The organism is Rhizobium sp. Root274 (assembly GCF_001429245.1).
Lineage (GTDB): Bacteria > Pseudomonadota > Alphaproteobacteria > Rhizobiales > Rhizobiaceae > Allorhizobium.
The window spans coordinates 55,656-110,546 of the sequence record NZ_LMJE01000007.1 but is presented as its reverse complement, the minus strand read 5'-3'; the positions used below and the strand labels follow the sequence as shown (position 1 = coordinate 110,546).

Annotated in this window: 58 protein-coding genes (2 of these 58 running past the window's edge); 29 read left to right on the top strand and 29 right to left on the bottom strand. The window is 62.1% G+C overall.

Annotation, left to right across the window (positions count from 1 at the left end; all coding sequences use genetic code 11):
* Positions 1-454 carry the 3' portion of a protein-S-isoprenylcysteine O-methyltransferase gene (locus ASE36_RS09525; protein ID WP_062278610.1) on the top strand. Its footprint begins 128 nt before the window's first position, so the window shows 454 of its 582 coding nt (coding positions 129-582); the start codon falls outside the window, past its left edge; it ends in the stop codon at positions 452-454.
* 12 nt (positions 455-466) lie between these two features.
* Here ASE36_RS09525 and ASE36_RS09520 read toward each other — a convergent pair whose 3' ends face one another.
* Entirely contained in the window at positions 467-1,084 is a 618-nt protein-coding gene (locus tag ASE36_RS09520) for a thioesterase domain-containing protein (RefSeq protein ID WP_062278607.1), read from the bottom strand.
* A gap of 175 nt (positions 1,085-1,259) precedes the next feature.
* Between ASE36_RS09520 and ASE36_RS09515 the strand changes: the two genes are divergently transcribed.
* Positions 1,260-2,084 carry an inositol monophosphatase family protein gene (locus tag ASE36_RS09515; RefSeq protein ID WP_062278605.1) on the top strand — a complete coding sequence of 275 codons (825 nt, stop codon included), beginning with the start codon at positions 1,260-1,262 and terminating at the stop codon, positions 2,082-2,084.
* A gap of 58 nt (positions 2,085-2,142) precedes the next feature.
* Here ASE36_RS09515 and ASE36_RS09510 read toward each other — a convergent pair whose 3' ends face one another.
* From ASE36_RS09510 to ASE36_RS09500, 3 genes are all read right to left on the bottom strand, one after another.
* Positions 2,143-3,348 carry a multidrug effflux MFS transporter gene (locus tag ASE36_RS09510; protein WP_062278603.1) on the bottom strand — a complete coding sequence of 402 codons (1,206 nt, stop codon included), beginning with the start codon at positions 3,346-3,348 and terminating at the stop codon, positions 2,143-2,145.
* Between the two features lie 127 nt (positions 3,349-3,475).
* A complete protein-coding gene (gene grxD, locus ASE36_RS09505) occupies positions 3,476-3,808 on the bottom strand; it encodes a Grx4 family monothiol glutaredoxin (protein WP_062278601.1) in 333 nt (110 codons plus the stop codon).
* Positions 3,809-3,906: 98 nt separating this feature from the next.
* On the bottom strand, positions 3,907-4,140 hold the full coding sequence (locus ASE36_RS09500; RefSeq protein ID WP_062278599.1) for a hypothetical protein: 234 nt from the start codon (positions 4,138-4,140) through the stop codon (positions 3,907-3,909).
* A gap of 121 nt (positions 4,141-4,261) precedes the next feature.
* Between ASE36_RS09500 and ASE36_RS09495 the strand changes: the two genes are divergently transcribed.
* Positions 4,262-5,404, top strand: a complete 1,143-nt coding sequence (locus tag ASE36_RS09495) for a hypothetical protein (protein WP_062278596.1) — start codon at positions 4,262-4,264, stop codon at positions 5,402-5,404.
* Positions 5,405-5,471: 67 nt separating this feature from the next.
* Here ASE36_RS09495 and ASE36_RS09490 read toward each other — a convergent pair whose 3' ends face one another.
* From ASE36_RS09490 to ASE36_RS09480, 3 genes are all read right to left on the bottom strand, one after another.
* Entirely contained in the window at positions 5,472-5,705 is a 234-nt protein-coding gene (locus ASE36_RS09490; protein ID WP_062278593.1) for a BolA/IbaG family iron-sulfur metabolism protein, read from the bottom strand.
* Between the two features lie 109 nt (positions 5,706-5,814).
* Complete coding sequence (gene purL / locus ASE36_RS09485) at positions 5,815-8,037, bottom strand: phosphoribosylformylglycinamidine synthase subunit PurL (RefSeq protein ID WP_062278591.1); 2,223 nt, start codon at positions 8,035-8,037, stop codon at positions 5,815-5,817.
* 134 nt (positions 8,038-8,171) lie between these two features.
* Positions 8,172-9,590: a PLP-dependent aminotransferase family protein gene (locus ASE36_RS09480; RefSeq protein WP_062278588.1), complete on the bottom strand. Its 1,419-nt coding sequence runs from the start codon at positions 9,588-9,590 to the stop codon at positions 8,172-8,174.
* Here ASE36_RS09480 and ASE36_RS23155 point away from each other — a divergent pair.
* Positions 9,572-9,925, top strand: coding sequence for a DUF1127 domain-containing protein (locus ASE36_RS23155; protein WP_082511099.1), 354 nt, complete (start codon positions 9,572-9,574; stop codon positions 9,923-9,925). The genes ASE36_RS09480 and ASE36_RS23155 overlap by 19 nt on opposite strands.
* Here the strand turns inward: ASE36_RS23155 and ASE36_RS09470 are convergent, their stop codons facing one another.
* Genes ASE36_RS09470 through purC form a run of 5 tightly spaced genes read right to left on the bottom strand, consistent with a single transcriptional unit; the run spans position 9,926 to position 12,345 of the window.
* On the bottom strand, positions 9,926-10,315 hold the full coding sequence (locus tag ASE36_RS09470; protein WP_062278586.1) for a hypothetical protein: 390 nt from the start codon (positions 10,313-10,315) through the stop codon (positions 9,926-9,928).
* Between the two features lie 59 nt (positions 10,316-10,374).
* Positions 10,375-11,046, bottom strand: coding sequence for a phosphoribosylformylglycinamidine synthase subunit PurQ (gene purQ, locus ASE36_RS09465; protein WP_062278584.1), 672 nt, complete (start codon positions 11,044-11,046; stop codon positions 10,375-10,377).
* Positions 11,043-11,300, bottom strand: coding sequence for a hypothetical protein (locus ASE36_RS09460; protein WP_062278583.1), 258 nt, complete (start codon positions 11,298-11,300; stop codon positions 11,043-11,045). Before ASE36_RS09460 ends, purQ begins: the two co-directional genes overlap by 4 nt.
* Before the next feature lie 19 nt (positions 11,301-11,319).
* Positions 11,320-11,562, bottom strand: coding sequence for a phosphoribosylformylglycinamidine synthase subunit PurS (purS, locus tag ASE36_RS09455; protein ID WP_062278582.1), 243 nt, complete (start codon positions 11,560-11,562; stop codon positions 11,320-11,322).
* Between the two features lie 18 nt (positions 11,563-11,580).
* Positions 11,581-12,345, bottom strand: a complete 765-nt coding sequence (gene purC, locus ASE36_RS09450; RefSeq protein WP_062278580.1) for a phosphoribosylaminoimidazolesuccinocarboxamide synthase — start codon at positions 12,343-12,345, stop codon at positions 11,581-11,583.
* 243 nt (positions 12,346-12,588) lie between these two features.
* Between purC and ASE36_RS09445 the strand changes: the two genes are divergently transcribed.
* On the top strand, positions 12,589-12,903 hold the full coding sequence (locus tag ASE36_RS09445) for a DUF1476 domain-containing protein (RefSeq protein ID WP_062278578.1): 315 nt from the start codon (positions 12,589-12,591) through the stop codon (positions 12,901-12,903).
* A gap of 34 nt (positions 12,904-12,937) precedes the next feature.
* Here the strand turns inward: ASE36_RS09445 and ASE36_RS09440 are convergent, their stop codons facing one another.
* Positions 12,938-15,337 (bottom strand): putative bifunctional diguanylate cyclase/phosphodiesterase, encoded by a 2,400-nt coding sequence (locus tag ASE36_RS09440; RefSeq protein ID WP_082510996.1) that lies wholly within the window; start codon positions 15,335-15,337, stop codon positions 12,938-12,940.
* A 262-nt stretch (positions 15,338-15,599) separates the two neighbouring features.
* Positions 15,600-16,148, bottom strand: a complete 549-nt coding sequence (locus ASE36_RS09435; RefSeq protein ID WP_062278576.1) for an alpha/beta hydrolase — start codon at positions 16,146-16,148, stop codon at positions 15,600-15,602.
* Between the two features lie 321 nt (positions 16,149-16,469).
* On the opposite strand from ASE36_RS09435, the gene ASE36_RS09430 reads away from it, so the two are divergent.
* The gene (locus tag ASE36_RS09430; protein ID WP_062278574.1) at positions 16,470-17,276 is read left to right on the top strand and encodes a DUF2189 domain-containing protein; all 807 of its coding nucleotides are present in this window, start codon (positions 16,470-16,472) and stop codon (positions 17,274-17,276) included.
* A gap of 66 nt (positions 17,277-17,342) precedes the next feature.
* Here ASE36_RS09430 and purB read toward each other — a convergent pair whose 3' ends face one another.
* From purB to rpe, 4 genes are all read right to left on the bottom strand, one after another.
* Positions 17,343-18,644 (bottom strand): adenylosuccinate lyase, encoded by a 1,302-nt coding sequence (purB, locus tag ASE36_RS09425; RefSeq protein ID WP_062278572.1) that lies wholly within the window; start codon positions 18,642-18,644, stop codon positions 17,343-17,345.
* 61 nt (positions 18,645-18,705) lie between these two features.
* On the bottom strand, positions 18,706-19,188 hold the full coding sequence (locus ASE36_RS09420) for a hypothetical protein (RefSeq protein WP_082510994.1): 483 nt from the start codon (positions 19,186-19,188) through the stop codon (positions 18,706-18,708).
* Positions 19,185-19,904, bottom strand: a complete 720-nt coding sequence (locus tag ASE36_RS09415) for a DUF2259 domain-containing protein (protein WP_062278569.1) — start codon at positions 19,902-19,904, stop codon at positions 19,185-19,187. Before ASE36_RS09415 ends, ASE36_RS09420 begins: the two co-directional genes overlap by 4 nt.
* Complete coding sequence (gene rpe, locus ASE36_RS09410; RefSeq protein ID WP_062278567.1) at positions 19,901-20,578, bottom strand: ribulose-phosphate 3-epimerase; 678 nt, start codon at positions 20,576-20,578, stop codon at positions 19,901-19,903. Before rpe ends, ASE36_RS09415 begins: the two co-directional genes overlap by 4 nt.
* Before the next feature lie 210 nt (positions 20,579-20,788).
* On the opposite strand from rpe, the gene ASE36_RS09405 reads away from it, so the two are divergent.
* On the top strand, positions 20,789-21,553 hold the full coding sequence (locus ASE36_RS09405) for an SDR family NAD(P)-dependent oxidoreductase (RefSeq protein ID WP_062278565.1): 765 nt from the start codon (positions 20,789-20,791) through the stop codon (positions 21,551-21,553).
* Between the two features lie 6 nt (positions 21,554-21,559).
* On the opposite strand, the gene ASE36_RS09400 is transcribed toward ASE36_RS09405, so the two are convergent.
* Positions 21,560-22,636: a branched-chain amino acid ABC transporter substrate-binding protein gene (locus ASE36_RS09400; protein WP_062281182.1), complete on the bottom strand. Its 1,077-nt coding sequence runs from the start codon at positions 22,634-22,636 to the stop codon at positions 21,560-21,562.
* A 175-nt stretch (positions 22,637-22,811) separates the two neighbouring features.
* Between ASE36_RS09400 and ASE36_RS09395 the strand changes: the two genes are divergently transcribed.
* The 7 genes from ASE36_RS09395 to ASE36_RS09365 are packed head-to-tail and all read left to right on the top strand — an operon-like array spanning position 22,812 to position 28,563.
* A complete protein-coding gene (locus ASE36_RS09395) occupies positions 22,812-23,303 on the top strand; it encodes a flavin reductase (RefSeq protein ID WP_244474714.1) in 492 nt (163 codons plus the stop codon).
* Between the two features lie 24 nt (positions 23,304-23,327).
* Positions 23,328-24,260, top strand: a complete 933-nt coding sequence (locus ASE36_RS09390; protein WP_062278561.1) for an AAA family ATPase — start codon at positions 23,328-23,330, stop codon at positions 24,258-24,260.
* A 2-nt stretch (positions 24,261-24,262) separates the two neighbouring features.
* Positions 24,263-25,540: a vWA domain-containing protein gene (locus ASE36_RS09385; protein ID WP_062278559.1), complete on the top strand. Its 1,278-nt coding sequence runs from the start codon at positions 24,263-24,265 to the stop codon at positions 25,538-25,540.
* Positions 25,537-25,866: an XdhC family protein gene (locus ASE36_RS09380; protein WP_062278557.1), complete on the top strand. Its 330-nt coding sequence runs from the start codon at positions 25,537-25,539 to the stop codon at positions 25,864-25,866. Before ASE36_RS09385 ends, ASE36_RS09380 begins: the two co-directional genes overlap by 4 nt.
* Positions 25,866-26,573, top strand: coding sequence for an XdhC family protein (locus ASE36_RS09375; RefSeq protein WP_062278554.1), 708 nt, complete (start codon positions 25,866-25,868; stop codon positions 26,571-26,573). Before ASE36_RS09380 ends, ASE36_RS09375 begins: the two co-directional genes overlap by 1 nt.
* Complete coding sequence (locus ASE36_RS09370; RefSeq protein ID WP_062278552.1) at positions 26,570-28,225, top strand: NTP transferase domain-containing protein; 1,656 nt, start codon at positions 26,570-26,572, stop codon at positions 28,223-28,225. Before ASE36_RS09375 ends, ASE36_RS09370 begins: the two co-directional genes overlap by 4 nt.
* A 2-nt stretch (positions 28,226-28,227) precedes the next feature.
* The gene (locus ASE36_RS09365; RefSeq protein ID WP_062278549.1) at positions 28,228-28,563 is read left to right on the top strand and encodes a TfoX/Sxy family protein; all 336 of its coding nucleotides are present in this window, start codon (positions 28,228-28,230) and stop codon (positions 28,561-28,563) included.
* On the opposite strand, the gene ASE36_RS09360 is transcribed toward ASE36_RS09365, so the two are convergent.
* The 6 genes from ASE36_RS09360 to bcp all read right to left on the bottom strand — a co-directional run bounded on the left by ASE36_RS09360 (position 28,551) and on the right by bcp (position 34,063).
* Positions 28,551-28,958, bottom strand: coding sequence for an NUDIX domain-containing protein (locus ASE36_RS09360; protein WP_062278547.1), 408 nt, complete (start codon positions 28,956-28,958; stop codon positions 28,551-28,553). The two genes, ASE36_RS09365 and ASE36_RS09360, sit on opposite strands and share 13 nt — an antisense overlap.
* 6 nt (positions 28,959-28,964) lie before the next feature.
* The gene (locus tag ASE36_RS09355; RefSeq protein WP_062278545.1) at positions 28,965-30,500 is read right to left on the bottom strand and encodes a DEAD/DEAH box helicase; all 1,536 of its coding nucleotides are present in this window, start codon (positions 30,498-30,500) and stop codon (positions 28,965-28,967) included.
* A gap of 145 nt (positions 30,501-30,645) precedes the next feature.
* Positions 30,646-31,269: a LysE family translocator gene (locus ASE36_RS09350; protein ID WP_062278543.1), complete on the bottom strand. Its 624-nt coding sequence runs from the start codon at positions 31,267-31,269 to the stop codon at positions 30,646-30,648.
* A 48-nt stretch (positions 31,270-31,317) separates the two neighbouring features.
* Positions 31,318-32,664: a M23 family metallopeptidase gene (locus ASE36_RS09345; protein WP_413813652.1), complete on the bottom strand. Its 1,347-nt coding sequence runs from the start codon at positions 32,662-32,664 to the stop codon at positions 31,318-31,320.
* 89 nt (positions 32,665-32,753) lie between these two features.
* Entirely contained in the window at positions 32,754-33,596 is an 843-nt protein-coding gene (locus tag ASE36_RS09340) for a ferritin-like domain-containing protein (RefSeq protein WP_062278538.1), read from the bottom strand.
* Positions 33,596-34,063 (bottom strand): thioredoxin-dependent thiol peroxidase, encoded by a 468-nt coding sequence (gene bcp, locus ASE36_RS09335; protein ID WP_062278536.1) that lies wholly within the window; start codon positions 34,061-34,063, stop codon positions 33,596-33,598. Before bcp ends, ASE36_RS09340 begins: the two co-directional genes overlap by 1 nt.
* Before the next feature lie 248 nt (positions 34,064-34,311).
* On the opposite strand from bcp, the gene ASE36_RS09330 reads away from it, so the two are divergent.
* A complete protein-coding gene (locus ASE36_RS09330) occupies positions 34,312-37,617 on the top strand; it encodes a DUF3971 domain-containing protein (RefSeq protein ID WP_162244211.1) in 3,306 nt (1,101 codons plus the stop codon).
* A 12-nt stretch (positions 37,618-37,629) separates the two neighbouring features.
* Here ASE36_RS09330 and ASE36_RS09325 read toward each other — a convergent pair whose 3' ends face one another.
* A complete protein-coding gene (locus ASE36_RS09325; RefSeq protein WP_062278532.1) occupies positions 37,630-38,349 on the bottom strand; it encodes a cobalt-precorrin-6A reductase in 720 nt (239 codons plus the stop codon).
* Positions 38,339-39,469, bottom strand: a complete 1,131-nt coding sequence (locus ASE36_RS09320) for a cobalt-precorrin-5B (C(1))-methyltransferase (RefSeq protein WP_062281179.1) — start codon at positions 39,467-39,469, stop codon at positions 38,339-38,341. The genes ASE36_RS09325 and ASE36_RS09320 overlap by 11 nt, the downstream gene beginning before the upstream one ends.
* Positions 39,470-39,576: 107 nt before the next feature.
* Between ASE36_RS09320 and cobA the strand changes: the two genes are divergently transcribed.
* The 5 genes from cobA (at position 39,577) to ASE36_RS09295 (ending at position 44,256) form a co-directional block, all read left to right on the top strand.
* Complete coding sequence (gene cobA, locus ASE36_RS09315) at positions 39,577-40,434, top strand: uroporphyrinogen-III C-methyltransferase (RefSeq protein ID WP_200945169.1); 858 nt, start codon at positions 39,577-39,579, stop codon at positions 40,432-40,434.
* Complete coding sequence (locus tag ASE36_RS09310; protein WP_062278530.1) at positions 40,431-41,735, top strand: cobyrinate a,c-diamide synthase; 1,305 nt, start codon at positions 40,431-40,433, stop codon at positions 41,733-41,735. Before cobA ends, ASE36_RS09310 begins: the two co-directional genes overlap by 4 nt.
* The gene (gene cobD, locus ASE36_RS09305; protein ID WP_062278522.1) at positions 41,732-42,730 is read left to right on the top strand and encodes a threonine-phosphate decarboxylase CobD; all 999 of its coding nucleotides are present in this window, start codon (positions 41,732-41,734) and stop codon (positions 42,728-42,730) included. The genes ASE36_RS09310 and cobD overlap by 4 nt, the downstream gene beginning before the upstream one ends.
* A gap of 3 nt (positions 42,731-42,733) precedes the next feature.
* Complete coding sequence (gene cbiB / locus ASE36_RS09300; RefSeq protein WP_062278519.1) at positions 42,734-43,708, top strand: adenosylcobinamide-phosphate synthase CbiB; 975 nt, start codon at positions 42,734-42,736, stop codon at positions 43,706-43,708.
* A gap of 119 nt (positions 43,709-43,827) precedes the next feature.
* The gene (locus ASE36_RS09295; protein ID WP_062278517.1) at positions 43,828-44,256 is read left to right on the top strand and encodes a L,D-transpeptidase; all 429 of its coding nucleotides are present in this window, start codon (positions 43,828-43,830) and stop codon (positions 44,254-44,256) included.
* Positions 44,257-44,269: 13 nt separating this feature from the next.
* On the opposite strand, the gene ASE36_RS09290 is transcribed toward ASE36_RS09295, so the two are convergent.
* The gene (locus ASE36_RS09290; protein WP_062278515.1) at positions 44,270-44,995 is read right to left on the bottom strand and encodes a Crp/Fnr family transcriptional regulator; all 726 of its coding nucleotides are present in this window, start codon (positions 44,993-44,995) and stop codon (positions 44,270-44,272) included.
* A 188-nt stretch (positions 44,996-45,183) separates the two neighbouring features.
* On the opposite strand from ASE36_RS09290, the gene hemN reads away from it, so the two are divergent.
* The 8 genes from hemN (at position 45,184) to ASE36_RS09250 (ending at position 53,058) form a co-directional block, all read left to right on the top strand.
* Entirely contained in the window at positions 45,184-46,533 is a 1,350-nt protein-coding gene (hemN, locus tag ASE36_RS09285) for an oxygen-independent coproporphyrinogen III oxidase (RefSeq protein WP_062278512.1), read from the top strand.
* A 105-nt stretch (positions 46,534-46,638) separates the two neighbouring features.
* Complete coding sequence (locus ASE36_RS09280) at positions 46,639-46,917, top strand: acyl carrier protein (RefSeq protein ID WP_027675812.1); 279 nt, start codon at positions 46,639-46,641, stop codon at positions 46,915-46,917.
* A gap of 27 nt (positions 46,918-46,944) precedes the next feature.
* Entirely contained in the window at positions 46,945-47,418 is a 474-nt protein-coding gene (locus tag ASE36_RS09275; RefSeq protein WP_062278511.1) for a 3-hydroxyacyl-ACP dehydratase FabZ family protein, read from the top strand.
* A gap of 105 nt (positions 47,419-47,523) precedes the next feature.
* Positions 47,524-48,726 carry a beta-ketoacyl-ACP synthase gene (locus tag ASE36_RS09270; protein WP_062278509.1) on the top strand — a complete coding sequence of 401 codons (1,203 nt, stop codon included), beginning with the start codon at positions 47,524-47,526 and terminating at the stop codon, positions 48,724-48,726.
* Positions 48,727-48,738: 12 nt separating this feature from the next.
* Positions 48,739-50,028: a beta-ketoacyl-ACP synthase gene (locus ASE36_RS09265; protein ID WP_062278508.1), complete on the top strand. Its 1,290-nt coding sequence runs from the start codon at positions 48,739-48,741 to the stop codon at positions 50,026-50,028.
* A gap of 164 nt (positions 50,029-50,192) precedes the next feature.
* A complete protein-coding gene (locus tag ASE36_RS09260; protein ID WP_062278507.1) occupies positions 50,193-51,221 on the top strand; it encodes a zinc-binding dehydrogenase in 1,029 nt (342 codons plus the stop codon).
* 10 nt (positions 51,222-51,231) lie between these two features.
* Positions 51,232-52,155 (top strand): lipid A biosynthesis lauroyl acyltransferase, encoded by a 924-nt coding sequence (locus ASE36_RS09255; protein ID WP_062278506.1) that lies wholly within the window; start codon positions 51,232-51,234, stop codon positions 52,153-52,155.
* Between the two features lie 165 nt (positions 52,156-52,320).
* Positions 52,321-53,058, top strand: coding sequence for a PAS domain-containing protein (locus tag ASE36_RS09250; RefSeq protein ID WP_062278505.1), 738 nt, complete (start codon positions 52,321-52,323; stop codon positions 53,056-53,058).
* Positions 53,059-53,077: 19 nt separating this feature from the next.
* On the opposite strand, the gene ASE36_RS09245 is transcribed toward ASE36_RS09250, so the two are convergent.
* Positions 53,078-53,608, bottom strand: a complete 531-nt coding sequence (locus ASE36_RS09245; RefSeq protein ID WP_062278500.1) for a hemerythrin domain-containing protein — start codon at positions 53,606-53,608, stop codon at positions 53,078-53,080.
* Positions 53,609-53,880: 272 nt separating this feature from the next.
* On the opposite strand from ASE36_RS09245, the gene ccoN reads away from it, so the two are divergent.
* A protein-coding gene (gene ccoN / locus ASE36_RS09240; RefSeq protein WP_062278498.1) for a cytochrome-c oxidase, cbb3-type subunit I crosses the window boundary here: on the top strand, positions 53,881-54,891 show its 5' portion. Its footprint extends 627 nt past the window's final position; 1,011 of the gene's 1,638 nt are visible here — the first part of the coding sequence; its start codon is at positions 53,881-53,883; the stop codon falls past the right edge of the window.

Genomic DNA, 54,891 nt, shown 5'->3' with positions numbered 1-54,891 from the left:
GCTCCTCACGCTCTGCGTCATCGGGCTGGTGGTCATGCCGATCGCCTGGCGGCTGGGACTATTCTCAGGCTTTGCCAATCGCGGCCAGCCTGCCGTCATTCTCGCGCTTGGTCTGCTGACGGGCCTCGTCTTCCTTTGGCTCTTTCGTCGAAGCCACAAGGATCTGGGTCGGAACTGGTCGGTCACGCTGGAAGTGCGCGAGGGGCATCAACTGGTGACGCGGGGCGTTTATGCTCATATGCGCCACCCGATGTACGCCTCCTTCATCCTGTGGGGGCTCACCCAAGCGCTGCTGATCCCGAACTGGATCGCCGGGTTATCAGGTCTCGCTGCGGTTCTAGCCCTTTATGCCGTGCGGCAGTCGCGCGAGGAGGCGATGATGCGCCAGACCTTCGGGACTGAATACGAGGCCTATTGCGAACGCACGAAGCGACTGATCCCTGGCGTTTTCTGAGGCCGCCCGGGGTCAGCGGGCGCGAAGGGCCTTCATGATCTCGTTGATGGCGCGCTCGTGCAGGCCGGGGTTCTTGTCGATGTTGAAATGGCCGATGCCCTTGATGGCCGTGTCGCCCTGGCGCAGGTTGATATTGGCAAGGTCGCCCTTGAAGCCCGGCATCGGGGTGACCGGTGACCAGAGATTATCGCCGCCGGTATAGAAATTCAGTGCTTTCTTCACGTTCTTCGGAACCGGGCCCTTGCCGGTCGGGTCAAAGCTGATGATTAGCGCCACCGGTATCTTCATCGGCTCTAGCGCACGTGCGAGCGTAAAGGTCATGTCCGCGCCGAGCGAGTGGCCGACAAGCACGATCGGGCGGGCATCCTTGGAGGCTCGATATTTCTCGGCGATGCGGCGGGCGAAGAAATCGGCATTGGGGAGCGACAGGACTTCCGCCTTGACGCCATCAGCGGCCAGTTGCTTGCCGAGCGTGTCGAGACCGGTCGAAAACACGTTGGCGAAGCCCCGGATCAGGTAAACCTGGCCCGTCCTCAGCTTCGGCTTTCCTTTCGGTGCCGCTTCCGCCGGCAGGAAGGACGTGATGAAAAGTGCCGACGCGGCCGCCAGCAGTGAACGCCTGGACATCATGGGAAGGTATGCTCCGACTGACACGTGTTTTCGAAATCATGCACTTTTCCCGACCGCAGGCAACTGCGCCGCCGGCCTTTCCCGCTGTACTTTACTGCAGCCTTGCGGCTAGAAGATCCGGGGTGGGACAGTGCAGGAAAACGGCGGGCTTGAGCTGCCGGATTGGAGAGAATTCATGACTGCTACGATCGATATTGCCGCCTTAGCCAATCTGCTTGAGGAGGCGGCCGTCGAGGAGATCCTGCCGCGCTTCCGCAATCTGGGCGAAGGCGATGTCCGGATGAAGACGGAGGCCATCGATCTCGTGACCGAGGCCGATGAGGCGGCTGAACGGCTGATCCGCAAGGGCGTATCGGCGCTTCTCCCGGATGCGCTCTTCGTCGGAGAGGAGTCGGTGGCCGCTGATCCGGCCCTCTTGAGCAAGATCGCCGATGCCGATCTCGCCGTGATCGTCGATCCGATCGACGGCACCTTCAATTTTGCCTCGGGCCTCACGCTGTTCGGCGTGATGCTTGCCGTGGTCTCGAAAGGCGAAACCGTGGCCGGCGTGATCTATGACCCGATCGGCAATGATTGGGCACTGGTCGAAAAGGGTGGTGGCGCCTGGCTCTGCCGGCCGGACGGATCGCAGGAGCAGATGTCCGTGCGCCCGAGCGGTCCGCTCGAACAGATGATCGGCACTGCCAATACCGGCTTCTTCGACATCGACACCCGCCGCCGGATCCTTTCGAACCTCGCGGATGTCCGCCTCTTCACCAGCTATCGCTGCGCCGCCCATGAATACCGCCTGCTCGGGCAAGGACACCTGGATTTCGCGATGTACAACAAGCTGATGCCCTGGGATCATCTGGCCGGTGCCCTGATGATGCAGGAGGCTGGCGCCCATGTGGCACGCTTTGACGGTTCGTCCTATTTGCCGCACCATACCGAGGGTGGTCTGCTGATCGCCGCCGATCCGGATGCCTGGCAGGAACTGCGCGAACGCATCTTCACCGTCTGAAAACGACCAAGGCCCGGCAATCACCGGGCCTTTGCTTTTTCTCATCTCTTTCAGTTCGTCACACCGGCTTGTTTTGCGCGTGGAACAGGCGGCCCTTCTCGCCGATCAGGACGAAGATCAGGCCGATGAATCCGACCACAAAGAAACCCGTGACCATGGGAAGTGCCGTGCCGTCGAAGGCCTGACCGATGGCCGCGCCGATCAACGAGCCACCGATTGTGCCCATGAAGCCAAGGACCGAGGACGCCGTGCCGGCGACATGGCCGAGCGGTTCCATGGCCAGCGAGTTGAAGTTCGATCCGATCCAGCCGAACTGGAACATCGCGAGCGCAAAGAAGCTCAGGAACAGAGCGAATGGCATCGGCTGCGGGCCGACGACCTGGATCAAGAGCCACACGGCATTGATGACGATGAAGCCGAGCAGAGAAGCATGCGAAAGCTTGCGCATGCCGAACCGTCCGACCAGCCGGGAGTTGACGAAGGAGGAGAGCGCCATGAACAATGCAACGGCGGCAAAGGCGACTGGGAACCAGACGCCAAGGCCGTAAATGCCCACATAGATCTGCTGGGCCGAATTGATGAAGCCGAACAGCGCGCCGAAGATGAAGGTGCTGGCCAGCGTGTAGCATAGTGCCACGCGGTTGGTCAGAACAATGCTGAAGCCGTCGAGGATGACCTTCGGCGTGAAGGCCCTGACATCCTCAGGCGCCAGCGTTTCGGGAAGGCGGATATACATCCAGGTCCCAATGATCAGCGCGATCACCGCCATGAACACGAAGATCCAGTGCCAGTCGCCGAACAGCATGATGACCTGACCGGTGCCGGGGGCAACGACCGGGATCACCATGAAGACCATCATGATCAGCGACATCACTTCCGCCATCTGCCGGCCACCGAAGACGTCACGGACGATCGAGACCGTGATGACGCGGGTCGCGGCCGAGCCGATGCCCTGGATGAAGCGCAGGAGCAGAAGCATGCCGAAGGAGGGAACGAAGACCACGGCAAGCGAGGAGACGACGTAAATGCCCAGCCCGACGATCATCGGCATGCGGCGGCCGAAGCGGTCGGCGATCGGGCCATAGAAGAGCTGGGCAAAGCCGAAACCAATCAGATAGGCGGAGACGACATACTGGCGGTGATTTTCGTTTTCGACGTTGAGTGCTGCCCCGATCTCCTGGAGACCGGGGAGCATGATGTCGATGGCAAGCGCATTCAGCGCCATCAGAAAGGCCATCATCGCAATGAATTCGGCACGGCCCATCTTGCCCAGCGCCTTTTGCGCGGACTGTAATGCTTCTGACACAGTAAATTACCCTTAAACGGCCAAAAGGCGTTGCCCGGGGCAACGCCTAGTCAGCCTTGGAATGGAAATGCCTCTCGGCGGATGGTCAGGCAGCGCCGCGGACGGCGATGCCCTGGTCTTCAAAATGCTTCTGAAGCTCGCCCGCCTGAAACATTTCGCGGACGATGTCGCAACCACCGACGAATTCGCCCTTGATGTAGAGCTGCGGGATGGTCAGCCAGTTGGAATACTGCTTGATGCCCTCACGGATTTCCATGTCGGCGAGCACGTTGACGCCCTTGTAGTCCACGCCGAGATAATCGAGGATCTGGACGACCTGACCCGAAAAACCGCATTGCGGGAACTGCGGGCTGCCCTTCATGAACAGGACCACATCATTGGTCTTTACTTCGTTGTCGATGAATTCGTGGGCGCTCATGTCTTATCCTTTCACATGCCGGTCAAGGCGGCAGGTTCGCATGCGCTACAGATAGCAAGAGGAAACTGATTTTGCCAGTGGCGTAAGCCGCCTCAGTGTCAGGATGTGCGCTGACGGCTCCGCTTGGCCGCAGTGCGGCGGCGGCTCTGCTGCTTCTTGGGTGCGGTCGACACCCGCTTCGCCTTTGCCTTCTTCTTTACGAAGCGGCCGGTCGTCGATGAGCGTGTCGGCTGTTTGCGCCGGGTGGTTCGTTTGCTCGCCGGCTTTTTCAGGATCTCTTTCAGCACGCCTTCGACGACGTTCTTGACGATATCGGATACCAGATCAGCCATCGATTCATGCCCTCCCGGCGAGTTTGCAGCTTTTCGTTCCCTTTCTTCTTTTAATCAGCGCCATTCTCGTCTAGCAAGCGCTGCCTGCGGCCGAACTGCCGCGAACCGAGTGACCACCACAATGATCAACAGCCGCGTCGTCCTGCATTTTCCGGGTTTCGAACCCCTGGATGCCGAGGCGCATCGACAGCGATATCAGCGATCTGCGGCCCAGGCGGCACAAGTCTGGGACTGTCGCTTCGACGTTGGTCCGCTGCTGGATTCCCCGGCGGACGCAAACTTCAGTGTTCATGCAGCGGCCGCTGGCTGGACGACGCAGAGCGAGATCCATGTCTTCGATCACAATGACCTGATCACGGATCTGCGCCGCGATAGCGTCTGGCGCCAGATCGCCGCCGGTTATGCCGCCGGATTTTCCGTCATAAAACAAGGAGCGGCGGCGGCCTATTTCCGTCACGCCTGGCGATTCGCACTGTTCTTCCTCTTTCCGTATCTGTTCCTTGCGCTTGGAGCCGTGATCGGGCTCGAGATCGCAGTCTTGCCCGTGACCTTGGATCTCAACCCGTTTTGGCTCCTCCTGTCCTTGCCGATCGGCTATGCCTTCTTCCGGTATGGCTGGATGCGGTTTTCTGATCGCTATCATGTCCTGCATCTGCTGGCGGACTGGCGACTGGCGGTCGCCATCGCCGAAAATCGGTCAGAGGTCGCAGCCTGGATTGAACGTCAGACTGACCGCGCCGAACGGGCGCTCGCCACATCCGCTGACGAGATATTGGTGACGTCTCACAGCATGGGTGCGAGCCTCGCGCTCTCCGTGGTTGGACGCCTGATCGAGCGGAACCCCACGCTTCCTGCCGGACGTCGCATCACCTTTGTCACTCTTGGCGGCGCTGCCCTGCAGTGCAGCTTGCTTTCAGGGGCGACGGTGTTGCGCAGCCGGATCGGGCTTGTGGCGCGCCATGCTGAGATCGATTGGTTCGACATCCAGTGTCTGACCGACCCCATCCATCTCTACAAGTGCCACACGGTCGCGCTTTCCGGCCATCCCGATGCGCCGCAGCCGAAGCTCGCCTTTGTTCGCTTCAAACATGCCATGTCGGCGGAACGCTACGCGAAGAACCGCCGCGATTTCCTGCGCATGCATCGGCAGTATGTTCTCGGTCCTGACCAGAAGAGCGGCTACGACTTCACGCTGATGACCGCCGGACCGCTGCCAGCGCTCGCTTTTGCCAATCTTAAGGCCACCCAGCCACCGGTTTTCTGACGGACGGCATCAAATGACAAAGCCTGCCGTGATCACGGCAGGCTCGCATCTTCAGCATGATTGCCGGCTATTCAGGGATGCTGGTCTGCAATGCCAGGGCGTGCAGAACGCCGCCCATATTGCCCTTCAAGGCGTCATAGACCATCTGATGCTGCTGCACCCGGCTCTTGCCGCGAAAGGCCTCGGCGACAACCTCGGCAGCGTAGTGATCACCGTCTCCGGCGAGATCGCGGATGACGACCTTTGCTCCCGGAATGCCAGCCTTGATCATGTCTTCGATGTCGCCCGGTTTCATTGGCATGTAACGGATCCCTCACGCAAATCAGCAATGCGAGAACTATCGTGCATTCGCCGAAGCGTTTCAATGGGGTAGGTCGAGCCTACCCCACGCTCCACAGGCATCGACGGCGTTATGCCAATTCGCCTTCCATCAGGGCTGGGAACCAGCCTTCATGCGCCTTCTGCAACTCTTCCACGGCAACCGGCTTGGCGTCGCCGAGCACAACATTGGTGCCGCCGGTGCGACCAATCCACGGGCAGAAGACGCCTGCGGCTTCGGCGCGGACCTGCACCTGGTCAACATTCTCTTCAGCGACCGTAAGGACATAGCGGCCCTGATCTTCGCCATAGAAGACGGCGATCGGGTTTGCATCGTTCACGGCGTTGATATGCGCGCCGATACCGGATGCCATCGCCATTTCGGCCACGGCAAGGCCGAGGCCGCCCGAGGAGCAGTCGTGGACGGCAGTTGCCAGACCATCATTGATCAGGCCACGGACGAACTCGCCGACCTTCTTCTCATGCGCCAGATCGACATTCGGGGCGGGGCCATCGGTGCGGCCGTGGATGTCGCGCAGGTAGACCGACTGGCCGAGATGCATGCCCCAGCCGGACGGCGCGCCGGCGAGCAGGATCGCCTCACCCTGAGCCGCAAAGCGGATGCGGGCCATCTTCTTCCAGTCCGTCATCAGGCCAACGCCGGCAATCGTCGGGGTCGGCAGGATGCCCTGGCCATTGGTCTCGTTGTAGAGCGAGACATTGCCCGAGACGATCGGGAAGTCGAGCGCCTTGCAGGCCTCGCCGATGCCTTTGATGGCAAAGACGAACTGGCCCATGATCTCAGGGCGTTCCGGATTGCCGAAGTTCAGATTGTCGGTGGCCGCGAGCGGCAGAGCCCCGGTCGCCGTGATGTTGCGCCAGCATTCGGCCACCGCCTGCTTGCCGCCTTCGAAGGGATCGGCCTCGACGTAACGAGGCGTGACGTCGGAGGAGAAGGCGAGCGCCTTGGTCGAGTGGCCTTCGACGCGGATGACGCCGGCATCACCGCCCGGAAGCTGCAGCGAATTGCCCTGGATCAGCGTGTCATACTGTTCGTAGACCCAGCGGCGCGAGGAATTGTTGGCTGAGCCGACCAGCTTCAGAAGCGCGTCTGCGACGTCGCTGGCTGGGATATCGTTTTCGGCGAGCGGGGCAGGGGTCTTGGGCTCGATCCAGGGACGGTCGTATTCCGGAGCCTCGTCGCCGAGTTCCTTAATCGGCAGGTTCGCAACTTCCTCGCCCTGATGAATGACGCGGAAGCGCAGGTCGTCTGTGGTGTAGCCGACGATCGCGAAGTCGAGACCCCACTTGACGAAGATCGCCTTGGCGACTTCTTCCTTGGACGGTTCGAGCACCATGAGCATGCGCTCCTGGCTCTCCGACAGCATCATTTCATAGGCCGTCATGCGCTCTTCGCGCACCGGCACCTTGTCGAGCTGCAGCTCGATGCCGAGGCCGCCCTTTGCGCCCATTTCGACCGCCGAGCAGGTAAGGCCGGCAGCGCCCATGTCCTGGATGGCGATGACGGCGCCGGTCTGCATCAGCTCAAGGCAGGCTTCGAGAAGGCATTTTTCGGTGAAGGGGTCGCCGACTTGGACGGTCGGGCGCTTCTCTTCGATCGACTCGTCGAATTCTGCGGACGCCATGGTAGCGCCGCCAACACCATCGCGGCCGGTCTTGGCACCGAGATAGACGACGGGAAGGCCGACGCCCTTGGCTTCCGACAGGAAGATGCCATCGGCCTTGGCAAGGCCGGCGGCGAAAGCGTTGACCAGGATGTTGCCGTTGTAGCGGGCGTCGAATTCGACTTCACCGCCAACTGTGGGCACGCCAAAGGAATTGCCGTAACCGCCGACGCCGGCAACGACGCCAGCCACCAGATGCTTGGTCTTCGGATGGTCAGGCGCGCCGAAGCGCAGGGCGTTCATCGCCGCCACCGGGCGCGCGCCCATGGTGAAGACGTCGCGCAGGATGCCGCCGACGCCGGTCGCAGCTCCCTGATAAGGTTCGATATAAGATGGGTGGTTGTGGCTCTCCATCTTGAAGACCACGACGTCGCCGTCATCGATGTCGACCACGCCGGCGTTTTCACCTGGGCCCTGGATCACGCGCGGACCCTTGGTCGGCAGCGTCTTCAGCCACTTCTTGGAGGACTTGTAGGAGCAGTGCTCATTCCACATCGCCGAGAAGATGCCGAGCTCGGTGAAGGTCGGCTCACGTCCGATCAGGTTCAGGATGCGATCGTATTCGTCGGGCTTCAGGCCGTGGCTTGCGATCAATTCTGCGGTGATGGGACGGGAGTTGGAAACGGTCATCTGGCTCTCAGGGAAATGGGAGATCGGTTTCGAGGCAGGCTATAACGCAAGCCTGCGCCCGGCGCACTTGAAAAATGCGCGCAATCAGGCCTTTCCCGCCGCTTTCCCGGGGAGCGTCATCGCATGTGGGATGGTCAGACGAAGGCGCTTGTGCCGAGCGGGGACTGGTCGAGGATACGCCGGACTGTTTTCAGGCCTTCGATGGCTATCGATCGGTCCCGGCCTTCGCTGAAGCCGACACGGACGTGGTGGTAGACACGGGAAGAGCGCGCCGGCTTGAACTCGTCCTCATCGTCGATCAGCACATTGGCATCGAGAACGGCCTGCTTGAAGGTGCCGGACATCCAGGGCTCGGGAAGTTTCAGCCAGAAGAAGGGCAGGCGAGAATGGGAGCGGAATTCCTTGCCGCCGAAAAGCTCGCGAACCACCGCTTCGCGCAAGCCGATTTCGGCCAGGACCTTGCCCCGGATTTCACCGGCAGCGCCTGACAGCACCAGCCTTGCAGAGAGTTCGGCCAGCAGGAAGGGCAGGCCGCCGCTCACCATCTTCTGGGTAACCCGCACACGCTGGCTCATATGGGGCGGGCAGGCGACCCAGCCGCCGCGAACACCGGCTGCCACCGATTTCGACAGGCCGTTGAGCAGAAAGGTGCGGTCTGGCGCAAGTTCCGCCAGCAGTGGAATCCAGTCGCCGATCATCCCGCCATAAAGATAGTCCTCGATCAGCCAGACATTGTATTTGCGCGCGATGGCGACGATGTCTTTGCGGCGCGAGAGCGGCAGGCAGGCGAGCGTCGGGTTCTGACCGGACGACATGATGAAGGCGGCTTTCGGATGCTCGCGGGCGCAGACGCGTTCGAAGTCTTCCGGAAGGATGCCGTCCGCATCCGAATCAACGAGCGCGATCTGGCGGCCCATGAGCATGGCGCTGCGTGACACCTGGGAATAGGTCAGGTGTTCGCAGACGACGCGATCGCCTGTGCCGGTAACGGCTGCGATGACGGCGTTGATGCCGGCATGAACACCCATCTGCGGCAGGATCTGTGAAGCCTCTGGCGACCAGTTGCCGTTGGACAGCCACTGCCTGCCCGCCTCCTGCCAGTCGGGAGAGAGCGTGCGGGTGTAGCTGGAAATCTCAGAGGGATGCGCGGCGGCGATCTCCGTCATAACCCGCCCGACGATCTCGGCCTGTCCCACGTCGATCGCAGCCGTCGTGTCGAAGCGCAGCTTGCCGGGCGGTGGCGTGATCGCGCGTGTTCCGCCATAGTTGATTGTCACCGGATCGCGCGGTGCCGTCGACGGGTCTCTGGTGTCCGCCTGCACATAGGTGCCTCGTCCCACTTCGCCACTGACCAGCCCCCGTTCCCGTAAAAGGGCATAGGCGCGAGATATTGTCCCTATTGTCACCCCGACGTCGTAGGCCAGATCCCGCTGCGGCGGGAGTTTCGTGCCCTGCAGCAAAGCGCCTGACTTGATTGCTCTTTCGGCCTCGTCGGCGATCCGAACATAGAGTGGGCCGTGGCCGGTGGTGAGGGATGGAAGCCAGTTTGTCATGGGGACAATTCTCTATATTGTCACTGCGCAAGAGTCAATTCATACGTCGTAATCACGCTAGATATGAATACTGCAGGGGTGCTGTGATGACAATAGATACAATTCCCTCGCCGGCCGTACAATCCGCGTCGAGGCTGGCCACGTTGGTGAGCGGGTGGTCCGCGTTCATACGGCATCTTCGGGGATGGTCCAGTTGCTCCCGCTCGCGGCAGTCGCTCGCCAACCTCACCGAAGATCAGTTGAGAGATATTGGCTTGAGTGAGCATGAAGCGCGGCGCGAAGCGGGCAAGAGCCTGATGGTGCGCCTGGACCGGGCGTGTTTGCCGCCGCTCTGATCAGCAGTCCTTGGAGCCTTTTGCCCAACGGACAACGTCGGCGCGGATGCGTGGCGCTAGCGCCTCGCCCATCATCGGCCCAAAGGCATCAAGCCGCGCTGGCTTGCCCTCGGCCTGAACCACCAGCAACGGGCGGATGTCGCTGGAGCCCTTGCGAACGATCAGGATGCGGGGGCGACCGGAGAAGGAGGTGAGTTCGGGGGCGAGCGAATAGGCCTTGAAGGCCGGATCGCCGGACTTGAACCAGCAGCGATTGGCGCCGACGGCAACCAGTTCCATGACGTCCAGCGCTGATTGACCAGATGCCGGGCGTGGCGGTGGTGTGTCTGATTTGCAGGCCGAAAGCGCTGCGACGGCAATTATGACGATGGATAAGCTGAGGCGGCGCATGGCGATCTTTCGGCTGTGTGCCGCCTCTCTAACATTCGCAAGGTTAAGCGAATCTTACCTCAGGCTGCAATGACGTCCAGTGCCGAGGCGAAGATGCCGCGACCGTCATTGCCACCATGCGCGGCCTCGATCAGGTTTTCCGGGTGCGGCATCATACCAAGCACGTTGCCCTTGGCATTCACAACGCCGGCGATGTCACTCATCGACCCGTTCGGGTTGGTGCCCTCGGCGTAGCGGAACACGACCTGACCATTGCCTTCGATCGTCTTCAGCGTTTCCGCGTCAGCGAAGTAGTTGCCGTCGTGGTGGGCAACCGGGCAGCGGATGATCTGGCCCTTGGCATAGGCGCGGGTGAAGTCGGTATCGGCGTTGACGACTTCCAGCTTGATTTCCTTGCAGACGAACTTCAGCGACTGGTTGCGCATCAGGGCGCCTGGCAGCATGCCGGCTTCGACGAGGATCTGGAAGCCGTTGCAGACGCCGATGACCTTCACGCCCTGTTCAGCCTTTTCCTTGATTGCCTGCATGACCGGCATGCGGGCTGCAATCGCGCCGCAGCGAAGATAGTCGCCATAGGAGAAGCCGCCGGGGATGACGATCAGGTCGACATCCGGGATCTCGGTTTCGGTCTGCCAGATGGTGACAGGCGCGTGGCCGGAGATCTTGGTCAGCGCCGCGATCATGTCACGGTCACGATTGAGGCCTGGGAGCTGGACGACGGCTGATTTCATGGCTGGGGCTCAAACCTTAGCTGGGCTTCCTGGAACTCCCGCAGCTCCAGGCGATTGTCGATGCGGTCTAGCCGGCTTTCAAAGTGTCCGACTGTGGCGCGCAGGTTGTTGATGTCTCCCTGCAGCGCATGAATTTGCGCGCGCATTGTCTGATTGTCGGCGCGCAACTCACTGATGGCAAAGTCCACCTTGTCAAATCTCTGATTGAGCTTCTTCAACAGCTCGAACATCAATTCGCTGGTCACCTCAGCCATCGCGTCTCTCCTTCAACCCTCAGGCGATGGAGATAGTATAATTCTCGATTACCGTGTTGGCGAGGAGCTTTTCGCACATGGCTTTCAGGTCGGCTTCGGCCTTGGCCTTGTCGGAGCCTTCGACTTCGAGGTCGAATACCTTGCCCTGGCGAACCTGGCCCACGCCGTCGAAGCCGAGCGCGCCAAGGGCGCCTTCGATGGCCTTGCCCTGGGGGTCGAGGACGCCGTTCTTCAGGGTGACGGTGACGCGTGCCTTGATCACTTCTACTCTCTCCAAAACTTACTTGACCAGAACCGGGCCCGTGCCGCGCAGGGGCTCGTTTTCGTTGATGATGCCGAGGCGCTTGGCGACTTCCTGATAGGCTTCCAGGAGCCCGCCCATATCGTGGCGGAAGCGATCCTTGTCCAGCTTCTCTCGGGTCTCGATGTCCCACAGGCGGCAATTGTCCGGCGAGATCTCATCGGCCAGGATGATGCGCATCATGTCGCCCTCGTAGAGACGGCCGCATTCGATCTTGAAATCCACGAGCTGGATGCCGATGCCGAGGAAGAGACCGGAGAGGAAGTCGTTGACGCGGATGGCGAGCGCCATGATGTCATCGAGTTCAGCAGGGTTTGCCCAGCCGAAGGCGGTGATGTGCTCTTCCGACACCATGGGATCGGCCAGCGCGTCAGACTTGTAGTAGAACTCGATGATAGAGCGCGGTAGAACCACGCCTTCCTCGATGCCCAGACGCGTGGAGAGCGAGCCGGCGGCCACATTGCGCACGACGATTTCAAGCGGGATGATCTCGACTTCCTTGATCAGCTGCTCGCGCATGTTCATGCGGCGGATGAAATGGGTCGGGATGCCGATCTTGTTCAGATGCGTGAAGACGTATTCGGAGATGCGGTTGTTCAGAACGCCTTTTCCGTCGATGACTTCGTGCTTCTTCTTGTTGAATGCCGTTGCATCGTCCTTGAAGAACTGGATCAGCGTGCCGGGCTCAGGCCCCTCATAGAGGATCTTTGCCTTGCCCTCGTAAACGCGGCGGCGACGGTTCATGGGTGGTTTTCTCTGTTGTTGGCATCCCGGCGCTCTCGGCGCAGATGCAGTGGATCGATCTTTAAGGCGGTCCCTTAACGGAAAACCTCGGTTTTCACAATGCGCAGATCACCCCTTCCTGCCAAAAGGTCGCGTCAGCGGAGACTCACCCGGAATCGCGGAACTTTGCATTGCACTTTGTACTCCCTTTTGATTAATGGGGAAACGTCACCGCACAACGACGGCACAATACGGGAGAACAAGATGAGCGGCATGAGTGATCGCGAAAAGGCGTTCGAAAACAAGTTCGCACATGATCAGGAGCTTCGCTTCAAGGCTGAAGCGCGTCGCAACAAGCTGATCGGGCTCTGGGCTGCCGGCCTGCTCGGCAAGGCCGATCCGGACGCCTATGCCAAGGAAGTCGTCGCATCGGATTTCGAAGAAGCTGGCGATGAAGACGTGCTGCGCAAGCTGAAAGCCGATCTGTCGGCCGGTGGCGTGTCGATTACCGACGAAGAATTGCGGGCCAAGATGGTCGAGTTTCTCGGCCAGGCGATCGATCAGATCCAGAATTCCTGAGCCTTCGGTCTCAAGTGGACTTCATCCGTCCAGGCTAAGCGGTCTGGACGGATTTTCTTTGCGCCTGCAATCGGCGGGTCGTCTCGGAAAAATCCGTCGGTCGGGCAAGCCCATAGCCCTGCAGAACATCGCAGCCGAGACGCTTGAGGATGCGGGCATGCTCCTCCGTCTCAACGCCTTCCGCCACGACCTTGATCTTCAGTGACCGCGCGATCTGAATGATCGACATGACCAACACCCGCTGCTCCTGGCTTTCCGGCAGGTGCTCGATCAGTTGACGGTCAATCTTCAGCGTTCCCGGCTTCAGGTTCAAAAGCCCGACGATTGACGCATGGCCGGTACCAAAATCGTCGATTTCAATGCCAATGGCCAAACGGCGTAGCGTCGCAAGATTGGTGCGCACCACTTCGTCCTGGCGATCGAGGAAGACGCTTTCCAAGAGCTCGAAGGACACCGTGCCCGGCTTGATATCGAGTTTCGACAAGCCCTGCGCCAGATCAGGATCGTTCAGTCGACGTGCCGAGACGTTGACGGAGATCTTCGGCAGGTGCAGGTCGAGTGCATTCCAGCGTGCCACGTCTTGAAGGGATTTCTCAAGAATGATCCGGTCGATCTGGGCGAGTACACCGCAATCCTCTGCGACGGCGAGAAAACGGTCCGGTCCCAGGATGCCGTGGACGGGATGGCGCCAGCGCGCCAGACATTCGGCGCCGGCGATTTCCCGGGTACGGGCGTCGAATTGCAGCTGATAAAAGGGAATGATCTCGTCGCGCTCGAGGCCGCGGAGCAATTCGTCGGAAAGGCGATGGGCGTCGACGAGCGTGCTGCGGCTTGACGGCTTGTAAAATTCGAAGCGATTTCGCCCAAGGTTCTTGGCATTGTAGAGCGCGATATCGGCATTCTGCAGCAGCTGGCGCGGGTCGGCGAGATGGTCGCTGGAGTAGGCGATGCCTATGCTGGCGCCGAATCGGCATTCATGGCCGTTGAAGGAGATCGGCTGGCGCATAGCCTCGATGATGCGGTTCGCAATGTCGGCGAGGGGATCGCAGGATCCATCGAACTCGACCAGGAGCACGAATTCATCGCCGCCGATGCGTGCTGCAAAGTCGCCCGCTCGGATGTTTTCCCGAAGCGTCTGCGCCGCATGTTTGAGCATGGCATCGCCGGCGCTGTGGCCGAGCGTGTCGTTGATCTGCTTGAAGCGATCGAGATCGATGTGGAGAACAGCGATCCCCTTGCGGTCGAGTTCGGGCGCGGCGCGCCAGGCGTCGATCTCGCTTTCGAGGAAACGACGATTGGGCAGGCCGGTCAGATAATCATGCAGGGCCGATTGTTCGGCTGCCAGACGCGTGCGTTCCAATTCGACGTTGCGGGCTTCGGCGAGCGCCTTCTGCTGCTCGAGTTCCTCGCGAAGGCGTCTGTCTTCGGTCACGTCCCAGTTCACGCCGATCATTTTCAGCCGGCCGTCGTGATCGACGTATGGCAGGCTGTTTGCGCGAATGTAGCGGGTGCTGCCGTCCAGAGCGATGATCCTGTAGTCGTCGGTGAACGGTTCCCGCGCCTCGATGCGTTTCGAAACGTTGGCGAGCACCCGTTCTCGGTCTGCGGGGTGGAGCTTCTCTTCCCAAAGATGCCCAATTCGGATGTCGTCTTTCGTTTCGACCTCGAAGATCCGCCGCATGGCGTCGTCCCAGACGCTAGTGCCGGAATCGAAGTCGGTTTCGAAAACGCCGATGCGGGAGATGTCCAGCGCCAGCCGCAGGCGCCTTGACAGGCCTTCCTGCCATTCTTCTTGCGCCTTGCGTGCCGTTACGTCGGTGTCGGTCCCGGTGATGCGAAGGGCGCAACCTTCATTGTCGGTCTCAATGCAGGCGCCGCGGCATTCGATCCAGATGTAGTGGCCATCGCGATGACGTTCGCGGTATTGGAAGGTCAGATAATCGGGATCGCCTGCGTTCTGCCTTTCGATGCAGTGCACGACGTGGTCCCGGTCGTGGGGGTGGACCGATTCGAGCCAGGCTTCCGTCGTCGGCGGTATGGGGTCTTCCGGTTCCATGCCGCGGATTCGGCGCCAGGTGTCTGAATAGTAGTAGTCGCCGGTGATGCGCTGATCCCACACTCCGGAGGCGGAGGAGACGAGTGCGTGGTTCCACCGGCTCTCGCGGATGGCAAGATCCTCCAGCTCATCCTTCAACGGCGTGATGTCGGCGAACTGCAGGAGGATGGTGCGTGCGCCGGAAGTGGCTGATCGCAACGAGAGAGAGGCAATGACGAAGTGGGTTCTCGTTCCGGTGAGCCGGAGTTCCGTGCGAACGGGCTCGCCCGAGGCCATCAGGCGGGCAATGGCCAGACGCAGTGCGGCTCCGCCGTCGAGATCGAGAAACTGGAAAAGATTATCCGCGCCGATGCCCGTCTCGGCGAGCCACCGCTCCATGGGCGGGTTGGGGTGCTGGAGATTGCCCTCGGAGGTAAGCCAAGCAGAGGGCCATGCAAGGTCAGAGAGCGTCAGGCTGCTCCCGTCGATGGATTGGGCTTTTGTAACTATAGCGCTGTTACGCAAAATCGTGCTCTGGACCTGGAAGCTGCCCAAAACAGTAGGTTGCTTAACTTAAGAAGCGCTTAACCGGTCTGACCGCAGCAAGGGTGAGTGCCTTAACGCGATGGCAATCTTCCACCTGTGCCTGATCCTTGCCCCCTTACAGGCGGCTCAGGAACTGGGCAAACACCATCGTTCCTTCGGGCCAGGGTCCGTGACCGGAATCCGCATTGAGATGTCCGGATTCTCCCGCGTCGATCAGCATCGACCCCCAGGCATTGGCGATGTCTTCGGCATGGGCATACTCGCCGAAGGGATCGTTGCGGCTGGCAATGGTGATCGACGGGAAGGGCAGGGGATCGCGCGGATAGGGGCCGAAGGTCATCAGGTGCTTCGGACGGATTTCGGAGTTCGCAACGTCGGGCGGGGCGACGAGGAAGGCGCCGACCACCTTCTGCTTCAGGTCCGGGATAGCATGGATCACCGTCGGCACGCCCAGTGAATGGGCAACAAGAACGACGGGCCGCGTGGAGGCATTGACCTCCTCGACGACACGGGCGACCCAGTCCTCGCGAACAGGTTTCGACCATTCAGCCTGTTCGACGCGGCGCGCGGTCGACAGCTTCTGCTCCCACCGGCTCTGCCAGTGGTCGGGGCCGGAATTGGTGTAACCGGGAACGATGAGGATATCGACGTCTGAGACTTTCATGGCGCCTATCTGCGTTTCGGGATGCCCAACGTCAAGGTTTCGGTGTCGGCAGGCGTTAAAAAATCCGGGCTTGGCAGGCGCTATGGCGGCCCATATCACGATCCAGTGCACCCGTCGGGACAGACGCGACATAAGGGCGCGGCAGTGATATGATATCGCAGATGACTGCCGCAAAACGCAGGACATCCTGAGGAACCGATCACCGTTGGGGCCGCTTCTGCCGTCCTTCGCTCGTTTCGGTCCACGGCATCGGGAGGATGCCGTCATCGTGCTTTTCACTTTGCAGTCTGCAATTCCTGGGAATTCGAGGAGGAAGTGAGAATGTCGACTTTTCATGTTTTGACCGGCCCGGCCGGACTTCTGGAGCGGCCCGACATCCGCCGGATTTCGGTGGCCGACGTGTTCGATGCGCTTGCCAAAGGCTATGACGATTTTCGCGAAAAGCCGTCGCATTATGCATTCGTAGCCCTGATCTACCCGCTGGCAGGCGCGATCATGATTGCCTGGAGCGCCGGTGCCGAGCTGTTGCCGATGGTCTACCCGTTGCTGACGGGCTTTGCCCTGCTCGGCCCGCTTCTGGCGCTGGGCCTGATGGAGATCAGCCGTCGGCGCGAGCTTGGCGAAGACGCAAGCTGGGCCCAGGTGCCGGCGATCCTCAGGTCGCCCTCGCTGCCGTCTCTTTTGATGATGAGCATTGGACTGCTTCTGATCTTCATGGTCTGGCTGTTCCTGGCGCGCGGTCTCTACGACACGATGATCAGCGATAATCTCGCGCCCGGCGTGTTCAATTTCATGTCCGGTGTCTTCAACCATCCCAATGCCACAGAATTCCTGATCTGGAGCAACGGGCTGGGCTTCGTGCTGGCGCTGGTGGCCTTGGTCGTCAGCATCGTGGCTTTCCCGCTGTTGCTGGACCGGGATGTCGGCGCGGTCACCGCGGTCTCCACCTCAATCCGGGCAAGCCTTGCAAACCCGGTGCCGGTTGCTGTCTGGGGGCTCTTAGTTGCCGGACTGCTTGCCATCGGCATGGCGACGCTGATGGTCGGACTGGTGATCATCGTGCCCGTGCTCGGACACGCCACCTGGCACCTCTATCGCAAGCTGGTGGTGGCGCGACCGCGCGTCTGACCCTTCGAAACGAAAAAGGCCCGACGTCTCCGTCGGGCCTCGATTGTCACGATGACCTGAAAGGTTTCAACCGAAGACGCGGTTGAAGATCGTGTCGACATGCTTGGTGTGATAGCCGAGGTCGAATTTCTCGCGGATATCCTCTTCGGAGAGTGCCGCGCGGACTTCTGCGTCGCCAAGCAGCTCTTCCAGGAAGTCGGCACCCTTTTCCCAGACCTTCATGGCGTTGCGTTGGACCAGACGGTAGCTGTCTTCGCGCGACACCCCGGCTTGCGTCAGTGCCAGAAGCACGCGCTGGCTCATCACGAGGCCCTTGAACTTGTTCATGTTCTTCAACATGTTTTCGGGGTAGATCACCAGCTTCTCGATGACGCCGGCAAGGCGGTTCAAAGCGAAGTCGAGCGTGATCGTCGTGTCGGGGCCGATCGCGCGTTCGACGCTCGAATGGCTGATGTCCCGCTCGTGCCACAGCGCCACATTTTCCAGCGCCGGAACAACCGACATACGCACCAGACGGGCAAGGCCTGTGAGATTTTCCGTCAGCACCGGGTTGCGCTTGTGCGGCATGGCCGACGAGCCCTTCTGGCCGGGCGAGAAGAATTCTTCGGCTTCCAGCACTTCCGTGCGCTGCATGTGGCGGATCTCGATCGCCACGTTTTCGATCGACGACGCGATGACGCCGAGGGTTGCGAAGAACATCGCGTGGCGATCACGCGGAATGACCTGGGTCGAGATCGGCTCGGCGATGAGGCCGAGCTTTTCGCAGACATGCTCTTCGACGCGCGGATCGATATTGGCGAAGGTGCCAACGGCGCCGGAGATCGCACCCGTTGCAACTTCGGCCCGGGCATTGACGAGACGCGTGCGGTTGCGGGCCATCTCGGCATAGAAGCGGGCGAAGGTCAGGCCCATCGTTGTCGGCTCGGCATGGATGCCGTGGCTGCGGCCGATGCGCACCGTGTCCTTGTGTTCGAAAGCACGGGCCTTGAGCGCTGCCAGTACGCGGTCGACGCCGGCCAGCAGAATGTCTGCGGCGCGCACCAGCTGGATGTTGAGCGTCGTGTCGAGCACGTCGGAGGAGGTCATGCCCTGGTGGACGAAGCGGCTATCCGGGCCGATGAACTCGGCGAGATGGGTGAGGAAGGCGATGACGTCGTGCTTGGTGACGGCCTCGATTTCGTCGATGCGGGCCACGTCGAATTCGGCGGCGCCACCCTTTTCCCAGATCATCCGGGCGGATTCCTTCGGGATCACGCCGAGTTCGGCGAGGGCGTCGCAGGCATGGGCCTCGATTTCGAACCAAATGCGGAACTTGGTTTCGGGGGACCAGATGGCGACCATTTCCGGCCGGGAGTAACGCGGGATCATCGGGCTCGTCTTTCGTTGGAACGGAATTTCTGGCCCCCCTTAGCAAAGTGGGGCGGCAAGCTCAACGGCTGCGGCGGGCCATGAGGATGGCAAGCACCAGCAAAATCAGGAAGGCTGTGGGCAGGAAGTGCCTGAGACCGAGAACAGCGAACTGGTAGAGTGCCGAAGCCGCTGTAAAGACAAACTGGAAGGCCCAGATGCGCGAAGGGAAGGGCGCATGCCAATGGGCGTAGAACAGCCGGTATTGCAGCGCGAACAGACCGGCCGTGGCCGCAATCGTGGCAAGCCCGAGCAGGAGGAACCAGGCCGCAAAAACTTTTGGCGCCCGTCTGCCATCACCGCTTAAGTACACCAGCGGCAGTGCCACCAGCCAGCCAAGGATACCGCCCGCACTATAGATAGCCATCAGCGCCATGTCATGGCTGCCGCTTGCCCGCCCGAAGAGATGGATGGAGAGAAGGAAACACAAGGCCATGGCGAGGCCCCAGGCCAGCGCACCGAAGCTCCACAGCGGAAGCGACGGGAGCCGAAGGCGCCGGGTCAAGGCTTCACCGGAACGGCAAGCCAACGAAGATTGCTGCCTTCGAAGCCGAGCGAGACGACCTGGACCATGACCATGTGCGGGGCTTTAGAGCCGAGACCAGGCGTGACAACGCCGCCGATCGCATAGGCTTGCGGGCAGTTGCGGCTCTTCGGCACACTTTTGTCCCGGTAGACCTCTCGTTTTGCGTCGGGTTTGGCATCCTCGGCATGCGAGAGTGCGAACCCGCGGACGTTGACATCCATGCTGTGGCAGAGGTCGCTGCCCTTGGCGTCAAACTCCTGCAGAGACAGCCGGTAGATGCCATCAGAGACATAGAAACTGGGGAAGGCTTGGTAGCGCAGATCGTGAAGCTTTTCCGTCAGTTCGCCGATCGGGGCGAAGGCGACGAGATGTCCGGGGTCGTCACCGATCTTTCTGACCTCAAGCAGCGCCTTCGCCTGGCTAAGACTTTGCCGCCGCGCCTCGCCGATCGAGGCCTCTTCCCGGCGGATCATGACCTCGATCGGCGTTCCCTCTACATAGGTGTCCGTCTCGGTGTCGATCACCTGAATTTCGGCATAGGGGAAGCCGGATCCATCCTGTTCGCCAAACTGCTCGAAGGCAAAGAACCGCCCGTCGGGGGAATAGCCAAGCGGCCGCATCTCTGCCACATCGCCAGCGCTCGCGGCAAGGGCCGTCATGAGCACACTGATGATGGCAAGGAGCGCTGACTTCACCCGCGGCCTCCTTCGGCAGCCTTGCGCAGGGCCGTCACGGTCCGCCGGTAGTCGTCGACGCCCTTGCCCCTAAAGATCGCCGAACCCGCGACCAGTGCATTGGCGCCGGCCTTGGCGATCTCGGCGGCATTGTCGGCCGTCACGCCGCCATCCACTTCCAGATCGATCGGGCGGTTGCCGATCAGGGCATGCGCCTTGGCGATCTTGTCGGTCATGGCGGGGATGTATTTCTGGCCGCCGAAGCCCGGATTGACGCTCATGATCAGGATCAGGTCGAGATCATCCATCACATGCTCGATTGCCGAGAGTGGCGTTGCCGGGTTGAGTGACACTCCCGCCTTTTTGCCCAGCGCGCGGATGGTCTGGAGCGAACGGTGCAGGTGCGGGCCGGCTTCGGCATGAACGGTGATGATATCGCAGCCGGCATCAGCGAAGGCGGCAAGGTAGGGATCGGCAGGCGCGATCATCAGATGGCAGTCGAAGACGGCCTTGGTATAGGGGCGCAGTGCCTTGATGATGGCCGGACCGAAGGAAATGTTCGGCACGAAGTGCCCGTCCATGACGTCGAGATGCACCCATTCGGCACCGGCCTCGACGACATCGGAAACTTCCTGGCCGAGACGCGAGAAGTCGGCGGCGAGAATGGAGGGCGAAATCAGCAGGGGGCGTGTCATGGCGTGTTCCTCGGCAGCGCAGCCGCATGACGTCGGCGCGATCCGGTGCCGGGTCCATGCGGGATCATGGCAGTCATTTCCGGTCCGCATAGCACCGGCGATGCCATGCGGCAACCATGCCTTGGGATGAGACGCATCGGCGCTTGACGGCTCGCTTTTCGGCGTCCATCCCTCTGACCCGACAGCAAGCTTTAAGTCTGGGAGGACGATATGGCCAAATTCGCAATCATCACCGGCGGCAGTTCGGGCATCGGGCGGCATCTCGTCTCGTCTTTCGTCAAGGCCGGCTATCACGTTGCCTTCACTCATCTCGGTCAGCCGGAAGCTGCGACTGCGGTCGAGGCCGACGCGGCCGCCCTTGGCGGCAGGGCGATTGGCCGCGAATGCGAAGTGGCGGGTAGCACTGCTATCGAGGCCTTCCTCGACGAGGTGATTGCCTGGGCCGGGCAGGCGCCGGATGTGCTTGTGAACAATGCCGGCATCCAGACCTGGGCCTCGCTGCTGGAGCTCACGGAAGAGCGCTGGGATGCCGTGATCAGCACCAATCTCAAGGGTACCTTTCTCAACACCCAGCGCGTGGCCCGGCGCATGGTGGCGGCCGGAAAGGGCGGCTCCATCGTCAATCTCGGCTCCGGCTGCAACAAGCTCGCCTTCCCGAAGCTCGTCGACTACACGGCCTCGAAGGGCGGGATCGAACAACTGACCAAGGTGTCGGCCGTCGAGCTCGGTCCGCAGCGCATCCGCGTCAACTGCATCGCACCGGGCGCCATCGAAACGGCCCGCACACAGGCCGAAGCACCCGATTACGCCAAGACATGGGGTGACGTGACCCCGCTTCGCCGCGTTGGTACGCCGGAGGATATTGCGGGGCCGGTTCTGTTCTTGTGCTCCGAACAGGCGTCGTTCGTCACCGGCCAGACCATTTGGGTCGACGGCGGTGTCTTCACGCAGGCCTTCTGGCCGTATCGGGACTGATCGCTGTTACTGCGTCTTTTCCGGGACGGCGACGAAGGCGTCGCCCTTCCATTCGAGCAGACGGTAAGGGTTTTCACTCAACTCGTGATCATCGCCGAAGGTGATGGTCCCGATCGCCGTCTCGAAGGGCGTACCAATAAGCGCATCCGGCAGCGGCGTGCCCATGGCCGAAGAGATGCCCGCGGCATCGGCAAGGATGGTGACGGCGGCATGCGCCGGCAGCACGTAGCCTTCGGCCACGATCCTCTTTTCGGCCAATTCGGCAGTCAGTGCTTCGGCCGACGGTCCTTGCGGCGTCTCGTCGAGGCCAACGGCAAGCACGCCGTCTTCGAGGGGAACCGGTTCATTGGCAGCGCGCATGGCATCGCCGCCGAGAATGGTGAGCGGCAACTTTTCCGCTATCGCGTCGCGGGCGATGACGGCGACATCATTGCGATCGCCCCCGATGAAGACGCGCGTTGCGCCCGCCTTCTGCAGTCGCCGGACGATTGCGATCTGCTGTTCCTGGCCCGGGCGGAAGGTGTCGGTGAAAACGGGCTTGAGGCCGCTTTCCTCAAGGCTGCCACGGATGGCATCCGCCAGTTCCCGGCCCCGGATGGTGCCGTCGTCCAGCAGGGCCACGGCATCGCCCGCCCAGTCGCGCAAAATGATTTCGGAGAGCTTCTTTGCCTCGGCGTCGCTGTCGGGTGCCAGCCGGAAGAAGGGCCAGCCTTCCTTGCCGGCATCTTCCATCAGGCCCTTCCAGCGCACGGAGAGGGTGATGGCCGGGATGCCGGCCTCCGCCAACGGCTGAAGTCCACCGACCAGGCTTTCGCTGCACAGGAAACCGATCGCCGCCTTGGCGCCGGCTTTGCGGATCTCTTCGGCAATCTTCGGACCGCTGCCTTCCGTGCAGCTTTCCTCGACGTCGACAAGCGAGATCGATAGCCTGTCCGCCGCGAGATGCGCGCCCTGGCGCACCTGCTCTCCCAGCACGTCGAAAAGGCCCGATTTCGGTGCAACGACAGCCAGCGTCAAGGGCTCGGCAAGAGCTGGCATGCAGGCGAAGGCGGCCATGACGCCGGTCAGCAGAAGTCGTTTCATCGGCGGATCCATGTTGTTCCCGCCTATCCTAGCCGAAAGCTTAGGCATTTGGAAATGCTGGCTTTCCGCCCGGTTTAACCGCTTTTAGGAAAAACCACGCGCTGTTGTGGAAAAGGTAAGGCTTGGCGCCCATATTCGCCTTCGAAGAGGGAACAGCATGCAGGGGGAACAGCATTTGAATCTTGAAGGTCTGGATCCGGCCTCCTATCGCGAAGCGATGAGCCATTATGCCGGCCATGTGCAGGTGGTGACATCCAAGCATCAGGGCGTGCGGCGCGGCGTAACGATCACCGCCGCCTGCTCCGTCTCCGACAATCCGCCGACCGTGCTCGTCTGCCTGAACAACGGCAATCCCAGCAATGACGTGCTGTTCGAAAGTGGCTTTTTCGCGCTGAATTCCCTTGCCGCTCACCACGAGACGCTCGCCGGTGCCTTTGCCGGCTTTGGCAAGCTGTCCTCGGAAGAGCGTTTTGCGCTCGGCAGCTGGCGGAGCCTCCAGACCGGGGCGCCCGTGCTCGAAGATGCGCTTGCAGCCTTCGACTGCCGTGTGGTGGATCGCAAGGTGACGGCGACGCACACCGTGCTCTTCGGCGAGGTGCTGGCCATCCAGATCGGTCCGAAACAGCCGGCGCTCATCTATCTGGACCGGGGCTTTCGCACGCTGTAAGCTTTTCCCACAAGAGGAGGAGACATGGCAGAAAGCTCGGAATCGGGACTGCCGCAGACGATCGATGCTGTCATCGATCTGCTTGCGGAGGAGGATTATCTGGCCGGTCGGCCACTCGCCACGGTGCTGTTTCTTGCACTCCGGATGAAGCGGCCGCTGTTTCTCGAAGGCGAGGCCGGCGTCGGCAAGACCGAGGTCGCCAAGGTGCTGGCCAAGGCGCTTGATCGACCGCTCATTCGCCTGCAATGCTACGAGGGCCTCGACGTCGCTTCTGCGGTCTATGAGTGGAACTATCCGGCGCAGATGCTCGAAATCCGAATGGCGGAAGCGAGCGGGCTCTCCGATCGCTCGCGGCTCGAGAGCGACATCTTTTCCGAACGCTACCTGATCCGCCGCCCAGTCCTGCAGGCGCTGGACGCTGAAGGCGGTCGCGCTCCAGTCTTCCTGATCGACGAGCTTGACCGCACCGACGAGGCTTTCGAGGCCTTCCTGCTCGAAGTGCTCTCGGATTTCCAGGTCACCATTCCCGAATTCGGGACGGTCAAGGCGGCGGAGCCACCGATCGTCATCGTTACCTCCAACCGGACGCGCGAGGTGCACGACGCCCTGAAGCGGCGCTGTCTTTATCACTGGGTCGACTACCCGGCCGCTGCCGAGGAACTGGCGATTATCAGGCGCAAGGTGCCGGGCTGCAATGAGCAGCTCTCACGCCAGATCGTCGCCTATGTGCAGAAGCTGCGCACCATCGATCTCTTCAAGAATCCCGGTATTGCCGAGACCATCGACTGGGCAACGGCGCTCACCGAGTTAGACAGGCTGGCACTCGACCCGGAGACAATCGCCGATACGCTCGGTACGCTGTTGAAATATCAGGAAGACATTGCCCGCATTCAGGGCAGCGAAGGCGAAAAGCTTCTGTCCGAGGTGAAGGCAGACCTGCTCGCGGCGGCGGTGTGAAAATGGAAGTCGGGACGGCTCCAGACGGCATCGTCGTCCCGCCCCCTCGCGCGGGTGACGGCAAGCTCGCCGACAACATCGTGCATTTCGCCCGCGTGCTTCGCAAGGCAGGCCTGAAGCCCGGGCCGGGCGCCGTGATCGACGCCATCGCGGCGGTCGATGCGATCGGCATCGGCTCGCGCATCGAGTTTCATGCCGCTCTCTCGGCGATCTTCGTCAAACGCCACGAGGACCAGCCGGTGTTCGACGAGGCTTTTTCCATCTTCTGGCGCTCGCGCGATCTGATCGGCAAGATGATTGCGCTGATGTCGCCGGTGGCGGCGATCGGCGAGCGACAGAAGCCGAAGGCCGGCGGCGCGCGGGTGAGCGATGCTCTGTTTGCCGAGAAGGGTCGGCAACCGCCGCCGCGTGATGAGCCGGACGTGGAGATCGATGCGCGGCTCACCGTCTCAGGCCAGGAAGTCTTTCGCCGTCTCGACTTCGGCCAGATGACGGGAACCGAACTTGCCGAGGCCCGACGGGCGATCGAACGGCTTGTGATGCCAGACGATGCGGTCCGGACCCGTCGCTTTCGGCCCTCCACTCAAGGGCGGATGTTCGATGCGCGCGCCACGATGCGTCAGTCGCTGCGGTCTGGCGGTGACCTGATGCTGCCGCGCTTTCGCAGCTACCGCGAACAGCCGCCGCCACTCGTGGTGCTCGCCGACATCTCCGGCTCCATGAGCCAGTACACCCGCATCTTTCTGCATTTCCTGCATGTGCTCACCGAAAAACGTCGGCGTGTGCACACTTTCCTGTTCGGCACGCGGCTCACCAATGTCACCCGGCAGTTGCGCCACCGCGATCCGGATCAGGCGATTGCCCAATGCAGCGAAGCCGTGGCCGACTGGTCTGGCGGCACGCGCATCGGCGAGACCCTTCGCCAGTTCAACCGCCAATGGGGGCGTCGGGTGCTGGGGCAGGGCGCGATCGTGCTTTTGATCACTGATGGGCTGGAGCGCGACGACGTCGAGTTGCTGGCGACCGAGACGGACCGGCTGCACCGGTCCTGTCGGCGGCTGGTCTGGCTGAACCCGCTCTTGCGCTTTGCCGGCTTCGAGGCGCGAGCGCGCGGCGTGCGGGCGATGCTGCCGCATGTTGACGAATTGCGATCGGTGCACAATCTGAATGCGCTGAGCGATCTCGTGAAATCGCTGTCGGCGCCCTTGGACCGCGATTGCGATCCGCGTCGTCTGATGGAAGCCGGGCGTCTCGCCACCACAGGAAGGATGAAACCATGAGCCAGGAGACAGCCATGCGCGACCCGCTGGTGCTGGCGGAGGGCTGGCAGGCGGAGGGGCGCAGCGTCGCCATTGCTACCGTCGTCGAGACCTGGGGTTCGGCGCCGCGCCCTGTCGGAAGCCACCTGGTCATCGATGCGGACGGCAATTTCGAAGGGTCGGTGTCGGGTGGCTGCGTAGAGGGGTCGGTTATTACCGAAGCGCTTGAGGTGCTGGAGAACGGGGTTCCCCGCATGCTGGAATTCGGGGTGGCGGATGAGACCGCCTGGCGTGTGGGCTTGTCCTGCGGCGGGCGCATCCGGGTCTATGTCGAAAGGCTCGGGTGATGGAAATCGCACTGCTCAAGGCGCTGAATGCGGCGCGGCAGGCCCGACGGGCCGCAGTCGTCATCACCGATCTTGGCGGCGGTCCGAGCCGTCTGGTGGTCGAGGGCGGTCCGGTGGAGGGACCCTTGTCGGAGGAGATTGCTCAGCGCTTGCGGTCCGGCAAGTCGGGCCTCGTGACAGTCGATGAGCGTTCGTGGTTTCTCAATGCGCATCTACCGCCGCCGCGTATCGTGGTGATCGGTGCGGTGCATATCAGCCAGGCGCTCGCGCCGATGGCGGCATTGGCCGGGTATTCCGTGCAAGTCATCGATCCGCGCACCGCCTTTGCCACGCCGGAGCGGTTCGCAAATGTCGATCTCGTGGCCGAATGGCCCCAGGATGCTCTGGCCGAGCAGCCGCTCGACCGGTTCACGGCGCTCGTTGCCGTCACCCATGATCCTAAGATCGACGATCCCGGCATCATCGCGGCGCTCAAGGCAGGCTGCTTCTACATAGGGGCGCTTGGCAGCCGCAAGACCCATGCGAAACGCCTGGAGCGCCTTGCGGTTGAAGGTTTCGACCCCGCAGAGACCGACCGCATCTCTGCGCCCATCGGCCTCGATATCGGCGCCGCAACGCCAGCCGAGATCGCCGTCGCGACGCTTGCAGACATCATCCAGGCGCTGCGCCGTCGCCCGCTTAGCGATCATCTGGAGCCTACCGCATGAGCTTCGGGCCGCTGCCGCTCGACGAAGCGCTGGGGGCCATTCTTGCCCATTCCATCCCGCTCGCTTCCGGAAAACTCGCCAAGGGACGCCGGCTGAGTGCCGGCGATCTGGAGCGATTGCGCGACGAAGGGGTGGAGCGGGTGATCGTGCGCAGACTGGAGGAAGGCGATCGCACAGAGGACGAGGCAGCGGCCCTCCTGGCTGCGGCGATCAAGGGGACGGGGCTGGAACAGGGGCCGGCCGCGACAGGCCGCGTCAACTTCTATGCCGCCGCCAACGGTTTGTTCGTCGCGGACAAGGCTGCGGTCGATCGGTTCAACCGGGTCGACCCCGCCATCACACTCGCCTGTCTCGCCGATCGCAGTGACGTGCGGACCGGCGATCTTGTGGCGACGATCAAGATCATTCCTCTTGCAGTTTCCGCTGCCAGTCTGGAAGCGGCAATCAAAGCGCTTCAAACGGGCGAAGCGTTTTCTGTCAGTCCCTATCGACCGCACGCCGTGCATCTTTTGGCAACGGAGCTGCCATCGCTCAAGCGCTCGGTGATGGACAAGACGGTGCGGGTGCTGGACGCACGGCTGGAGCGCTCGGGAAGCCTGCTCGTCGATGAGCGTCGCGTGCGCCATGAGGCTGCGGCTGTTGCGGAAGCGCTGAGGGCCGCTCTCGCCGAGAAGGCCGGCGCTACGCACGGCCTACCGCCGCTCCTCGTCATCTTTGGCGCATCCGCCGTCTGCGATCCCGAGGACGTCATCCCTCAGGCGATCCGGCTCGCGGGCGGCATTGTGGAGCGGGTCGGCCTTCCCGTTGACCCCGGCAATCTGCTGGTGCTCGGCCATATCGGCGAGGTGCCTGTCATCGGGGCGCCGGGCTGCGCACGATCGCCCAAGGACAATGGTTTCGACTGGGTGCTGAACGGTATCTTGGCCGGCCTGCCGCCGTCCTCTGACGACATGGCAGGTTGGGGTGTGGGAGGCCTGTTGATGGAAATCCCGAGCCGGCCGCTGCCGCGCCTCGCTGCCGCCGCCGCTGGAGCCGAGACGAAACGCCCTGATCTCGGTATCGTTGTGCTGGCAGCGGGCCGTGCCAGCCGGATGGGCGAGGGTGGCCCGCACAAGCTTCTGGCGACCTTCGAAGGCGAGGCGCTGGTGCGGCGGGTGGTGCGCCAGGCGGTTGAGGCTGATTGCGGTCCGGTTTTCGTCGTCACCGGTCACAGGGCCGAGGAGATTGCTCGATCCTTGGAAGGTCTTGGCGTCGAACGCGTCGACAATCCGGCTTACCAAACCGGGATGGCGAGCTCCTTGCGCGCCGGGCTTCTGGCGGCCGAGGCTTCAGGCTTGCCGGCGATCATGGTGCTGCTCGCAGACATGCCCGGTGTTGCGACCGCTGACATCCGGCATCTCGCGGAGACCTTGCGCAACACGGAACCGCCGGCCATCATCCGTGCGGTCGCTGACGGGCAACGCGGCAATCCTGTGATCCTGCCCGCGCATACCTTCGAAGCTCTGAAGGCGTTGGAAGGGGATATTGGCGCGCGTGCGGTGATCGAGAGTGCTGGCATTCCCGTGATCGATGTCGAGATCGGGGCCGCCGCCCGGCTTGATGTCGATACTCCGGAAGCCGTTATCGCCGCCGGTGGCACTTTGAGGGACTGACAATGGACAATGCAGCGATCGAAGAAATGTTCGAAGCGGTCGGGCCGGTCAGTATCCGGCGCATGTTCGGCGGCAAGGGCATCTATCACCACGGCATCATCTTCGCGCTCGAACTCTATGACGAGATCATGCTGAAGGGAGACGGCGAAAGTGCGCCGCTCCTGGAGGCTGCCGGCGCAAAGCGCTGGGTCTATGAGGGCAAAGGCGGCAAGCCCGTTGCCATGCCCTATTGGACCGTGCCGGATGAAGCCTATGACGATCCTGAGCTTATGGCGAAATGGGCGCGGCTTGCGTTCGAAGCAGCCGTCCGGATCACCAGCGCTGATCAGCGCAAATAGGGAAGAACGGCGCGGGTGAAGACCGACAGAGGCTGGGGCAGATCGTCGAGAGCGAAGAAGCCGATCTCCGACAGTTTGTCCGGTTCGGTCAGCTGCGGTTCGCCCTTGGTTTCGGTGGCCTTATAGAGCAGTGACACCCAGTGCTGGCCATCGGCCGGAATAATCTGCTCAGTTACACCGACATAGGTGATCGGGCCGATCGTCAGGCCCGTCTCTTCTTCGGCTTCACGTTTCGCCGCATCTGCGGTCGGTTCCATATGGTCGACCTTGCCACCGACGATGTTCCAGTGGCCGACTTCCGGGGCTTTCATGCGCCTGCACAAAAGCAACTTGCCATCCCGAAGGATGGCAAGACCGACGCCGAGGCCGGGAAAATCGATGCCGGGTGCGCCCATGACCACTCAGGCCTTGGCAGCGGCCACGACAAGCATGAAAGCGGGGATGTCGTCGCCGAAGCCGACGGGGGTCGGACCGTCGTCGTGGTCATGATAGCGGTTGCGGCGACGGTCGCGATTGTCGTCGTTCGCCGGTGCCTGGCTGCTGCGGTTGTTGCGCGGATTGTTGCCCTGGCGCTTGTCGCCCCGACGATCGTCTGCGCGGCGGTCGTTTGCCACCGGCTCTGCCTTCATCGGTTCTGCCACTTTTACCGCCTCAACCTTCACTGCTGCTTCCACAACTTCTTCCTCTACCGGTTTGGTATACTCGCTGCGCGTATCCGATTTGTGACCGCCGCGCCGCTCGCGACCCTTGTCGCGGCCACGTTTTCCACGGCTTTCGTCATGGCTCTCGGCCGGGGTCGGAAGCGCGGAGATGTCGCCGTCGTGCCATTCGATCTTCTGACCGATCAGCTTTTCGATGGCGTCGAGGAATTTGGTGTCGCTGCGCGTCACCAGAGTGAAGGCTGCGCCCGAACGGCCGGCACGACCTGTGCGGCCGATGCGGTGGACATAGTCTTCCGCATGGATGGGGACGTCGAAATTGAAGACGTGGCTGACATCAGGGATGTCGAGGCCGCGGGCGGCAACGTCGGAGGCGACCAGAAGCGTGATCTGGTTGTCCTTAAAGCCGGCCAGCATATTCGTGCGCGATCGCTGGTCCATATCGCCATGCAGTGCACCGACGGAGAAGCCGTGGCGTTCCAGCGAACGGAACAGGTCGGCGACATCCTTCTTGCGGTTGCAGAAGATGATGCCGTTTTTCAGTTCGCTCTGGGTGCCGATCAGCTCGCGCAGCTTGGCGCGCTTCTCGTAATCCTTGTTGTGGCAGGCAACGAGACGCTGCGTCACGGTGAGTGCTGTCGACGAGGGCTTTGCCACTTCGACGCGTTCCGGGTTCTGCAGGAAGCGGTCGGCCAGTTTCTGAATTTCCGGCGGCATGGTGGCCGAGAAGAACAGGGTCTGGCGGGTGAACGGGATCATCTTGGCGATGCGTTCGATATCCGGGATGAAGCCCATGTCGAGCATGCGGTCGGCTTCGTCGATAACCAGAATTTCGACGCCGGTCATCAGCAGTTTGCCGCGCTCGCAATGGTCGAGAAGACGGCCGGGGGTGCAGATCAAAACATCTGCGCCACGCTCCAGCTTGCGGTTCTGCTCTTCGAAAGAGACGCCGCCGATCAAAAGAGCAACGTTCAGCTTGTGGTTCTTGCCGTATTTCTCGAAGTTCTCGGCGACCTGAGCAGCCAATTCGCGGGTCGGCTCGAGGATCAGCGTGCGCGGCATGCGGGCACGCGCACGGCCATTTTCGAGCAAGGTCAGCATGGGTAGAACGAAGGACGCAGTCTTGCCGGTGCCCGTCTGTGCGATGCCGCAGATGTCCCGCCGCTGCAGGGCTGGCGGGATGGCGCCTGCCTGGATCGGGGTGGGGATCGTGTAGCCGGCGTCGGTGACGGCTGAAAGGACTTTCTGGCTCAGGCCAAGGTCAGCAAAAGTTGTCAAAGGGAAGTAGTTTCCGTTCCTGTTCTCGCGAACATCCATGAGTCGCCCTTGATGCGGGCTCGAATGGTTGCGGCGAATAGTGGGAAACGGCCTGAAAGTCAAGGAAACAGGCGGATTTAACCCTACAAAGGCTTAAAGCGCATGTTTAATTCGTCCGTGTCGTCCAGAGGATCTGGATGCCGGCAAGGCCGATGGCGGTTCCGGCAATCCGGTTCACCCGTTGAACCACGGCCAGAATGCGCATCAAGGATCGGGCGCGCCCGGCAATCCAGACATGACCGCCGACCACCACGATCTCGACCAGCACGATCACTGAGGCCAGTGCCATATAGTCGTGTGCGCCAAAAGTGGCGCCGACGAACCCGGGCAGAAGTGCCAGATAAAACAAAGGCATCTTCGGATTGCCGAGATTGAGCGCAATCGCCGTGAGGAAGGTGGTCGACAGACCCCGGCGGTCGGCCTCACGGGTCGTTTCCGGGATCACCGGCGTCTCGGTCCACAGCCGATAGGCGACATAGATCAGGTAGGCCGCACCCGCGTAACGCAGGATCACCATGAACAGTCGCATCTCCTGGGCGATCAGCGACAGGCCAAAGGCGGCGAGTGCGAGATAGATCAGAATGCCGGCCAACGTCCCTGCGCCATAGGCGAGCCCAAAGGCCGGGCCATGGGACAGCGTCCGGGCGACGATGGTCATGTTATCTGGGCCGGGACTTGCTGCGAAAAGGAAGAATGCGAGGGCAAAAGCCAGAAGCGACGCTGCATCCATGAGATCGTTTCCTGTTCACCATCAAGTTGAACGGAAAACAGATTCCCGTCAATTGATCAGCGGCGTGAGCTTCATGCCGGCATTGAGGAACTGCATGGGATCGACGGCATCGCCATTGCGACGGATTTCATAATGCAGATGCGGGCCGGTAGAGCGGCCGGTCGAGCCGGAGAGGCCGATGACGTCTCCCGTCGCCACCTCGTCGCCCACCTTGACCAGTACGCGCGACATGTGGCCGTAACGCGTCGAGATGCCGAGGCCATGGTCGATCTCGACCATGTTGCCGTAGCCGCCGGACTGACCGGCGGCTACGACCTTGCCTGCGCCGGTCGTGCGGATTTCAGTGCCGGTCGGAGTGCGAAAATCGATGCCGGCATGCATGGCAAGGCCACCGAAGAAGGGATCCGGCCGGTTGCCGAAGCGGCTGGTGATGTCACGGCCGGGTGCCGGATTGGCGAAGGGCAGGCGGCGCGCGGTATCACGCACCGATTCGAGCCGGGTCAGCGCCGCATCCAGTTCGTTCAGCGAGGTGTTAAAATCCTGCTCGGAACGGGGTGCGAGATAAGGGCCGCCCACGGCGTCCTGTGTTTCGAGCGCCGCCTGTTCTTCGACGGGCACGCCCTGGCGTTTCAGGATGCCGGCGATCTTGTCGGCGGTTGCGGAAGCGCCGCTTGCGAGTTCGTCGATCCGCTGGAGCTGCTCCGCCTCGATTTCCTTCAGGGACAAGGTCATATGGGAGAACAGCCGGTCGGCGCGGTCGGCGACGTTCTCCTGTGTCATAGGCACATAGCCGAGCGCGAGATTCGATGCTGTCTCCTGCTTGGCCGTCGGACCAAGCAGGGCTGCAAAGGCCGGAGCGGATTTGTTTGCCAGCGAGGCTTCGTCGCCGTCCGTCTTCGGCCTGTCTGTCGGGACGGGACCGTCGCCGGGGAGGTCCGTGTCAGTGCTGGCGCCCTGCAGGAGTGCGTCGATCTTGCCGTGACGAGAGGTGAGCGCCATCTGCTGTTCGAGCAGCTTTGCGACCTTGTCTTCGACAACCTGCTGGTCGAGCAATTGCCTGGATGTCACGCGATCGACCTGGGCGCGGAGTGCTGCGATCCGGTCTTCATATTCATGCTGCATGCGCGCCTGGCGCGCCATGGTGGCGCCAATCAGGTTGTCGCGCAAAACGAGATAGGTGGTGGCGCCGAGATAGCCGATGGCGAGGATGCCGAGAAAGCAGACGGTGAGCAGCGTCATCCAGGGGCGGATGGTCATGTGTCTGATACGGTCGCCGCTCGCCAGGATGACGACATGCGGCTCCTTGCGCCTCCCGAAGACCTGGTTGTTGGTGCCCGCTGCCACGCCTGTTTCCCTTCCCGTCCGTCCGCGCCTTAAGCCCTGGGGCGGCGGCATGATGGCGAGTCGTCTCAGGTCGCCTCGCCGAGGGAATTACGCATTATTAGGGTTAACAAAGCGTTCAGATCACGCGGATGTGGTGCCGCTCACGAGTTGTTTTTCGAAGACAGAACCCGGTAGAACGACGGCGTCAGGCCGGCCTCGGCACGGGCCACATCGTTGAAGGGCGCCTTCAGCTGTCCGCGAAAATTTGCCCGGACCAGATCCTGGAACGTGGCGGCCGGATCCTGTTTTTCGCGAGCGCAAAGAAAGCGGAACCACTTCGCGCCGACGGCAACGTGACCTTTCTCGTCTTCATAAATCACCCGCAAGACCTCCGCGCTTTCGAGGTCGCCGGTCTGGCGCATCTTGTCCTGCAGGGCGGGGGTGACGTCCAATCCGCGGGCTTCGAGAATGAGCGGCACGACGGCCAGACGGGCGGTGAGGTCGTTGCGGGTTGAATGCGCCGCCTGCCACAAGCCGTCATGAGCAGGCATGTCGCCATAGTCGGCGCCGAGATCACGCAGGCGGTCGCGCACCAGTCGGAAGTGCTTGGCCTCTTCGAAGGCGACCTTCATCCAGCCGTCGAAGAAGGAATGCGGCACCGGTTCGCTCGCAAAACGCGCAACGATGTCGAGCGCCAGATCGACCGCATTCAGCTCGATGTGGGCCAGCGCATGAAGAAGGGCAATGCGTCCCGGCAGCGTGTGCAGGGAGCGCTTTTCCACCGCCTTGGGGGGTACCAGTTCAGGCTTTTCTGGCCGACCCGGCCGCTCGGGCAGGGCCGGGTCTAGCGGTGAGCGCAGCGACAGACGACGTTCCTGCCAACGGATGGCCGCAGCTTGCGCCAGTGCCGTCTTCTCGTCGAGGTCGGCGCTCAGGATCGCAAGCGTTGCGGCTCCGCGCAGGGAGTGGAAGGGCGTCCTCGGCTGGTTCACGGCGTCTGGCATTAAAGGGCCTGAGCAGCCTTTAGGACGGCTTCCGCATGGCCGGGCACTTTCACCTTGCGCCAGATCTCGGCGATCTTGCCGGATCCGTCGATCAGAAAGGTCGTGCGTTCGACGCCCATATAGGTCTTGCCGTACATGCTTTTCTCCTTCCAGACGCCATAGGCCTCAAGGGCTGCATGGCTTTCATCCGACGCGAGCATTACGGACAGGCTGTGCTTGGCGGCGAACTTGTCGTGGCTCTTCACCGAGTCGGGCGAGACGCCGACGACGGTCGCGCCGATCGCTGCAAAATCGGCAGAAAGCTTCGTGAAGTCAACGGCTTCGACCGTGCAGCCGCTGGTGTCATCCTTCGGATAAAAGTAGAGAACAAGCGGCTTGCCGGAGAATTGCTCAAGCGAAACGGTGGCGCCACCATTGGCGGGCAGAGAGAAATCGGGGGCTTTGTCCCCGGCAGTCAATTCCGTCATGGGATAACCTTTCTTTTGCCTGTTTTGTGGGTGATTGTCGGCGCACTCGATATATAGTCCGCTTGGAAGTCGTCCAGAGCGACTTGATAGCGGCATCGATCGACGGAGACAATCACCAGGACATGTCGGAGATCCGGGGCGAAAAGCTACGGTTTCGCAAGCGGGACATTGTGCCGCTGCATGCCCTCCCGTCCGCGCAGGTCGAGGATCCCCTTATCGTGCACACGCCACCGCCGCGGCGGTCCGTGATGCGGCGAATTTTTCGTATCCTTGGTGGCCTCTCGGCTCTGTGGCTCGTCGTATTGATGGGCGTCTATGCCGTTGTCGAAAGCGGTGCTCTCGATCAGGCGTTGGCGCGCCGCGCGCAATCGGTGCTGGACGAGGCGGTTGCTCCGCAGTTTCGCGCGGTGGTTGGATCCACGGAAGTGCGCTTTTCCGGCGATATGGAACTGACCGTCGAGGCCCATGACGTCAGGCTCACCCAGGCCGAACTCGGCCAGCAGGTGGCGGTGACGCAATCGGTCAAATTCATCGTCGAGCCGCTGGCCTTACTCGGCGGGCGCTTTTCGGTGCGCGAAGTCGTCAGTGAAGGCATCAGCCTCGATGCGCGCCTGTTGCCGAAGCGTGAGCCGCTCGACCTGAACACCGTGCGGATCGATGCGACACCGGACGTTCTGGAAGGCGCATTCGAGCAGCTCGACCGTATCCAGTCCTTCTTTGCGCGTGGAGGCCTGGACCGGTTGCGGATCGGTGGGCTTGAAGTGGCCGCGACCACCGCCAGCGGACGTCCGCTGACGCTCGCCGTCGACGATATCGCCATGGAGCGCGGAGCAGACGATTCGCTGTCGATCTTTGGTGCCATCTCAGTCAACGGGCAGCAGACGGAACTTACCGCGCTGACCACGAATGTCGGGGGACAGGCGCAATCGCTGACGATGCGGATTGCCGATTTTAGGCTTACCCCGTTCATGCTTCGCCGGTCGAAGAACGGCGACGCGCGGCAGGGGATCGATGGTTCTGCGGAACTGCTACTCTCGGCGAAACGCGGTGGCGCTGCCGAAGCCCCGGCCTTGAACCTTGCTGTCAATATGCAGGGCGGGACTTTCTACTCGGATGGTCAGCCGCAGGAGATCACCAAGGCGAACCTCAACTTCGGCTACGACTTTACCAAGCATACGATCGAGATCGCCAATTCGCTTGCACAGCTGGACCGGACGATCCTGCCGATCTCCGGCGGCCTGATCGATCTCGACCGTCTGCCCGAAGGTCCGGAATTCGGCAAGGGCTTTGGCATCGACCTTCTGGTTTCCAATGGACGGGCGGATGTGCCCGATGCCGGCGAGACGCCGTTTCCGTTTTCTCTCAGGGGCTATGGCCGTTTTCTCGTCAACGAGAAGCTGCTGCAGCTCGACGCTGTTGATGCGACCACACCGAACGGCAATCTGGCTGGCAAGCTTCAGATTCGGTTCGGCGGCACCGGCCCAGAGATCCGTTTCAACGCCGCCGTCAAGAACCTGAAGACGACGGCTCTCAAACAGCTCTGGCCTTACTGGATCGCCTCCAAGCCGCGCCATTGGGTGCTGGAAAACATCTATGGCGGCGTCATCCCAAGCGGCACGATCGACGTGTTTATCCCGCAGAACCGTCTGTCGATCGAGCCGCAGTCCGTGCGCCTTAATGAAGACGAGTTGCGCATTGGTCTGGATGTCGACGATGCGCGGATGAATCTGACCGGCACGATCCCGCCGCTCCGTGACGTCTATGGGCGCATCGACATGGTCGGCGAGCGGGTAGAGGTGAAGATCAGATCAGCCGGGTCCTATTTCCCCTCCGGTCGCGTGGTAAAGTTGGATGGCGGCACGCTCGTGCTGGCGAAAGCCTATGACAAGCCGCTGATGGCGGATCTGAGCGTTGATGTAAGCGGCACTGCGGATGCCGTGGCCGAACTGGTGTCTTTCAAACCGATCGAGGCGTTGCAGAGGACCGAGTTCACACCCGCCGATCTCGCCGGTCAGGTGAAGGGGCATGTCGAAGCGAGGTTCGGACTTGTCGCCGATCAAAAGCCGCCACCGCCGGCCTGGAAGGCAGAGGTCGATCTCGATCAGGTCGACGTGAAAAAACCCTTTGACGGGCGAAGTGTGACGGATGTGACCGGGAAATTGCTGGTCGACCCCCAGGCGGCGCGGCTGGAAGCGACAGCCAAGGTCGAGGACGTCGCGATGGAGATCAGGGCGACCGAGCCGGTGCGGTCGGGACCGGATGCCGTCGCACGCGAGCGCGTAATCAGCGCGAAACTGGACAATGCCGCGCGCAACAAGCTGGTGCCGGGCCTTGGCACCATCCTTGATGGCCCTGTTTCTGTCGAGCTGACCTGGCTTGGCGACAAGAAGCAGGGGGTGTCGGTTGATCTCCGTGCTGCGACGCTGACCGTGCCCTGGGTCGGGTGGAGCAAAGGGCAGGGTATCGGGGCGACGGCAAAGTTTGACCTGATCAGCGGCGAGAACAATCAGTCGACGATCGAGAATTTCGTCCTTGCCGGCGATGGCTTCGGTGCCGCAGGCGAGCTCTCGATCAACCGGGACGGCCTGCAGGCCGCAAACTTTTCAAAAGTTCGTCTGGCGCCCGATGACAATATTGCGCTCACCATTCGCAACACCAAGGGCGTCTATTCCGTCAAGGCGAACGGCAGCGCCTTCGATGCCCGCTCGCTGATCTCGATCCTGAAGCAGCCTGAGGCTCAGGAGGATGGGGGCAGTGCTGCGGGCGGTGGTGGTTCTGGCCCCGCTGTGCGGATCGATGGACAGCTCGACCGTGTCGTCGGCTTCGGCAATGAGGCGCTGTCAGGCGTATCGGTCGTTTATTCCGGCAGCAAGGGCCGTGTGAATGCGGTCGACTTTTCCGGGGTCACCGGGAGCGGCCAGGCGGTCGTTGCCAAGCTGCGCTCCCCGGAGGGGCAGCGGGAGCTCGCCTTTACCAGCAGCGACCTTGGCGCCGTCGTCCGCTTCCTTGATGTCTACAACCGTCTCAGCGGCGGGCTTGCCAATCTGAGACTGACCGAGATTCGCCCCGGTTCCTGGAGCGGCAATCTCGATGTGCGCAATGTCCAAGTCAACAATGAAGAACGTCTGCAGTCGATCGTCTCGACGCCGGCAGGGGCCGATGGACGCAGCCTCAACAGCGCCGTCCGACGCGACATCGATGTCAGCTCGGCCCGCTTCCAGCGGGCCTTTGCCCGCATCTCAGTGGTGGATGGTTCCTTGAGCGTCGAGAACGGCATCGTACGCGGCGAGCAGATCGGGGCCACGTTCCAGGGGATCGTGCGCGACCGGGCAGGGCAGATCGACCTCACCGGCACGTTCATGCCGGCCTATGGTCTTAACCGCCTGTTCGGCGAATTGCCTGTCATCGGCGCCATTCTCGGCAATGGTCGCGACCGCGGCCTGCTCGGCATCACCTTCAAGCTGACTGGTGCCAGCGCCAAGCCCAATCTGGTGATCAATCCGCTGTCGATCATCGCACCCGGCGTTTTCCGTCAGATCTTCGAATTCCGCTGATTTGGTGCTTCTTCAGTCGCGTTCAAGCATGATGACCGGCAGGCCCACCTGTCTCGCCGCGATCAGTTTTGCATATCCGGCCGGTCCACCCGAATTGCGGCAGACGAGATGGGTCACACCATGGGCGGTGAACAGGTCCGCCTCGCGCGCGGCATCGCTTGCAGGCTTCCCCAGCACCAGCGTGTAGTCGTGGATCGGAAGCGCCGCCTCCGGGGCGTCTACCATGCGGATGATGAAACGGCAGTCGCCTCTGGTCCCGAACGCCTCAAGATATTGCCGACCGAGAGCGAGGAAGGCCGTGGCGCCTGCAGGCAGTGCGGCTGCTGCCGCCTGAAGCGAGTCGACCGTCCGCCATCGGTCGCCCGGTTGCTTCTGCCAGCGCGGCCGCAGCCTCAGCTCGAGCGGTACCCCTGTCGCAGCAGACGCCTTGATAGCGTTCTCGCTGATGCGCCGGGCAAAGGGATGAGTGGCGTCGATGACGCGGTCATAGCCGTGTTCGCGGATGTGGGCAGCAAGGCCATCGGCCCCACCGAAGCCGCCGATGCGGACCTCGCCGCGCGGCAGGATCGGGTCCACCGTGCGCCCGGCCAGCGACGTGGTGACTGCATGCCCCTCGTCCACCAGCCGGCTGGCAAGTTCGCGAGCTTCGGCGGTGCCGCCGAGGATGAGGATCTTCTGCGGTATGGCGCTCGAAGTCGACGGTGGCGGATCGCTCGGAAGCTTATCTGGCATGGGCGATGATATTTCCGCTGCGGTCGATGACAATGACGTCCACGCTTACCGGCGCATCACGCAGAACGGACACGGCGGTGCGACGCGCGGCTTCAGCGATGTCTGATGCAATGTCGAGCCCAAGTTCCCCCATGATTCCAGAGACCTCCAGGGCGGTATTGGCATTTTGAATCCGCTCGCGGTCAATTTGAGTCAGGTTCTCAGCACAAGGCAATGATAGAAAATGAAGATTGTCGATCTGGCTGCGGCCGGAATGCAGGTCGAGGGCGCCCTGGGCGAGCTTCGCTATCTTGGCGAAACCACCGGCGATCGTGAGGCGCGGGACGGGGTGGGCTCGCAGATATTTGAGAAGGCCGCCCGCGAAATCGCCCATGTCGAGGAGCGCGCCGTCCGGCAGGCCGTGGAAGGTCTGTGCTGCCTTTTCCGAGGTCGATCCGGTGGCGCCCAGAACATGGGTCAACCCCTCCGCGCGGGCGACATCGATGCCGCGATGGATGGAATGGATCCAGGCCGCGCAGGAAAATGGGTGCACGACACCCGTGGTGCCAAGAATTGAGATGCCGCCCAGAATGCCGAGGCGCGGGTTCCAGGTTTCCTTCGCCAGACCTTCGCCGCCCGGGACCGAGATGGTGATCTCGACATCGAGGGTAACGCCATGTGCCTTCGCCAAGGTTTCAATCTCAGCCGTCATCATGGCGCGGGGCACCGGATTGATCGCGGCTTCTCCCACCGGGATCGGAAGTCCGGCTTTGGTCACCGTGCCAACGCCGTCGCCCGCCACAAAGCGGATGCCGTTTCCGGGAGCGAGCCGCCGGACCGTCGAGATTACGGTCGCACCATGGGTCACATCCGGATCATCGCCTGCATCCTTGACGATGCCTGCAAAGGCAGCGCCGCCGTCGACGCCTTCGCAAGCGAGCGCAAAGGCGGGCGTTTCGCCGCGGGGCAAGGTGATGGTCACGGGGTCGGGACAATCGCCGGTCAGCAACGCGGTGAAGGCCGCCTTGGTCGCAGCGGTCGCACAGGCTCCGGTGGTCCAGCCGCTGCGCAGCCCGCCGCCTTCGGGCTTTTCTACCCGCTCGCTTTCTGCGCCCCGTTGCTGATCATCCGCTTTGCTCATCGTTTGCTTATAGGCGAGCCGCGCCTGCTGAGGAAGGCTCGCGCGGACGCGAAGTGGCGGAAAGCCGGCATGGCGCAATTGCAATTTCAAGGCCCGGAGCCTAGACCATGGCTATGAGTGACACGACGCGTCTTGCCCTGCCCATGCACCTGCCGGCGATCGAGCCCGGCCATGTCTGGCTTGCGGGCGCTGGTCCAGGCGATCCCGGGCTTTTGACCTTGCTTGCGGCGAAAGGGCTGGCCGAGGCGGACGTGATCGTGCATGACGCCCTCGTCAATGAAGAATGCCTGAAGCTCGCGCGCACCGGGGCGATCCTCGAATATGCCGGCAAGCGCGGCGGCAAGCCGTCTGCCAAGCAGCGAGATATTTCGCTGCGGCTCGTCGAACTGGCCGATGCCGGTCACCGCGTCCTGCGGCTGAAGGGCGGCGATCCCTTTGTCTTCGGTCGTGGCGGCGAGGAAGCTCTGACCCTCATCGAACACGGCGTTCCCTTCCGCATCGTGCCGGGTATCACCGCCGGTATAGGCGGGCTTGCCTATGCCGGCATCCCGGTCACCCACCGCGAGGTCAACCACGCCGTCACATTCCTGACGGGCCATGATTCCTCTGGCGTCGTGCCCGATCGGATCGACTGGGACGCGATTGGTCGCGGGTCACCGGTCATCGTCATGTATATGGCGATGAAGCATATGGGGCAGATTGCAGCCAATCTCATCTCCGCCGGACGTCGTGCCGATGAGCCCGTCGCCTTCGTCTGCAACGCCGCGACCGCCGAGCAGTCGGTGCTTGAAACGACCCTGGGCCGCGCCGAGGCTGACATGATCGCTGCCGGCATCGAGCCGCCGGCGATCGTCGTCATCGGTGAAGTGGTGCGGCTGCGTCCCTCGCTCGACTGGCTGGGTGCGCTTTCGGGCCGCAAACTCTTGCCCGACCCCTTCGCCGTGGATCGGAAAGACACGGCATGAGCGGGCTTGTCATCGCCGCGCCGTCCTCCGGTTCCGGCAAGACGGTGGTGACGCTCGGATTGATGCGGGCGCTGTCGCGGCGCGGGATCAAGGTGGCGCCTGGCAAGGCCGGCCCCGACTATATCGACCCTGCCTTTCATGCCGCGGCCTCGGGGCGCACCTGCTTTAATTTCGACCCCTGGGCCATGCGCCCCGCCGTCTTGGCGGATCAGGCGCACCGGTCGTTTGAGGAGGGCCTTCTCATCATCGAGGCGATGATGGGCCTGTTCGACGGTGCGGCCGATGGCACGGGCAGCGCCGCCGATCTCGCAGCCCTCTTGTCGCTTCCGGTCGTTCTTGTGATCGATTGTGCGCGAATGTCACAATCGGTCGCGGCGATCGCGACCGGATTTGCCCGGTACCGTGCCGATGTGCAGGTGGCGGGCGTCATCCTCAACAAGGTTGGCAGCGCTAGACACGAAGCCATGCTGCGCGCCGCATTGCAGGGCACTGGCCTTGCGGTTGTCGGCGTAGTGCGGTCCAGCCCAGGCCTGCATCTGCCGGAACGGCATCTTGGCCTCGTGCAGGCCGGTGAACATGCGGCGCTCGAAGCTTTCATTGAAGCGGCTGCCGATGCGATTGAAGACGGCTGTGATCTTTCGGCGCTGACGGGGCTGGCGGAGACCGGGTTCGTCTCGCAGCCTTCTCCCGTTCCTGTCGGGATCGCCCCATTCGCCCAACACATCGCGGTTGCACGCGACATTGCCTTTGCCTTTTCCTATCCGCACCTGCTGGACGGCTGGCAACGCCAGGGCGCCGAATTGTCCTTCTTCTCGCCACTCGCCGACGAGGCGCCGTCAAAGGCTGCTGGTGCCGTATATCTGCCTGGCGGTTATCCGGAACTGCATTCCGGCCGGATCGCGGCAGCGCAGACCTTCAAAGCCGGGATGGAAAGTGCCGTCAGCCGAGGTGCGAGCGTCTACGGCGAATGCGGCGGCTACATGGTTCTCGGCGAGGGCCTTGTCGATGCCGCAGGCGAGCCACATCAGATGCTCGGCCTGTTGCCGCTTGTCACCAGCTATGCGACCCGCGCGCGCCATCTCGGCTATCGTCGGTTGAGATCCTTGGCGCAGGATCTGCTGCCCGGTTCTTTTTCTGCCCATGAATTCCATTATTCGACTGTGGTGTCGGAAGGCGCTGCCGAACGTCTCTTTGAGGCGGAGGACGCGATGGGTGAGCCGCTCGGAACGTTCGGCCTGCGGCTGGGCAGAGTATCTGGATCCTATATGCATCTCATCGACCGGATTGGAGATGTCGCATGAGCGCGCCGATCCAGCATGGCGGCGGCCTTGCGGCCGCGGCCGAGCTTTATGGCGGGCGTATCGAGGACTGGCTCGATCTGTCGACCGGCATCAACCCGTGCCCGCCGCCTTTGCCAGAGATTTCGCCCCGCGCCTGGCACCGCCTGCCGGATCAAGAGCGCGAGCAGGCCGCGCGCGACGCTGCGCGTCACTACTATCGCTCCGGCCATCGGCTGCCTCTGCCGGTCCCTGGTACTCAGTCGGTCATCCAGCTTCTGCCGCGCCTCGTGCGGCCGGGCGCCCGCGTTGCCATTCTGTCTCCGACCTATGGCGAATATGCCCGAGCCTTCCAGCAGGCGGGGCTTGCCGTCGACCAGATCGCCGATCTCGATGCCATCACGCGGAACCACGGCCTCGTTGTCGTGGTCAATCCGAACAATCCGGATGCGCGTGCCTTCTCGCCCGAACGGTTGACGCTGCTGGCGGAAGAGGTGGGTCGCAACGGTGGCCTGCTCGTTATCGACGAAGCATTCGGTGATGTACTTCCGCAGCTGAGCATGGCGGGCTCGGCCCACCCCTCGGTCATCATCTTCCGATCCTTCGGCAAGTTCTTCGGCCTCGCCGGGATCCGCCTCGGTTTCGTCATCGCAGACGAGCGGATTACCAGTCAATTCGCCGAATGGCTCGGCCCCTGGGCCGTGTCCGGTCCTGCTCTGGAAATTGCGGCCGACTTGCTCTCTTCCAATGTCGAGCCGATCCGGGGCAAGATCGCAGAGCGCTGTCACGCGCTCCATGCCGTGCTTCGCGATGCCGGGCTCGAAATTCGTGGGGAGGCCGGCCTTTTGACGCTGGTGGAGGATCAAAGGGCAGGGGACCTGCACACCCATCTTTGCCGCCATCACATTCTGACCCGCAAGTTCGACTACCGGGGCGACTGGCTGCGCTTCGGGCTGTCTCCCGATCAAGACGGTGATCGCCGGCTTGCCGAAGCGCTCAAGGTGTGGCGTAACCGCTGAACCATGATCCATCTTGTCCTTCTTTTCTTCGCCCTTGTTCTCGACCGCATCATCGGCGATCCCCCCTGGCTGTGGCGACAGGTGCCGCATCCGGTGGTGATCTTCGGCAAGGGGATCGACGCCTTTGAGCGACGTCTGAATGGAAAGGGATTTACGCCTGAGGGACGGCGGTTGAACGGCGTTTTGACCATCCTTGCGCTTCTCCTGCTCGCGGTGGTAACCGGAGCAATTCTGTCCCAGCTGGCATCAAGGCTCGGCCTGGTCGGGTTGTTGCTGGAAATCGTTGTGGTTGCGGTATTCCTGGCGCAAAAGAGCCTCGGCGATCATGTGCTTGCCGTGGCGGAGGGTCTGAGGTCCGACGGTCTTGCCGGTGGGCGCCGTGCGGTCGCCATGATCGTCGGTCGCGATCCCAATACGCTCGACCAGTCCGGTGTCTGTCGCGCGGCGATCGAGAGCCTTTCGGAGAATTTTGCCGATGGCGTGGTGGCGCCTGTCTTCTGGTATGCGCTTGCTGGCCTGCCGGGGCTGCTCGCCTACAAGATGCTCAACACCGCCGATTCGATGATCGGCCACAAGAACGAGCGTTTTCTCGAGTTCGGCTGGGCCTCGGCGCGGCTGGACGATCTCGCCAACTGGCCGGCTGCCCGGCTGTCGGCGCTGCTGATTGCTGCTGCAGCAGCCATCAGGCTAAAGCCTGCGGCTGGACGTCGGTCAATGTCTGCTGCGCTGCGTGACAGCGGGCTGCACCGCTCTCCGAATTCCGGCTGGCCGGAATCGGCCATGGCAGGTGCTCTCGATCTTCAACTCGCCGGTCCCCGCGTCTATGGCGGCGTGCGTGTCAGCGAGCCCATGATGTATGCCGCCGGCCGACCGGCTGCAACGCTTCCCGACATTCTCACCGGGGTCTGCGTGTTCTACACGGCCTGCAGCCTGCTTGCGGCGCTGACGGCGCTTGTGGCGCTTGTCTCTTACCTCTGACCATCAGGCTGCCGAAACCACGCCTTGACCCTTTTTGGGCATCGCTGCGGCCCATGTTTTCTTTTTCCCGGCGCAACCTACACTGTGGCAGGGCAAAGGGGTGCCCTGCGGGGCTAAACATGCGCACCACGGCAGCGTTGGGGGCATCATTGATTATTGCGGCGTTCTCGCCGGTATCGGCAGACGCCAGTTCGCTCGTCGCCCGCGTCAGTCTTTCGGCGCAGACTATGACGGTGAGCGAGGACGGGGTCGTTCGGTATCGCTGGAAGGTTTCGACGGGAAGGTCGGGCTATTCAACGCCAACCGGCTCTTGGCGAGCCAAATGGGCGTCGCTTCATCATCGTTCGCGCAAGTATGACAACACGCCCATGCCTTATGCCATTTTCTTCAACGGTGGATATGCCGTGCATGCCACGTTCGACGTGAAGCATCTCGGGCATCCGGCGTCCCATGGACGTGTGAGGCTCCATCCCGACAATGCAGCACAGTTCTACCAGCTCGCCCGTCAAAACGGGCTCGGCAACACGCGGATCATGATTTCGCAGTAATTCGAGCCTTCGGTCAGTCGATGCCGGCTGCGTCGCGCAGGCGCTCGAGCTTTGGCACGATCACGTGACGATTGTTCTCGATCACGATGATGCCGTCCTTGCGCAGCTTGGTCATCTGACGGCTCACCGTTTCGATCGTGAGGCCGAGGAAGTCCGCAATATCGGCCCGCGACAACGGCAGGTCGAAGGTCTGTGCATTGCCCCGGTCCGGATCAATGTGGGTGGCGATCAGGTAGAGGAAGTTGGCCACCTTTTCCTGCGCCGTCTTACGGCCCAGCGTCAGCATCCACTCGCGCGCTTCGTCCAGCTCCTTGAGCGACTGGTTGTGCAGCTTGCGCTCCATGTCGGGCACTTCGCCGACCATGCGGTCGACGACATTGCGCGGGAAGGTGCAGATTTCAGTGTCAGTGGCAGCTTCTGCCGTGATCGTGCTTTCACGGAGGAAGGGCCGGCCGAGAAAATCGGGCGCAAACTGCAGGCCGACGATCTGCTGGCGGCCATCGGCCATCATCTTGGACAGCTTGATCACACCTTTGAGGATGTTGCTGTAGCTGCCGACGGTCTCACCCTGGCCGATCACCTCATTGCCTGCTTCGATTCGCCTGCGGATCGAGTGACGGTTCAGTTCCGTCAGCTGTCCGGCCGTCAGGACCGAACACAGCCCGCCGTGACGCGCCTCGCAGGCCCGACAAACGCCCGGTGCTTCGCATTCCGGCACATGCTTGAGATAGGTGTCCATGATCACGTCGCCCTGGGAGGCCGTGCGACATTACTGTGCGTCGAACGACCTGAATGGCCTTTTCGGCCTTTGAGTTCCGTAGAACTTACTTGAGAAATGTAACATCAAATTGATCGAAGTCAAAGGCCGCATTGTCGCACAGCGCTATCTTTGGTCGTAGTCGACATAGCTTCGGGGCCTCGCAGATCATGCCAGATTCACTTCTCAAGAAATATTCCGGAGCCGTTCCGCGCTACACCAGTTATCCCACGGCGCCGCACTTTCATGAAGGTGTGGATTCTGGCGTTTACGCAGATTGGCTGCAGGCGATCACGGGTGAGCAGAAGCTGTCGCTTTACCTGCATATTCCCTATTGCGATCGGCTCTGCTGGTTCTGCGCCTGCCATACCAAGCATACATTGAGATATGAGCCTATCACGATCTATCTGGAATCGTTGAAAAAAGAAATCGCAACCGTCGGAAAGCTGGTCAACCGCGATGCAGTCGTGACTGCCGTGCATTTTGGCGGCGGCTCGCCGACCATGGTGCGACCGGATGATCTCGTCGATCTTATGGGGGCGCTACGTGAGGCCTTCCACTTCTCCGACGAGGTCGAGATCAGCGTCGAGATGGATCCGAACGATCTGGACGAACCGCGCTATAATGCATTGGCTGAGATCGGCATGACCCGCGCCAGCCTCGGCGTTCAGGACTTCCACCCTGACGTGCAGCGCGCGATCAACCGTATCCAGACTTTCGAACATACGAAGTCAGTGGTTGATGCTGTCAGGGCGCGGGGCGTTCATTCGGTCAATTGCGACATCCTGTACGGCCTGCCGCACCAGACGGAGGAAACGCTCGCCGAAACGGTGCGCGACATCCTCTCGCTTTCGCCCGACCGCATCGCGCTCTTTGGCTACGCCCATGTGCCCTGGATGAAGAAGCACCAGACGATGATCAAGGAAGAGGTGCTGCCGGGCATCGAGGCGCGGTTTGCCCAGATGAACCTGGCCGCGCGCATGCTAGTGGAGGCAGGCTACGAGCCTGTTGGTATCGACCATTTCGCTCGTCCCACCGACAGCATGGCGATCGCCCAGCGGGAAGGGCGCCTTCGCCGCAATTTTCAGGGTTACACCGTCGATGCCGCCGATGCTCTGATCGGGCTCGGTGCCTCATCAATCGGGCAATTGCCGCAGGGCTATGTGCAGAACATGCCGGCAACCGGCGAATACCAGCGCATGGCTGATAATGAGGGACTGGCTGCCGTGCGCGGCGTTGCCGTGAGTGACGACGACCGCATGCGGCGCCGGGTGATCGAGGAGATCATGTGCCGCTTCGAGCTCTCCTTCGACGCGCTGCGGGCCGAATTCGGTGCCGATGCGGAGGCGATCGTCGGGGAGGCGCGTAGCTTCGTCGGGTCCAATCAGGACGATATCTGTCGGCTGGAGGGCGATCGCTTCACCATCACCGAGGCTGGCCGACCCTTCGCGCGCACGATTGCGGCCGTCTTCGACAGCTATCTCGCCAACGGCAAAGGCCGCCATTCCATTGCTGTTTAGGCAACACCTCAAGGCCAAATGTCGTGGTCGCGAAAAACGGCCATTGGCATTTCCCCCTGTTTTCCCTATGTGGAACACAGAATTTGAGACATATGAGGTACTGGCGTGACCGCTACATTCGACAAAGTTGCCGACATCATTGCTGACACCAGCGAAATCGATCGCGAGACGATTACGCCGGAAAGCCACACGATTGATGACCTCGGCATCGACAGCCTCGACTTCCTCGACATCGTCTTTGCGATCGACAAGGAATTCGGCATCAAGATCCCGCTCGAGCAGTGGACCCAGGAAGTCAACGAAGGCAAGGTCTCGACCGAGGAATACTTCGTGCTGAAGAACCTCTGTGCCAAGATCGACGAGCTCAAGGCCGCCAAGGGCTGATCCGTCTGCAGAAGGACGGAAATCCCCGTGCTGCTTGAATATTTCCAGATGATTGACAAGGTCGAGAGCGTGGATCTCGGCCTTGGTCGTTTGAAGGCCCAGTCGGTCGTGCCGATGGAAAGCCCCGTCTTCGAGGGCCATTTCCCCGGCATGCCGCTGGTTCCCGGCGTTCTGCTGATCGAGACCATGGCGCAGGCCTCCGGCATGCTGCTGCTCGCGGTCAAGGACTTTTCCGCCATGCCATTCCTGATGTCAGTCGATGGCGCCAAGATGCGCACCTTCGTCGAGCCGGGCGCCGTCCTCGATATCGTGGCGGAGCTGGAGCATGACGGATCGGGCTTTGCCGTCACCAAGGCGCGCATCACCAGTGCCGGCAAGAAGGTCTGCGACGCCCAGCTGAAGCTGCGTACCGTGGCCTTTTCCGAAGTGCCGCTGGCGCCGATCGTGCGCAAACGCGCCGAGGAAGTCGGGTTGATTGCCGCCATGGCCGCCCAGGGCTAAAGGCCTGACGTCTGCGCTTTGGCGCAATCGCCTCTTGACCTTGGGGCCTTATTCGGGAAAACCCGCTTTTTAACGCCGACCCTCCCGTCGGCGAGAGGATTGCATATGGTCAAACAGCCGAATGATGTGGTGATCACCGGGATTGGCATCGTTACCTGCCATGGTACGGGCAAGGAGCCACATATCGCCCTCCTGTCGTCTCCCCAGGCACCCGAGCCGGTGCTGGAGACGGAGAAGTTCAGCCCTTACGTCGTGCATCGTCTGCCTGAGATCGACTGGTCGGCCCAGATCGGCCGCAAGGATCAGCGGCAGATGGAAAACTGGCAGCGCCTCGGCGTGTTTGCGGCTGGCCTTGCGCTTGACGATGCCGGGATGAAGGACGATGTGGATGCTTGCGGCTCGATGGACCTCATCGTGGCGGCAGGCGGCGGCGAGCGTGACATCGCCGTCGACAGCCTCATCGTCGACGAGGCGCTGAAGCGCAACGACCGCGAACGGCTGCTGATCGAGAAGCTGACCACCGAGCTTCGCCCGACGCTCTTCCTCGCGCAGCTCTCTAACCTGCTCGCCGGCAATATTTCCATCGTGCATAAGGTCACCGGATCTTCGCGCACCTTCATGGGTGAGGAGTCCGCCGGCATATCCGCGATCGAGACCGCCTTTGCCCGCATCAAGGCCGGTCAGTCGACCCATACGCTGGTCGGCGGTGCCTTCATCGCTGAGCGCGCAGACATCCTGCTTCTGGTCGAGGGTATTCGCGCCCACCAGACGGGCCCCTGGCAGCCGCTCTGGTCGCGCGACGGCGAAAATGGCGGTGGCGTGATCCTTGGCACGGTCGGCGCCTTCCTGGTGCTTGAGTCTCGCGAACATGCCGAAGCTCGCGGCGCGCATATCTATGCGGTGCTCGATGCTGTCGAAGGGGATCGCGGCAATCGCGATGAGGGCAAGCTTGAGGCGCGCCTCGGCCGGATCACGCCGGAGGCTTCATCGCTTTCGACCGACGACACCATCGTCTTCTCTGGCGCATCTGGTCTCGCGGATCTCACGCAGCGTGAAAAGGCTTCCCTTACGGAACGTTTCCCCGGCATGCCGGTGCGCGGCTTTGCCGGTTCGATCGGCCATTCCCTGGAAGCGCAGTTCCCTGCGGGACTGGCGCTCGCGGCACTCGCCATCGATGCCGGTGCTATCGTGCCCGCCTTCGATCCCGCCCATGAGACCGCGCAGGGTTCTGCCGCCCGCCATGCCATCGTGACCACCGTCGGCTATGTGCGGGGCGAAGGCCTCGCCGTGCTCTCGGCCGATGTGTGAGGAGATCGTTCGATGACTGACACCCGCTTCAAGGATCATCTCGGCCGCCCGATTGTCGCCGTCACCGGCATGGGCGTCATCACTTCGCTCGGCCAGGGGCTCGCCGACAACTGGGCAAAGCTCACCTCCGGCCAGTCCGGCATTCACTATATCAAGCGCTTCGAGACCGAGGGAATGTCGACCCGCATCGGCGGCACCGTCGATTTCATCGCGGTGCCGGCCAACAATGCCGTCGAGCGCTCCTATGCGCTGGCGCGTGAGACCACCATCGAAGCGCTGGCCCAGGCCGGCCTCAACGGTGATTTCAACGGCCCGCTCTTCCTTGCTGCCCCGCCGGTCGAGCCGGAATGGCATGACCGCTTTGCGCTCGCCGAGCGCGCGCCAACGTCGACCGAACCGGGCGACGCGTATGTGCGCTTCCTCGCCGCCATGCGCGAAAAGCCGGATCCGGTCTTCCTCGAAGCCGTGCAGTTCGGGTCGATTTCCGAGCGGTTGGCCGACAAATTCGGCACCCGCGGCCTGCCGGTGACGCTGTCGACGGCCTGCGCCTCGGGCGCCACGGCCATCCAGCTCGGCGTGGAAGCGATCCGCCAGGGACGCACTGAGCGGGCGCTCACCGTTGCCACCGATGGTTCGATCAGCCCGGAATCGGTCATCCGCTTCTCGCTGCTCTCGGCGCTCTCGACCCAGAACGATCCGCCGGAAAAGGCATCGAAGCCCTTCAGCAAGGAACGCGATGGCTTCGTGATCGCCGAAGGGGCAGCCACGCTCGTGCTGGAATCGCTCGAGTCCGCGGTTGCCCGTGGCGCAAAAGTACTCGGCGTGATCAAGGGCTGCGGCGAAAAGGCCGATTATTTCCACCGCACCCGCTCGTCTCCGGACGGCGGCCCGGCGATCGCCACGATCAAGGCGGCACTTGCCGATGCGGGCCTTTCCGAAGATGCGATCGGCTATATCAATGCCCATGGCACCTCGACGCCCGAGAACGACAAGATGGAATATGGCGCTATGCTGTCCGTCTTCGGCGACCGGCTGAAGGACGCCATCCCGTGCTCGTCGAATAAGTCGATGATCGGCCATACGCTGACGGCGGCTGGTGCGGTTGAGGCCGTGTTCTCGATCCAGACCATGCTGACCGGCACAATGCCGCCGACCATCAACTACGCCAATGCCGATCCCTCGATCGTGCTGGACGTGGTGCCGAATGCGAAGCGGGAGGCCTCGGTTTCGGCCGTTCTCTCCAATTCCTTCGGCTTTGGCGGCCAGAATGCCAGCCTTGTCATGACGCGGGATCCGGTTTAAGGCCTGCGCCAACAATTCGGGACGTCATCCTCGGCCTTCACGCCGGGGATCTGCGACCCTTGCAAGAACAACGAAGGTGGGCGGATGCTCGGGGACTTGCCCGGGCATGACGATGGAAGCGTGACGACGCTCCATCCGGCACCTGACCCTGAAGGAAATATCTCATGCGCGCATTGCAACTCGTCGAAGACCGCAAGCTCGAAATCGTCGATCTGCCGGAGCCGGATGCGCCCGGTCCGGGCGAGGTGACACTGCGCGTCAAGGCCGTCGCACTCAACCACATCGACGTCTGGGGCTGGCGCGGTATGGCCTTCGCCAAGCGCAAGATGCCGCTCGTCATCGGCGCGGAAGCCTCCGGCGTGGTCGAGGCGATTGGCCCGGGCGTCGGCAATATCCTGCCGGGCCAACTGGCCGCCGTCTATGGCGCACGCACCTGCGGTCTCTGCAAGCCTTGCCGTGAAGGCCGCGACAATCTCTGCGAAAACGTCTCTGGCGTGCATGGCTTCCATCTCGACGGTTTCGCCCAGGAGAAGATCAACCTGCCGGCCCGCCTGCTGGTCCCGGCCCCTCCGGGTGTCGATGCCATCGGTGCGGCTCTTGCCCCGGTCACCTTCGGCACGGTCGAGCACATGCTCTTCGACAATGCCAAGCTCGAACCCGGCGAAACCATCCTCGTCCATGCCGGCGGCTCCGGCATCGGCACGGCTGCCATCCAGCTCGCCAAGAAGATGGGCTGCACCGTCATCACCACGGTCGGCTCCGACGACAAGATCGAGCCGGCCAAGGCGCTCGGTGCCGACCACGTCATCAACTACCGCACCGACCGCTTCGAAGGCGTTGTCCGCAAGCTGACCAAGAAGAAGGGCGTGGACGTCGTCTTCGAACATGTCGGGAAGGACACCTGGGCCGGGTCCATGCTTTGCCTGAAGCGCGGCGGCCGCCTCGTCACCTGCGGTTCGACCTCGGGCGTCTCGACCGACATAAACCTGATGATGCTCTTCCAGCAGCAGCTGAAACTGCTCGGCTCCTTCGGCTGCCGGATGGAAAACATGGCGAACGCCATGCAGAAGATGGCGCGCGGCATCGTGCATCCCGTCATCGATACGCAGGTCTCGTTCGACGATATCGATCGTGCGCTGTCGCGGATGGAAGGTCGCCAGGTGTTCGGCAAGATCATCCTGAAGATGGATTGATCCGGTGCGGATGTTCATCACCCGCATCGTGCTCTTCCTGCGCAAGGCCTATCACTGGACGGTCGCGCAACTGGCCTTCGGATTTCTGACTGCGCTGAAGATTTTTCCGGCCGATGCGGCGATCAACTTCGCCGACCGGCTGATGCGTTGGATCGGCCCGAAGACGAAGCGCCACCACCTCATGCAGGTCAACCTGCGCAACGCGTTTCCGGAAAAATCGGATGCCGAGCGGGAGGCCATCGCGCTTGCAAGCTGGGGGCATATGGGCCGGCTTGCAGCCGAATATGTCTTCCTCGACCGCTTGTTCGACTTCGATCCGGCAAAGCCGGGAGAGGGCAGGGTGGAGGTTTCCGGCGTCGAGCAATTCCTGGACCTGCGCGACAATCCGCGGCCCTTCATCGTCTTTACCGCCCACACGGCCAACTTCGAGCTCTTGCCCGTGGCGGGTGCCGCGTTTGGCCTCTACGTGACGGTGCTGTTTCGGCCACCGAACAACCCTTACGTTGCCGACAAAGTCTTCGATTTTCGCCGCAAGCGGATGGGCAAACTGGTGCCTTCCCATGCCGGCTCCTCCTTTGCTCTTGCGCGGCAGCTCGAGCATGGCGGCGGCGTCGGCGTACTCGTCGACCAGAAGTTCAAGAAGGGCGTCGAGACCCGCTTCTTCAACAATCCGGTGCGGACCAATCCGCTTCTGGCGAAGCTCGCGCGGCAGTTCGAATGTGAGGTCTATCCAGCTCGCTGCATTCGGCTGCCGGGCAATCGTTTCCGCCTGGAGATCGAACCGGCGATTACCTTGCCACGCAACGACAAGGGACAGATCGACGTCAACGCCACTTCGCAGGTGCTGAACGACAAGGTCGAATCATGGGTGCGTGAGCTGCCGGAGCAATGGCTCTGGTATCATGACCGCTGGAACATTAAGCGGAAGATTTGATCCATCATTTCTAACGGGTGTAAGCGTTTCAAGCGTAACATTTTTTGGGCTGAGCACTGCCGACCGCTCGCGGGAATTGAAGGTGATGGCACCTCATGTTAGGGCTCCACACGAGAACCGTGTGATGGATTCCCGAATTTCGTCACACTGCGGGTGAGGTGATGAATGTCGTTCGGCGAATTTCGAGATGCAAATCTGCGCGTCCTGTCAGAAAGCATATCGCTGAAGAATCGTCTGTTGCAGCAGGCCATTCGCAGCGGAAACGATGAGCTGGTACGGGCCATCGACCGCGAGATCGAACCTCTGTTGACCGATCTTGTCAGCTACCGGGCGACAGATACCGACGACATTTACCTGCAGATGCGTTTGGTGACGTCACTGATCCGGGAGGACGCTGACGATCGGGCTTGCGTTCTGCGCCACGCCTCCATGCTGTCCCTGCTTGTCGAACGCTATTTCGGCCCGAGGCGTGGGCAGGCGGCTCCGCCCATGCATGTGCCGATCAGCGCGGAAACGTCCGGTTCCGAGGACGACGAAATGCTCAACGAGACGATCCTCAACAATTTGCCGGAACGGATTGCGGTCGTGACGAGGGACTATCGCTATCTCTTCGCCAACCCGCCGATGGCCAGCATGCTGGGCGCCCCGCAGATGGATCTGATTGGCCGGAGTGTGCTGGATATCTGCCTCGATTCCGACATGCGTCAGGCCCTGCGGGAAGCGCTTGACGCCGCCTTTGCCGGTCGCACCGGCTCTATCTCGGCGGTCTTCCGTTCGATGGCGGATGGCACGGTGATGCTGCGTGCGCGCTACAGTCCGTTGCGGGCCTCTCAGGGCGTGATCAACGGTGCGGTCCTGACCTTCGGCGAGGACGAACCCATGATCGGCGGCATCGCCGCCTGATCCTCAGTCATGAACAGGTTCAGCTGACCTGATCGGGAGGCGAAGGGGCGTCGTCGGAACGCACACCCATGAGCAGATGCTCACGCTCGAAGGCGATATGGCGGCGTAGCCCTTCGAAGAAGCCGCGCAGCATGTAGCCGACAGCTTCCATATTGACGGCCGAGCCCGAACCCAGCCGCAACAGCGCATCCGTCAGCTCCTCGGCAAAACACTCATCCTCGCAGTGCTCGAACTTCAACCGTTCAAGCGTCGAAGCCAGGTGATCGTTCGTTTCGCCTGCCGCCTGCAATTGCGGGAAGAGCACGGTTTCCTCGTAGTGATGGATCCCCTTGATCAGGGGGCCGAGTGCCTTTGCCGCGTAAATGCATTTCTGGCGATTGACGCTGCCCGGCAGCGAATCGGCAATTTCTTCGAGTTCGTGGCAGAGAGCCAGTTGCTCCTCCTGGGCGCGGTGCAGCCAGTCGAGGCCCCATTTGCCGGCGTCCAGGCGGGCATTTCCCGTCTTTGCCGCGTTCGGCCCCGCCATATCAGTCGTCGTTGTGGTCAGCATGTCCGATATCTCCAACGGCATACCGGTCGGCGGCATGCCAGCACTCCCAAGACACGCGTGCCGGGCCGTCTCGTGCACTGCCCGAAGCCGGCCCGAGAGGTCGCAAACCCGGATGCGAAGCAGAAGGTCGCCAATTTTGAGCGAAAGCGCATTGACTTGGATCAAGGTGCTTTGCCCCCGCCGATGCGAATGGTGCAGTCGACGCGAGAGGATTCTCCAGACGGAGCGGACGTATCGCGATGAGATCAGCAAGCCGTTGGGGGATTCCAACAATGAACTATACTGTCGAGACTTTGGTGATGGCGGTCCTCGCCTTCGCCGCGCTGCTCGGGGTGGCCTTCACCCAGGACAGCCTCTTTGCAGCCCATATGTGGGTTGCGTTCTTCGTGCTCACCGCCGGCACGATCGTGATGCTGCGGCGGATGCAGTTCGCACCGTCGAAGGTGGGCGCCACTCAAGCCGTCGAGGCCAAGGCCAAGTCGGAATATTTCGACGAAGTCGTGCGCTACGGCGTCATCGCCACGGTCTTCTGGGGTGTCGTTGGCTTCCTCGTCGGCGTGGTCGTCGCGCTGCAGCTCGCCTTTCCCGATCTCGACATTGAGCCGTATCTGAATTTTGGCCGGCTTCGTCCGCTGCATACCTCGGCCGTCATCTTCGCCTTCGGCGGCAATGCGCTGATCGCCACCTCCTTCTACGTGGTGCAGCGCACGTCCCGTCAGCGCCTGTTCGGCGGTTCGCTCGGCTGGTTCGTGTTCTGGGGCTATCAGTTCTTCATCATCATGGCCGCTACCGGCTATCTGCTGGGCATTACCCAGGGGCGTGAATATGCCGAGCCGGAATGGTATGTGGATCTCTGGCTGACCGTCGTCTGGGTCGCCTATCTGATCACCTTCATGGGCACGATCATGACCCGGAAGGAGAGCCATATCTATGTGGCCAACTGGTTCTACCTCGCCTTCATCGTCACCATCGCCATGCTGCACATCGTCAACAATCTGGCGGTGCCCGTCTCCTTCCTCGGCGTGAAGAGCTACTCGGTCTTCTCCGGTGTCCAGGATGCGCTGACCCAGTGGTGGTACGGCCATAACGCCGTCGGCTTCTTCCTGACGGCTGGCTTCCTCGGCATGATGTACTACTTCGTGCCCAAGCAGGCCGGTCGCCCGGTCTATTCCTACCGCCTGTCGATCATCCACTTCTGGGCCCTGATCTTCATGTATATCTGGGCAGGTCCCCACCACCTGCACTATACGGCTCTGCCCGACTGGGCACAGACGCTCGGCATG

Bases quoted from the DNA above. Each gene is read 5' to 3' on its own strand.
- ASE36_RS09360 (WP_062278547.1), bottom strand. From the start codon at position 28,958: ATGGGCGCACCCGGCATCGATTTTCCCGGCCTCGGCGTCGGTCTTGCC.
- ASE36_RS09350 (WP_062278543.1), bottom strand. From the start codon at position 31,269: ATGGATGCAGCGTCGCTTCTGGCTTTTGCCCTCGCATTCTTCCTTTTC.
- ASE36_RS09405 (WP_062278565.1), top strand. From the start codon at position 20,789: ATGGCCAAATTCGCAATCATCACCGGCGGCAGTTCGGGCATCGGGCGG.
- ASE36_RS09520 (WP_062278607.1), bottom strand. From the start codon at position 1,084: ATGATGTCCAGGCGTTCACTGCTGGCGGCCGCGTCGGCACTTTTCATC.
- hemN (WP_062278512.1), top strand. From the start codon at position 45,184: ATGCCAGATTCACTTCTCAAGAAATATTCCGGAGCCGTTCCGCGCTAC.
- ASE36_RS09445 (WP_062278578.1), top strand. From the start codon at position 12,589: ATGAGCGGCATGAGTGATCGCGAAAAGGCGTTCGAAAACAAGTTCGCA.
- purL (WP_062278591.1), bottom strand. From the start codon at position 8,037: ATGACCGTTTCCAACTCCCGTCCCATCACCGCAGAATTGATCGCAAGC.
- ASE36_RS09435 (WP_062278576.1), bottom strand. From the start codon at position 16,148: ATGAAAGTCTCAGACGTCGATATCCTCATCGTTCCCGGTTACACCAAT.
- ASE36_RS09495 (WP_062278596.1), top strand. From the start codon at position 4,262: ATGATCAACAGCCGCGTCGTCCTGCATTTTCCGGGTTTCGAACCCCTG.
- cbiB (WP_062278519.1), top strand. From the start codon at position 42,734: ATGATCCATCTTGTCCTTCTTTTCTTCGCCCTTGTTCTCGACCGCATC.
- ASE36_RS09330 (WP_162244211.1), top strand. From the start codon at position 34,312: ATGCGGCGAATTTTTCGTATCCTTGGTGGCCTCTCGGCTCTGTGGCTC.
- ASE36_RS09390 (WP_062278561.1), top strand. From the start codon at position 23,328: ATGGCAGAAAGCTCGGAATCGGGACTGCCGCAGACGATCGATGCTGTC.
- ASE36_RS09460 (WP_062278583.1), bottom strand. From the start codon at position 11,300: ATGGCTGAGGTGACCAGCGAATTGATGTTCGAGCTGTTGAAGAAGCTC.
- ASE36_RS09430 (WP_062278574.1), top strand. From the start codon at position 16,470: ATGTCGACTTTTCATGTTTTGACCGGCCCGGCCGGACTTCTGGAGCGG.
- ASE36_RS09380 (WP_062278557.1), top strand. From the start codon at position 25,537: ATGAGCCAGGAGACAGCCATGCGCGACCCGCTGGTGCTGGCGGAGGGC.
- ASE36_RS09385 (WP_062278559.1), top strand. From the start codon at position 24,263: ATGGAAGTCGGGACGGCTCCAGACGGCATCGTCGTCCCGCCCCCTCGC.
- ASE36_RS09325 (WP_062278532.1), bottom strand. From the start codon at position 38,349: ATGCCAGATAAGCTTCCGAGCGATCCGCCACCGTCGACTTCGAGCGCC.
- ASE36_RS09270 (WP_062278509.1), top strand. From the start codon at position 47,524: ATGGTCAAACAGCCGAATGATGTGGTGATCACCGGGATTGGCATCGTT.
- ASE36_RS09250 (WP_062278505.1), top strand. From the start codon at position 52,321: ATGTCGTTCGGCGAATTTCGAGATGCAAATCTGCGCGTCCTGTCAGAA.
- cobA (WP_200945169.1), top strand. From the start codon at position 39,577: ATGGCTATGAGTGACACGACGCGTCTTGCCCTGCCCATGCACCTGCCG.
- ASE36_RS09265 (WP_062278508.1), top strand. From the start codon at position 48,739: ATGACTGACACCCGCTTCAAGGATCATCTCGGCCGCCCGATTGTCGCC.
- ASE36_RS09510 (WP_062278603.1), bottom strand. From the start codon at position 3,348: ATGGGCCGTGCCGAATTCATTGCGATGATGGCCTTTCTGATGGCGCTG.
- ASE36_RS23155 (WP_082511099.1), top strand. From the start codon at position 9,572: ATGGAAGCCAGTTTGTCATGGGGACAATTCTCTATATTGTCACTGCGC.
- rpe (WP_062278567.1), bottom strand. From the start codon at position 20,578: ATGACACGCCCCCTGCTGATTTCGCCCTCCATTCTCGCCGCCGACTTC.
- ASE36_RS09370 (WP_062278552.1), top strand. From the start codon at position 26,570: ATGAGCTTCGGGCCGCTGCCGCTCGACGAAGCGCTGGGGGCCATTCTT.
- ASE36_RS09340 (WP_062278538.1), bottom strand. From the start codon at position 33,596: ATGCCAGACGCCGTGAACCAGCCGAGGACGCCCTTCCACTCCCTGCGC.
- ASE36_RS09320 (WP_062281179.1), bottom strand. From the start codon at position 39,469: ATGAGCAAAGCGGATGATCAGCAACGGGGCGCAGAAAGCGAGCGGGTA.
- ASE36_RS09490 (WP_062278593.1), bottom strand. From the start codon at position 5,705: ATGCCAATGAAACCGGGCGACATCGAAGACATGATCAAGGCTGGCATT.
- ASE36_RS09480 (WP_062278588.1), bottom strand. From the start codon at position 9,590: ATGACAAACTGGCTTCCATCCCTCACCACCGGCCACGGCCCACTCTAT.
- ASE36_RS09255 (WP_062278506.1), top strand. From the start codon at position 51,232: ATGTTCATCACCCGCATCGTGCTCTTCCTGCGCAAGGCCTATCACTGG.
- ASE36_RS09260 (WP_062278507.1), top strand. From the start codon at position 50,193: ATGCGCGCATTGCAACTCGTCGAAGACCGCAAGCTCGAAATCGTCGAT.
- ASE36_RS09365 (WP_062278549.1), top strand. From the start codon at position 28,228: ATGGACAATGCAGCGATCGAAGAAATGTTCGAAGCGGTCGGGCCGGTC.
- ASE36_RS09500 (WP_062278599.1), bottom strand. From the start codon at position 4,140: ATGGCTGATCTGGTATCCGATATCGTCAAGAACGTCGTCGAAGGCGTG.
- ASE36_RS09290 (WP_062278515.1), bottom strand. From the start codon at position 44,995: ATGGACACCTATCTCAAGCATGTGCCGGAATGCGAAGCACCGGGCGTT.
- ASE36_RS09345 (WP_413813652.1), bottom strand. From the start codon at position 32,664: ATGCCGCCGCCCCAGGGCTTAAGGCGCGGACGGACGGGAAGGGAAACA.
- cobD (WP_062278522.1), top strand. From the start codon at position 41,732: ATGAGCGCGCCGATCCAGCATGGCGGCGGCCTTGCGGCCGCGGCCGAG.
- ASE36_RS09400 (WP_062281182.1), bottom strand. From the start codon at position 22,636: ATGAAACGACTTCTGCTGACCGGCGTCATGGCCGCCTTCGCCTGCATG.
- ASE36_RS09470 (WP_062278586.1), bottom strand. From the start codon at position 10,315: ATGCGCCGCCTCAGCTTATCCATCGTCATAATTGCCGTCGCAGCGCTT.
- purQ (WP_062278584.1), bottom strand. From the start codon at position 11,046: ATGAAATCAGCCGTCGTCCAGCTCCCAGGCCTCAATCGTGACCGTGAC.
- ASE36_RS09440 (WP_082510996.1), bottom strand. From the start codon at position 15,337: ATGGAGCGGTGGCTCGCCGAGACGGGCATCGGCGCGGATAATCTTTTC.
- purB (WP_062278572.1), bottom strand. From the start codon at position 18,644: ATGATCCCGCGTTACTCCCGGCCGGAAATGGTCGCCATCTGGTCCCCC.
- ASE36_RS09375 (WP_062278554.1), top strand. From the start codon at position 25,866: ATGGAAATCGCACTGCTCAAGGCGCTGAATGCGGCGCGGCAGGCCCGA.
- bcp (WP_062278536.1), bottom strand. From the start codon at position 34,063: ATGACGGAATTGACTGCCGGGGACAAAGCCCCCGATTTCTCTCTGCCC.
- purC (WP_062278580.1), bottom strand. From the start codon at position 12,345: ATGAACCGTCGCCGCCGCGTTTACGAGGGCAAGGCAAAGATCCTCTAT.
- ASE36_RS09310 (WP_062278530.1), top strand. From the start codon at position 40,431: ATGAGCGGGCTTGTCATCGCCGCGCCGTCCTCCGGTTCCGGCAAGACG.
- ASE36_RS09295 (WP_062278517.1), top strand. From the start codon at position 43,828: ATGCGCACCACGGCAGCGTTGGGGGCATCATTGATTATTGCGGCGTTC.
- ASE36_RS09245 (WP_062278500.1), bottom strand. From the start codon at position 53,608: ATGCTGACCACAACGACGACTGATATGGCGGGGCCGAACGCGGCAAAG.
- grxD (WP_062278601.1), bottom strand. From the start codon at position 3,808: ATGAGCGCCCACGAATTCATCGACAACGAAGTAAAGACCAATGATGTG.
- ASE36_RS09515 (WP_062278605.1), top strand. From the start codon at position 1,260: ATGACTGCTACGATCGATATTGCCGCCTTAGCCAATCTGCTTGAGGAG.